The sequence below is a fragment of the Paraburkholderia sediminicola genome (assembly GCF_046026895.1).
In the GTDB taxonomy this organism is placed as follows: Bacteria; Pseudomonadota; Gammaproteobacteria; order Burkholderiales; family Burkholderiaceae; genus Paraburkholderia; species Paraburkholderia sediminicola_C.
On record NZ_JAQQEU010000001.1, the window covers coordinates 1 to 57671 of the forward strand.

A 57671-nucleotide genomic window follows, 5' to 3' on the forward strand; every position below is an offset into this window, starting at 1 on the left:
GGGTATCCGCATCCGGCCGGTATATGTTCAGCCTTCGTTGCCTTATTTCTATTGACGCCGTAGGTGGATTGCCTGCATACCAGCGGCCCGTGCGCCCCGGTAGTCCGCCCTCAAAGAGTCACCGATCATGAGCGCGTTTTCAGGGGAGACACCCAGCTGCTCACACGTCCAGCGAAAAATCCGACGATCTGGCTTCAGATAGCCTACTTCGAACGACCCGGCGAATACATCTGGCCCAACCGGGAGCAGCGCGAGAAGCGGGGCCGCGTATGGCTTTGCCAGATTGGACGCGACCGCGACTTTGATACCGCGCTCACGAAGGCCGGCAAGTACATCGGGAACTTCCGGGTAAAGCTCAATGCTCGCAAGCTCCGCGGCGAGGTCAGATTCCAGCGCCTCCATGACTTCCGACCTTGGATGGAGTCTCAACGCCGCGGCTCCTTCGCGCAAATCCAAAGGCTGCGTCATGACGGTTTCTCGCGCGGGCCAAAAGTCTCTTCTCGCGCCCAGATTAAACAGGCGAAGGAATGGCTTGCGCGGGCTCGCAATCCGACAGAGTGTACCGAATGCGTCGAAAATAACGGCCTGCACATCGTCGCCGAGCCTCACATCGGCTAGCGTGGGCACGACCCACGGCAGAGCCTTGGGCCTGTGACGGAGTTGGTTGAACGCATACAGGTTCGCGCGGGCATCATGCAGCGCGTGGTGGGCACTTTCTCCGGTGGCTACGAAATAGGCTTCGTGCTCGTACGCGTCGCGCTTGTTCCAAACGTTTTCCGTTTTCCAATATTTTGGAAAGCACCCGCCGAGCAGGTGTTCGAGCAATTGCCAATCTCCCTCAAAGTCGTAGCAGAGCATCGGGCGCGACCTATCGGGCACGTTGTACATCCAACGCAGTACATCGATTCGCAGCTGCGCAGGCGACATGGCTCTGCTTGAATACCGTCTGAGCTGCGGCAAAACAACCTCGCGCACAAATTCACTGCACAGCGGACGCTCGAAATCAATTAATTCACCGTAAAACTCGCGCGCGTCCTCCCCCACGATTGCAAGACTGATAAGCTGGCTTCTGTCGAGGGAAGTACATTCAGTAGTTAGAAAGTATCGCGTCATTCTCCAACTCCGATTGCCCGCCAAGGCCGAAGTATCCGGTGATTCAGGGGCATCCGATCGCCGGCAGACGGCATGATCTCTTTGGACATTGAGACGTGGACGGGCCGCACTCCAACCGAAAACAACCGTTCAGCCGTCGTACGTGCGTCGTTCGCGTCGAACGTTTCCCCGGTCGAGAAAAGCATGCCGAAAATCACCCTCTCGTTGCCTTCTTGGCGTAGCGGGATCCACTGGCTGGCGTCATCGAATGGCTTTCCCATGCTCAGGCCCATACATGACGCAAGCTCCCCATGACGATCCGGCGCAGGATCCAGAAGTTGAAAGCGAAGTCCACGATCAGGGCGAGGATGCCACCTCCTTTCAACATCCAGAACCAAGATAGAAGCATTCCCAAGGCACCAATGGCTGTGGCGATTGTGGCCACGGTCAGATCTTTGCCGACCTGCCCGCTACGTGCAAAAATCCGGCCGGCAGTGGTAAGGGCGATGAATGCCCCGAAGAACATACCGATCAGCGGAAGGGTGAAAAGGACGGCGAGAAAAGCGATCTGCATCATCTCGGCCCGCTTCGCGGTCTGTTCGCCCGACACGGTTTTCGCGATTTCCTGGGTCATTTGTTTTCTCTTTCAATGAATTGATGACGTTGGTATCAGGCCAATGTTCCCGCGAACGTTCGCCAGTTCTCATGTCGCGCAAGGGCCAGGGCTGGCAGGCCGTCGTTGCGGATCAGACTCGCCACGGGTGGGAACTGCGCCATGAAGTGGCTTCGCAATACTTCCGGTAGCGCGTCGAGCACGATGAAATCCGGCGCCTCGATGTCGCGGTCTGGGCTCGGGTAATCCAGCAAACCATTGCCATACTCCTGGATTTGGGCAGCATTCATCCACTCGAAGCGCTCGCCGCCTTCGAGCAGCGCTTCGATCACGGCCTCACGTGCTTTCGCAAGCTGCCGCTCGCTCCAGCCGTGCATACTTTGGCCGTCGCGGATGGCATTTTGGACCTTCAAATCTTCGACCTTTTTCGCCTTATCGAGCATGCCACGCTGAAGCAATTTCACGCTGTTTTCCAACGACTGGACACGCTGCGTCAGCAAGTCCTTCTCCTTCTCTCTGTCGACCTCGCGGGCTTCATTGATCCGGCTTTCCAGCTTCTGCACGCGCCGCTCCATATGCAGGACCATGCGCTCAACATCGGACAAGCGATTGACCACGGCATCAGGGCTTCTTAGGCGTTCATGCGCTGCGTCGACTGCGATTGCGTCGTCATCGGTTTTCATCGCCGCGTGGATCTGGTGATCCACCTCGAACAGGCCATCCTCGGCCGCATTCACGCCCGCGTCATCGTCCGCAAGAACTGCATCCACGAGTTGATCAATCTTGTCTTTGCTCATCACACAAACCCCATGCGCACGCTCGCGCGTTCTTGTTTCATTGCGGGAATCATCGCCGGCGTGATCTGCCCGCCGGTGTGCAGCGCGCGGCCGACCATCATGCGCAAAAGGCGATCGACGTCCCGCCCGCTTTCAAGCCCCGCCACGAGTACACCCACGACGGCATCGGGTAGAACCGGCGCGATCCGGGTACGGACAGCCGGGTGTTCGTCCAGCAGCCGGCCGTACATCCGGCCAACCAGCATGGCCATCTCGGCCTCGTGAAGCGGCCGGATCTCGAAGACATTAAAGCGCGAGCGGAGTGGCGCACTCAGGTCGGTAATGTCGTTCGCCGTGGCGATCCAGTTGATATGCGCGGCGTTGATACGGACCTCGGGAAACGACGCGTCTGCACAGCGTTCCGCCGTGCACCGCTCGAGGAGCGTATACAGGCTCGATAGCGGATCCTGACCGTTGTAGTGCGAGGCCATAGCCTTGTCGATTTCGTCGAGCACGAGAATCGGGTTGATCACGGTGCTATGCGCCATTAGCTTGAACACCGCACCAGGCTGGGTGTTTCCCCAGTGGGTGTCGCTCCCGCCCAGCATCGCGCCGGTCTGACGTTGGTTCATTGCGACGACTTCCGCAGGCAGGCCCAGCACCTTCGCCAATTCCAGGCAAAAGGTGGTCTTGCCCGAGCCCGCCGGCCCGACGAGCAGGATCCGCTGAAAGTCCAGCCCATGACCGGCGGCACCGCCAAAGGCCAGTTCTGCCTCGATCCAGCCAATGATCTCGCTGAAGTTAGGATGATCCAGCGCGAGATCATCGAGCGAAGAAGCCAGGACTTCGGTGCGACCTGCACCGAAGTCCTTCACAGCATGCGCAATCAGTGGCGCAAACCAGCGTTTGTAGCGATCCTTGTCATCGCGGTCATTTGAGCCGACTCGCTTCATGATGCCGGCCAGCTGGCGGATGTTCAGAAATTCGACTCGGTTATCCATGATCGCATCAACCTGCAAGGGGCAGCGACGAGCCACCGACATCGAACAGACTATGTTCGAGAAGTCCGTGCAAATACACTGATGCCAGTCGGTAGTCCACCCAACATGTTGCCGCCAGTTCTGCGTAAGCGAGCGCCGGGAGTGTTTCAGGTTTGATTTCCTGTCCGTTGCCCAGCTGAGAATCAAGCGTGATCAGCGGCATACCTCGATGGTTACGGCAAACCGTATATTCCAGCGTTTTCTGCATACGCCCCCTCCCATGAGTTGGGCCACGCGAGTTGAGTTAAGTCACTCAGCGTTGAGTCGAGTCGAGTCGAGTCGAGTCGAGCTGAGCTGAGCTGAGTTGAGTTGAGTTGAGTTGAGTTAATCCAGTATTCGGTCTTGCAGGTCTTTCACTATCAGCGCGCGCACGTACTGCGCGCCCGTGAACCGCAGATCGGCTGCTCGAAGCTTCACGCGCTCGTGCAGATCGGGCGTGAGATCCAGGTTTAGACGAATCGGTTTCAGGGGACGTGGTTGCTGTTGCGAACGGACCAATCCGGCACTACCGGCGAATTCTTCGGTGCTGCACGGAGGCGGCTCGGTTGTTGCGGCAGGCAGTGGGAGCTTAAATTTGCTGGTCATGTGAATCCTGTCAGCTAAGGTCGAAAAATTCCTGCGCCAGAAGCTGGATCTCCGCGCGCGCCTGGCTGTTGTCGAGTTCGGTGACTCCCTTGCCGGCCAGCAGCGCATCGCGATACACCTTGCGGTCCCGAATGATTGTGTCGGCCAGTTCAAGCTGGTCGAACTCGGCCAACAGCTCCTTTGCGTTCTCGACTTCACGAATTACCGGGTTGGATGGAGCCATGGACAGGACCGCAGCTGCCTTCAATTCCGGATTCAGTCCGCGCGCTAGACCGATCAACTCGTTGACCTTCGGGAACGTCTCCAGGTCCGCCTGACTGGCCTTGGTTGGCACGAGCAGCAGATTCGCAACAGCCATTGCAGAGCGCATTTCGTGCGAATCTCGACCGCCTGCGTCAACAAGGACAACCTGATAACGACGTGCAAGGTCACGCAGCGTCGAGACAACCTCGCCCGTGCGCTGGACGCACGGCACAACGGGCGTGTGGTCCGCCTCATCCCGCCGCTCGACAAACCGGGCCGCAGTCGCCTGCCCATCAGTATCGAGGAGGACGACGTCCACGCCCTGGTGGCCAGATGCACGGCCAGATTCGTGGCAATCGTCGATTTGCCTACGCCCCCTTTTTCTGCTGCGACCAGCAAAATCATTGTTACCCCTGAATGAGCTGAGTGACTCATCGGCATGCAGAGCCACTCCGGGTTGAGTAACGCTCCTCTGAGTTGAGTTACGCTGAGTGCATCCTATTTGCGAGCGCAGGCGGGTCGGAAGGCGAATTAGGCAAATTTCAGGAAGGCAGCCCAAACTCTTCTTTAATTCTCCGCGCGATAAGTGGCGGGTGAGGTGAGAAAATCGTCAATATCAGCTGCTCGCCAGCCGACAGCGCGTGGCCCTAGCTGGACAGCAGCCGGAAATGTCTTATCTCTGATACGTGCGTAGATCGTAGAACGAGACAGCCCGGTCGCAACTTCTACTTCTCTGCGTCGCAGGATCGTTAGTCCGAGTTGGATCTGTGCCACCATGTTTTGCTCCTAGTGAATTTCCCCGGAACACACCGGAATAACTGCATGCCATTTGCGAGCGCAGCATGGCCGGAAGGCGAATTAGGGGAATTTCAGGAGGACGGTCCAAGACTGCAACGGCGATCGAAGGGGCTTGGAGGCGGTGGTCGAGTGATCGGCTAGGAGCCGAGTCATGCCCGTGAATGCGTGCACTAGATCTGGCGTCGGCTCGAGGCCAGCCCCTGTCCAACGCGTTTTTAAGCGGCTTGCTGGCCGGGTGTCGCTCTCAGCTCACCGGGTTCGGCATCGGCCATGCGTCTGCTCGGCCTGACACGGTCGCGATAACGCTCCGGTTGCCGCCTCATCTCTCGTTAGTTCTAAACCGGGTTGGTGTTTGCGCCGGCTTTCAGCTTGTCCAGATAGTCGGCCCACTGCTGCATCATCGCGATGCGATCGTCAATGAACTTCGTCCGGTTGTATGCCGTGCCGAGAGCATCAGGGACCCTGTGCGCAAGCTGATGTTCGATCACCTCGCTCGGAAAGCGCAGATGTTCGTGCAGGATCGTGCGTGCCATCGCTCGAAAGCCGTGGCCGGTAATTTCCTCTTTGGTATCGAACCCCATTCGCCTCAGGGCAGCGTTAATCGCGGCGCCACTCATCGGCTTCTTAACGTCACGTCCTGGGAAGACATATTTGCGTTGGCCCGTCAGCGCGTGCAAATCGCGCAAAATCACGACGGTTTGAGTCGCGAGTGGTACAAGGTGCTCGGTCTTCGTCTTTGAAACGGTGTAACGCCACTGTGCTTTGTCTAGGTCGAATTGCGTCCATTGCGCCGTTCTCAGCTCGCCGGGACGGACAAACAGCAGCGGAGCGAGACGCAAAGCGCACTGAACAACAAAGGTTCCTTGAAAGCCGTCGAGTGCCCGCAGCAAGCCCGCGACTTCGGCGGGCTCCGTCACGGATGGGAAATGGGTGTGTCGCGCGGGTGGGAGTGCGCCTCTTAGGTCAGCACTTACGTCTCGCTCCGCCCGCCCAGTCGCGACCGCATATCGGAACACTTGGCCACAATTCTGATGAACTCGATGAGCGGTATCGAGCGCGCCGCGTGCTTCGACCCGACGCAGCACAGTCAGCACTTCAGGGGCTTTGATTTCCGCGATCGCCCGACCACCCAGCCATGGGAACACGTCCTTCTCCAGGCGTCCCATGATTTTTTCTGCGTGGCTGGGGGCCCAGCCCGGTGCTTGTCGTGCATACCATTCGCGCGCCACAGCTTCAAAGCTGTTCGCTGCACGCTCGACCGTTGCCGCTTTCTGCACCTTGCGTTCAATACTCGGATCGATACCCTTGGCCAGCAGTTTGCGAGGATCATCCCTGTGATCCCGCGCGTCCTTCAAACTCACGTCGGGATAGACACCGAGAGAGAGCCGCTTCTCTTTGCCCCCAAATCTGTATTTGAGGCGCCACCACTTGCCCCCCGTGGTGGAAACTTCCAAGTACATGCCGCGCTCGTCAAACAGACGGTAGAGTTTGTCTCTCGATTTGGCGTTGCGAACCGCTATGTCGGTCAATGCCATTTTCACTCCTTCATGGGTACACCGCGCGTTGCGTCCAAAAACGCGAAGCTCGGCAGTTTCCGATGGACTAAGGTTCGCTCTGTGTGCCCCGATCCGACTCGAAAGCGCTCCGTCGCTATTCCAACAACCGCGCGTTGCCGCTTCGACCCGTGTGTGGTTCTTCCCGGAGAGTTTCTGCTCCGTCGCCGAGTCCGGGCTCACTACCGCGACAAGCACGGCCCGAGCTTGCTACCGCAGCCAACTTGCAGCCGCAAACGTCAATCACGGGTGAATGCTGGGCGACACTCTTTCTCACCACTGCCGAACCAGTACTCGATCCGCTGGTGCTCGCCATTAGCCTGAGCGACGGGCGACATATTACACTGTCACCGATGGAGGTTTCGGTCAGAGGCATTTGGGGAATACAGCATTGCATGGGCGAAAGGTTGCCCCGAGAGTGTTCCCCCCACGGGGGCAGATGTCAATGGAACAGCTTGGACGTTGCTGGAAATAAAAAACCCCGCGAGCCTTGCTGGCTGCGGGGTTTTCGGACTTTCTCGGACATCTTAAGAACTGTTAGTGGTGGGAGGAGGAGGATCGAACTCCCGACCTTCGCATTGCGAATACGAACAAGTCGAGGTTTCTTGAGATGGATTAGCATTGCCGATAAACCGTAACCCATTGTATTTCAAACAATAATTCGCCACTGACCTGCACGGGCTTGTTGATTCAGATACCTCCATTGCCGCATAATCCGGTTACACAGCGGTTACACGGAATTGCTGACAAAATGAGGGTGGCTGGATGGCGAAGGTCAATTTCACTGCAGCTCGGGTAGAGGCGCATCGCTGCGCCGACGATAAGTCGCAGTCGTTCCTGTGGGACAGCAAGACACCGGGGCTAGGTTTGCGCGCTACAGCTGGAGGAGCCAAGGCGTATGTCTTCCAAGGGAAAATACACGGCTCGACCGTCCGGATAACCATTGGCGATCCACGGAGTTGGACCATCGATCAGGCGCAAGAACGAGCGCGCAGCCTCCAAACGCTCATCGACCGTGGCACCGATCCGAGGGAGCGCGAGGCCGAGCAGAAGGCAGCTCACGAAGCGCGACAGACTGCCAAGAAGCGTCAGGATGTGACGGTCGGCGAAGCATGGGAACAATACCTCGAGCACCTTCGGACGAAAATCTCCCCGAAAACCAAGAAACCTCGGTCGGAGCGATACATCATCGACCATATCAACCTATCGTCGCCGGGTGGCGGCATCGCCAAGCGCGGCGGCAAAGAAAAGGTACGGGGGCCGTTGGCGCCGCTGCTGACGCACCGCCTGACAGACATCACGGCGGCTTGCATGGCGGACTGGCTCGAGGTCGAAATATCCCGAGGACCGACCAATGCAGCTCATGCGTTCGGGCTGTTTAAAGCCTTCATTCGATGGAGCCAGACCCACGAGACGTTCGCGGGAATTGTCTCCCCTGATGCCTACGCTTCTCCCAAGGTAAAGGGGATTCTTCCTCGAAGTGTCGCAAAGGACGACTGCCTTCAACGCGAACAGCTATCCATTTGGTTCGAAGCAGTACGTGGCATCGCCAATCCCGTAATCAGCGCATACCTTCAAGGCCTCTTGATCACCGGCGCCCGTCGGGAAGAGCTGGCCGCACTGCGTTGGGAAGACGTGGACTTCCGCTGGCGCAGCTTGACCATGAACGACAAAGTAGAAGGCACTGGCGGCCGGACAATTCCGCTCACGCCCTATTTGGCGAGCCTATTGCGGAATCTTCAGCGTTTAAACGAAATGCCCCCAAATAAGCGCCAAGCTGCTCGTCTCTCTGACAGGGGCCAGCAGTGGGAGCCGCCTGAGTGGGTGTTCGCCAGCAAAACCGCGTCGGACGGAAAAATAGCCGAGCCGCGGCATGCGCACAATCGAGCGTTGGCGCCGACAGGTTTGCCGCACATTTCGTTGCATGGCCTGCGCCGGTCATTTGGCACGCTGTCGGAGTGGGTGGAAGTTCCGGTCGGCGTTGTCGCACAAATCCAAGGACATAAGCCGTCCGCAATTGCTGAGAAACATTACCGCCGTCGCCCTCTCGACCTGCTGCGCAAATGGCACGACAACATCGAAGCCTGGTTGCTTGAGCAAGCGAAGATAAAGTTTGAGCCGTTGAACTGAATGATCCGGGTCGGACGGAATCCGGTCCGTTGGCATCACGTGAGACACGACTAACGGTTTCGTGGTGCCTGACATAGACGGAGGTGCCTCATGCCTCTTACCGACCTGGAAGTTCGCCGTGCCGCACCGCGAGAAAAAACGTACCGAATTTCGGACGGGCGCGGAATGTATCTTGAAGTTTCCCCGTCCGGCGGAAAATACTGGCGCCTCAAATACCGGTTCAACGCCCGGGAGAAGAGACTGGCGCTTGGTGTCTATCCTGACGTGACGCTCGCGCACGCCCGCAGAAAGCGCCATGAGGCGCGGGCGATACTCGCGGACGGAATCGACCCAGGTCAAGCCAAGAAGGAGAGGAAGCGGCTCGCCCGACTCAATGCGGCAAATACATTCGAGGCTGTTGCGCTTGAATGGTTCGAGATGCAAGCGCCCACGTGGGCCCCCAGCCACTCAACGAAAGTCATTGGGCGGATCAAGAAGGACGTGCTTCCACGGCTTGGATCTCGCCCAATCGCAGACATCACGGCGCCCGAAGTGCTCGAGGTGTTGCGACGCGCCGAATCGCGCGGCGCCAATGACACTGCGCACCGCATCCTTCAAACCTGCGGCCAGATCTTCCGCTACGCGGTAGCAACTGGGCGCGCGTTTCGTGACGTAAGCGCTGATCTGCGTGGGGCGTTACGACCCAATCGGCACACGCATTTTGCATCCGTCACGGACCCTGCCAAGGTGGGCGAGATGTTGCGGGCATTCGACGGGTTCACAGGTACGCCCGTCGTCGGGGCAGCATTACGGCTGGCACCGCTGCTGTTTGTCCGCCCCGGAGAGCTACGGCAGGCGGAATGGTCGCAATTCGATTTTGATCAAGGCGAGTGGCGTTACATCATCTCCAAGACCAAGACCGAACATTTGGTGCCATTAGCTACCCAGTCGATCGAGATCCTACGAGAGCTTCACACGCTGACAGGGCGCTGGCGCTTTGTATTTCCCGGGCGCGATCGCAGAAAACCGATGAGCGCAGCAGCAATAAACGCCGCGTTGCGCAGGCTCGGATTTGATACGAAAACCGAGATCACAGGTCACGGGTTCCGGGCCATGGCGCGAACAATTCTGCATGAGCGCCTTGGATTCCCCGCCGAAGTCATCGAGCATCAGCTCGCCCATAGAGTTCCCGATACACTTGGCGCCGCGTACAACCGGACTAGATTCCTTGACGATCGCGTAACGATGATGCAGGCTTGGGCCGACTATCTAGATTGGTTAAAGACAGGTGCACCCAGTTTAGCTTTCGATGTAAGCCGTTCCGGCTTAGCGAAATCGGTTCGCCTACTCAGACAGGAAGATGTCCGACGCTTGCTCGAAGCGCTTATTGCAGATCCCGGCCTGCAAAGTGCTCCCTTCAGCGCATTCTCGTTGCCGACGGAAAAAAGCTCCATCACTTCGACGAAAGAATCGGGTACAAACAGTTATCCTGAACTCCTATTAAGGTGTCGTAACGCGTTCGATTTCATGGTCGTCTTGGGCTTGTTAGCAAATATCCAGCCGAAATAAAATGCGTCACGTCCCGATCACATGCTTAATTCTGCAGTTCTAATAGCCGAAGCTTCATAAAAAAGCAGAGACTTGTCGCAGATCCTACCGCCTTAGTAATACTGTCTGATGTAGCTGTACGCCTTCTCGAAAAGCTCCTCGTCCGCGTGCAGCTTGTACTTGAAGAGGGCCTTGCGCAGTGCCTTCTTCACCTCACGCTCGCCGGCTTGCGTTCCCTGCCAACCGGGGAAGCGCACCAGACGCACGATCTCGTCGATATCCGCAACCACGCGTTCCACAATGATTGGAGTCTCGGCCGTCTTGACCTCGTTGAACAACTCGGTCAGCGCCGCCTTGCCGCGATCCTCATCTTCTTCAGGCGGGACCTCTTTTTCGGCTTGCAGTGTTTCCTTGGCGATCTCTAGCAGCTGTTTCAAGAACTCAACGCTGTTCACCTGACCTGATTCGAATCGATCCTTTAACGCATCCAGACGTTCCGACAGCTTCTTGAATTTGAGATTGCCTCCGTGGCCGCGGAGCCTGCGCTTGAGCTTGATCTCGATTTCCTTGGCTTTCTTCGGCTCAGGATTAGAGAGCACCGCCTCAAGCAGATCTGCGTCCAACACTAACGTGTCGAGATCATCGCGCACCGCATCGACATGCACATTCTGGTGAATCAACTCGATTGTCTTGGCGCCAAGCGAATGCCAGATCAACTTACCGTGGCCGCTTGAGGGCTGCACCGACTGGTACACCTGCGACAGCCACTTGTAGTCCTTCTCATAAGGTCCCAGCATTCTGTCTGGCGACAGTGCCTCCCAGATCTTGTTAAGGACGCTGTATTCGGCGGCAAAATTGTCTCGTACCTCGTTGTTCGGTAGGCACTCCTGCGCGGCGATTAGACCCTCGTAGCCTTGCTGTGTGCGGTCACAGCCGCTGAAAAATGTCAGGCACTTCTGCATCGCCTCGGGCAGCTTGTCCTTGAGTTCCTGGATGTTACTGACCACCTGTTTGACACTTTGGTCATCAAACTCTAACGCCGCCGCCACGTCATCGAAGATACCAAGGTAGTCCACGATTAGGCCGTGCGTCTTTTGCTCTGAGTAAGTGCGGTTCACCCGGCAAATTGCCTGGAGCAGCGTGTGATCGCGCAGCGGCTTGTCCAGGTACATAGCCTGCAGGATGGGCGCATCGAAGCCGGTCAACAGCTTCGCAGTGACGATGATCAGCTTAAGCGGGTCAGCGGGATCGCGGAAACGGTCCAGCAGCCGCTCTTCCTCATCGCGTGTGCGGTCATAAGCGGCGTATTCCGGATGATCCTTCTTGTCGGACGCCTGCACCGACATGATGATTTCGGTAGCCTCGGGCGGCAGCAGCTTGTCCAGTTCGATCTTGAACAGCAGGCAGGACTCCCGATCGAACGTGACGATCTGCCCCTTGAACTCATTGGGTTCTACCTTAGTTTGGAAGTGCTCGACAATATCCTCGCACACCTTGCGGATGCGCTCGGGTGTCTTAACCAAGACTGCCATCTTGGCGGCGGTCTTGGCCAGGTTGTCCTTGTCAAGGTCCGACAAGCCACCGGTCAAGTCCTTGTAGGCAGCATCGAGGGCTGCCTTGTCGATGTGCAGATCTATCAGGCGCGGCTCGAAGTGTAATTTCAGGGTGGCGCCATCGCGGATCGATTCCTCGAAACCATAGCGGCTCATGTAGCCCTTTTCGTCCTCTTCGGCACCAAACGCGTAGAAAGTGTTTCGGTCAGCGCGGTTGATTGGCGTGCCGGTTAGGCCAAACAGAAAGGCATTGGGCAGGGCCTCGCGCATCTTGCGACCCAAGTCACCTTCCTGTGTGCGGTGGGCTTCATCCACCAGCGCGATGATGTTGCTGCGGTCGTTCAGGCTGCCCGTGGCCTCGCCGAACTTGAAGATTGTCGTGATGATAATCTTGCGCACATCTTGCGCCAGCAATTGCTGCAGCTTCTCCCGACTGTCGGCTTTCTCCAGATTGGGAATATCCGCTCCGGTGAAGGTACTTGTGATCTGGCTGTCGAGGTCGATCCGGTCCACCACGATCAGCACCGTCGGGTTCTTCAGCCCGGCGTGCATACGCAGCTTCTGCGCGGCGAACACCATCAGCAGCGACTTGCCCGAACCCTGGAAGTGCCAGATTAGGCCCTTCTTGGGGTAGCCCGCCAGTACACGCTCAACAATCTTGTTGGCCGCTTCGTATTGCTGATAGCGACAGATAATCTTGATGCGGCGTCTCTTTTTGTCCGTGGCAAAAAGAGTGAAGCTGCCAAGGATGTCCAGCACCACGTGTGGCCGCAGCATGCTTTCGGCCGACAGCTTCAGTGATTTCAACGGGTGGTGTTGGCCGTCATCGCCGTCGCCATCGAGATGCCACGGGCCCCAATCCTTGACCGGCAAGCCAATGGAACCGTAGTGGTACGCCTTGCCCTCGGTGGCCACCGAGAACACGTTGCAGACGAACAGCTCGGGCACGAACTTCTCGTAGTCATCATGCACTTGCACCGCGCCATCGACCCAGCTGATGCACTTCTTAACGGGCGTCTTGGCCTCGATCAGCGCTAGCGGCAAACCATTGATCAGCAGCACGAGATCAGCGCGGCGCTCAGTAGGTCCTGCACGGTAGGTGAATTGCTGTGTGACGATGTACTGGTTCTGCGACAGATCATCCAAGTCGATCAGCCGTACCGGCACGTGCTCGTTGTTCCGGCCGAATGGCATAGAACGCTCGCCGCGCATCCAGGCGGTCATCTCTTCGTTGGCGCGGATCAAGCCGTCCGAACGCACCGACAGCACGATGGCGCGCAGCTTGTAGAGCACCTCGTCTGCTCTCTCCGGCAGAGCGGCGATCTCCGGGTTCAACCGGATCAGGGCATTCCGCAACCACTGTTCTACGAGCACTTCCTGAACTTGTCTTGGCACGTCAGAGGGCTTGGCGTAGCGCCAGCCGATGCCTTTTGAGCTCTGCGCGTAGCTGGCCGCCGACGTTTGAATAACATCGGCAGACGCAGCGTTGTCAGGGCCTGCAAGCAGGTCGCGGACGTATGCTTCGACAGCGTTGGATTCGTTAAACACGCAGTCCTCCGAGTGCCAGCTCGCGAATGGTGCGCAAAGCAGTCGCGCTCTCTTGTCTACGACTTTCCACGGAATCTACAACACTTACATACTCGCTAATCTCATCAATGAAACGGTCCTGCACTTCGAGCGGCGGCAAGGGAAGTTCGAACGCCTTGAGAGACGCGAGAGTAATCGTCTTTTGAGCCAGTCCCTCGGCTCCCCTCGCGCATTGCCACTGCCCATTAGGTGAGTTCAGAAAGTGGTACAGATACTCCCCTCTGATCTTTGACTCGTTTGAACGTAGGATGCCAATATGGCGCTGAAACGTAAACGGTCTATCCCAATTTACAAAGACTGGGACACCATAACTCCCAACTAACGTAAGCAAAACGTCACCCTGTTGCGGCTTGAACGATTTTGTTAGCGTTTGATACTCGCTTTCAGATACCCATTTTTGGACTTCCCAGTCGATCTTTCCTGAAGACAGATTGGAGACGAGAAGAAAAGGAACTCCTGACTCTGAAAAATTCGGCGGTTGATGAGTCCCGTCTGTGATGCGCACACAGGCATCACCAAACTTGGCACGACCATAATTCGTCGCAGCTGTAGCCATCCTCTCTGTCACCACGGAGGACAATAAAGTCCTCGCAGACTCTGCCGCATGGTCGTAAGCGTGCAGCGATACCTGAAGCGCTTCCAATAGTTCCAATATTCGCTTTTGCTCATTCAACGGTGGCAGCGCAAACTCTTGCATAGCCATCGTTTTCCAGTTGATTGTTGGCGACAGCGAACCAACAGAAATCTCAACCGCGCGACTCATGAACAAATCGCTCTGCATGAAGAACGGCAGGAATTCTGGAAGCACGACCTCAGGCTTAGCCCGCAACACCAAAGCATGCGCCGAGCAAATCCCGTCGAACTCAGCTATGCCTAATTTGCGCTGATAAGCGCGGCGCCGGCCGAAAATGATGTCCCCCTTCTTGAACACCAGCTTGGTTGCTTCGACATCGTCGGGCGTCCCCCAGCGGCGGATTTTCAGCGAGTCGGCATCCAGATGTTCGAGGCCAACGTAGTGCTCCATACCGGACTCGGACGGGTTGTCGATGCGGACATTGACATTAGTCGCTATCTGGTCAAAGCGACAGACCTTCCAGCCCTTGAAGTTCTTATTATCAGACACGTCAGACGTCTCCTGTGATCAGTCCATCCAGCGTTTCCACGAACGCGTCCATCTGCGGCCAGAAAGCCCGACCATTCGTTTGCCATTTCTCCCACGAGGAACTCAGCGATACAACATCGCCGTTGCTATCTGTTGCAGGGGCGGTGGCTACGCGCTTCACAAACAGCGGGATCGATAGATTGCCCGCATTGCGGCCGATCTCAGCCAGAGTGGCGACCTTTGCGAAGCTAGGCACATCCGCAAAGTCTTTATAAGCGGTAAGAATGCGCTCTTGGTGTTCGGATTTGAGGAAACTCTGTGCACGTTCTCGGGTGACCTCGTTAACCGCGTCGATGAAGATCACTTTGCCCTTGCGTGTAGCCGTCTTGTCGCGATTGCAGATGACGACGCACGACTCCATCGGGGAGTTGTAGAACAGGTTAGGACCTAAACCGATCACGGCCTCCACCCAGTCCTTCTCGATCATCTTGGCGCGCATTGCCTGCTCTTCATTACGGAACAGCACGCCGTGAGGCCAGAGCACGGCACAGCGGCCTTTGGCCGTGAGGCTGGCCATTATGTGCTGTTGGAAGGCGTAATCGGCACGGCCCTGCGGCGGGGTGCCAAGGGTATTGCGGCCCCACTTGTCACTGCTCCAAGCCTCGCGGTTCCACTGCTTGATGGAATACGGTGGGTTTGCCAAGATCACATCGAACTGGCGCAGGCGGTCACCGTCGATGTGCTTCGGGTCGGCTAACGTGTCGCCACGGATGATTTCGAAGTCCTCCACGCCGTGTAAAAACAGGTTCATGCGGGCGATGGACGAGGTGATGAGGTTGCGCTCCTGCCCGTAGAGCTTGAGCGTACGATATTCGCCGCCGGAGCGCTTCACTTCGTCCAGCGCCGAGATCAGCATGCCGCCGGTGCCGCAGGTAGGGTCGTATATCGACTCGCCAGCCAGCGGAGCCAGCAGTTGTGTCATCAGGTGGACGACGGTGCGATTGGTGTAGAACTCGGCTGCGGTATGTCCCGAATCGTCCGCGAATTTCTTGATCAGGTACTCATAGGCATTGCCTAGCTCGTCCTCTGGCACGTTAGCCACCGACAGCGTCTGGGTCGAAAAGTGCTCAATGAGATTTTTCAGCGTTTCGTCAGGCAAACGCTCGCGGTTGGTCCACGGTGCGTCACCGAAGATGCCGTCAAGCAATTCTGGGTTGGCTGTCTCGATCGCGCGCATGGCCTTCTGAATCGCGGCGCCAACGCTCTTTGGGACCTGACGCACATCATCCCAGTGCGCACCCAGAGGGATTTGGAAACGATGGTTCTCGGCGAACTGGGCGTAGGAGAGATCGCCATTTGAGTTGGCCAGCGCCACCTGATATTCTTCGTCCCAAACATCCGAGACGCGCTTGTAGAACAGTAACGGGAAAATGAACTGCTTGTAGTCACCGGCGTCGATAAGGCCGCGCAGCAGCACGGCGGCGCCCCATAGGTAGCTTTCCAGTTCTTGCTGATTGATTCGTTTGCTTAGGCGGTTCATTACAGCCATCCCCCTTCACTCATGACTTTCGCGAGCCTTCCTTCGGCCTCGCGACAGCGGGTGAGCGCATCCTTGAACGCCGCGATCGCGTCAGGCATCGGAGGAATGTCTTCTTGAAGCGGCGGCAGCACGTAGCGCGAGACATTCAGCGTCCAGTCTTCGGCTTTGATCTCGTCGAGGCTAACCACCCGGACTGCGTTCTGCACATCGGAGAAGTCACGATACCAGCCAAGGATGTCCGCTGCATGCTCGGGCTCCAGATAGTTCTGCGCGCGGCCTCGACGGAACAATTGTGAGGCATCGGCGATCAGCACCTTCTTTTTGTACTTGGCCGGTTTGCGCTTGCGCAGGACCAAGATGCACGCAGCGAGCCCGGTGCCGTAGAACAAATTGGGCGCGAGCCCGATCACGGCCTCGATAAAGTCCATCTCCAGCAGTCTCTGGCGGATACTGCCCTCAACACCCTTGCGGAAAAGTGCTCCTTGAGGGAGCACCACGGCCATCCGGCCGGTCACATCAGCCATCGACTTGACCATGTGCTGCACCCAAGCGAAGTCACCGCTCGAGGAGGGCGGCAAACCAGCAAAGTTGCGACCAAAGGGATCATTCAACCATAGGTCCTCGCCCCACTTCTCCAGCGAGAATGGCGGATTGGCAATCACGCAGTCGAAAGTGGCCAGCCTATCGCCTTCGAAGAAGGCAGGGTTGCGCAGGGTGTCACCCCGCACCACCTGAAAATCCTCGATACCATGCAGAAACAGGTTCATCCGTGCGATGGATGAGGTGGTGAGGTTCTTTTCCTGTCCGTAAAGCCTGCCCCAAAGACGTTTGACGTCGCCGTGCATCTCTTTGACGTGCTGGACGGCAGCGAGCAACATGCCACCGGTCCCGCAAGCCGGATCGTATATAGTCTCGGCTTCATTGGGATCGAGAATGTCGATCATCAGCCGCACCACGCTACGCGGAGTGTAGAACTCGCCGGCCTTCTTGTTGGTAGCGTCCGCGAACTTCTTGATCAGGTATTCATAGGCATCACCGAGCAGGTCCGAGTTGACGTTCTTGTTTCCAAACGACAACCTAGAGAAGTGTTCGATCAGGTCCTTGAGCAGCGAATCCGACAGCCGGTCCTTGTTCGACCACTGTGCATCGCCGAACACACCATACAGCGTTTCGGGATTGACCTTTTCGATCTCGCGCATTGCGCGCTGCAGCGCTGCACCCACGTTGCTGGCTTTGGTGCGGACGTCATTCCAGTGGCAGTCTTCCGGAATCTGGAAGCGGTGAGACTCCGGGAACCAAGCCAGTTGCTCATCGCCGGTCTCGTCGATGATATCCTGATATTCCTCGTCCCAGACGTCGCAGATACGCTTGAAGAACAGCAGCGGGAAAATGTAGGTTTTAAAATCAGCCGCATCCACGGGACCACGCAGGATATTGGCGGATTCCCAAAGGTGACCTTCGAGCTGACTAAGGGTGATTTGTTGGTTACTCAAGCGGATGGACCTTCCATATCGATGCCGTCACACTGCGGCTTGTGTTCTTGTTTGGTCTCCATCGATTACTCGAACAGACGCTTCGACTTGACGACGTAGCCTGCTGGCTTCTTCTGTTTTTCCAATACACCTTCGTCTACCAGACGCTGTAACCATGTCTTGGCCTGCGCGCTTGAGACTTCCAGTGCGGCGGCCACTTCGGCTTCTTTCATCGGCGCACTCAAGAGCTGCTGAATGGCTTTGCGCACGGCTGCGAAGAGCACTTCAGCTGGGGGCGATGCCGTCTGTGGAGATTCTTTGGCCTCGACTATCGGCAAACCTTCTTCTGCTGTGACTGGAGGCAGTTCTACAGATGCCGCGGCTCGTGGTTGCGCACCTGAACCAACGTCGACAGATTCCGATGGCGTGCTCTCGGTCTGGGGTACGGGTGCTGTGTGCAAGGCGTCGGTTGCTGATGCCCCATCGTTCGAAAACAGCGAGAGGCCCTCCTGTGGAAAGTCCGTCGACGTCGATATCGGTACGTTGAACACCGCTTCGAATGAATCCACGTCTTGCGGGCTCGGCCACGGAAGTGCACCTTTCTTTCGCAAACCATCCAGTCCTGCGGAAGACTCACCGGTCGATCGAACGAAGACTGAAACGAACTTGAGCTTATCGAGCTGCTCGGACGCACCCGCCCAAGTACCGCCCTTGTTGAAGTCAGAACTCACCACGAGGGAGGCATTGGCCAAGGCGTAAATTAGCTTGTTCCGCTGCATGGCATTGCCAACGTTGAATCCGGCGCTCGGGTCGTAAGGCGAAATCAGAACTAGTTGACCGTCCAGCAGCAGGTTGCGGTGCTCGCGGTTCATAGTTGTCTTTTCCAGACTGTCGGCTAGAACACCGCAGACTTTGCCCCCCGCTCCAAGCGCACCACGCATGGCGGCCTGATCGATGCCTTTTGCCCCGCCGGAGACAACCGTTCTGCCAGCACGTGCAGCCAGTCGCCCAACGGACATCGTGTAGTCGATCAAGGCGTCGTCCACATGGCGCGATCCGACGACGGCAAGTCCACCTGTTTCCAGCAGGCTCATGTCTCCACACCCATAGAGCACCGCGGGCGCATCTTCACGGAGCCGGGCTTTCAGCCGGCGCGGATACTCTGCGTCAGCACGACTGACCACCCAAATGGCGCGTGCTTGCCAACGCTCGATCACCTGGCTCAGCAGAAATCCTCGTCCTAGCAACCTCTGCAGGCGACTTTCGTCAATCACCGGGTGACACGCACGCAGCACTTCCGTTGCGTCCGGGGAAAATAGATCGGCTGGCTGGCGTTGAATCTCGCGCAGATGGCGGGCGAGGCGTTTGTATTCGCCGGGCGAGAGCAGATCAGGGGACGCAGCGCCACGTCCGGCAATAAGCGGCGCCGTCAGCAGCAGAATCGCCTGCGTGTTAGATGAAAGGACTGACATCATTCGTCGTGCCCTGTCTGAGAGAGGGCGATCGGCCAAACCTCGCCACTACCGCCCTTGCGGAGGAGCCACGCAGACACCGTGAGCGTCCAGCGCGAATCGACCATGTCATCAACCATGAGAACCGGGCCTGGAGGGATAGCCTGGCCGTTGAGTGTAAGCGAGCCATCAATGTTGCGCGCCTGTTGGGTACTGTTTGCCATCGTTTTTTGTTCAGGTCTTGCATCTGTTTTCACAATGACCATATGAAACGGCAGGTTGAGCGCGGCAGCCAGGCGCTGCGCAAAATTCGGTACCAGATCGGGATGCCGCAATGAAGGAATGCAAGTCACCCACGCCGGGGCCGGCTGCGGATTCCACTCCTGAATCATCTGCACGCAGGCAAAAACCAGCTCATCGGAAAAATGACCATCGTGATATTTGCCTTGCCGTACCAAGCCGCCCCAGCCGGCATCGCCCCAAATGCATAACGCTTTGCCGGACTCAGCCTGATGGTCGGGCGCAATGAGTCCCTTGACGCCGTATTGGAGCATCCCGCCATCAGGCCATTTCTTGCGCGGCGCTATGGGCAAGCTGGTTCGACGAAGAAATGCGACAGCCGCCTTCACCAGTTCGGCATCTGCTGCTGTTGGCAGTGGAGGCAAAGCAGGCTCCATGACACCGCTCGCATCGCCGTCGAGCGCCTTAATCAGAAAGCCCATGTGGTGGCCGAACGGCAGACTGACGTAATCCTGCATCTGCTGGTGTTCATCCCGTCGCAGCGCAGTGAGTCGCTCCGCTCGATCCCAAAAAGCTTCGCTCAGCGTTGCCGCCGTGAGCTGCCACTTGGTGCCTTGCTTGGCAATGGGCGCTGGCGATTCCAGAGAGAGCAATGCGATCGTCTTCTCGACGCGCCCCTTGCTCAGGTTGACCCGACTCAGCAGCTCTGGGACGGACAGGCCATTGGGCTCCTTCTCGAGTGCCCCCAGGACATCGGCGACTTCCCGACGGGTCGGGAAAGCACTCCGAATAAACCAATCAGTGATTTCGGACTCCTCCTGACCGCTGAGCAGCACCCCGTAGGCAGAGTCCAGCGCACGTCCCGCACGGCCAACTTGTTGGTAGTACGCGACCACTGAACCCGGCATCTGGTAGTGGATCACAAACGCCAGATCGGGCTTGTCATAGCCCATACCCAAAGCCGTTGTGGCAACCAACGCCTTAACCTGGTTGTTGAGCAACGCCTGTTCGAGTTCGTGTCGACGGTCGCCGGTTTCGCCGGTATAGGCCTCTACATTGAAGCCTTGCGTCCTCAGCCATTCAGCGACTTGATTAGCGTCGCGGACCGTCAATGTGTAGATGATCCCGTGGCCTTGAAGCAGCGTGAGTTGCTCTGCCAGCCATGCAAGACGCTCGGCTTGACTTGGCAGACGGATTGTCTGTAAAGAGAGTGACGAGCGATTGAGATCGCCTCGGGAGACATCGAGCTTGGGCCCAAGCACCGCAGCGAGATCTTCCATAACCCGATTGTTCGCCGTTGCCGTAGTCGCGAGGAGCCGAACATTGGGTGGCAGCGTCTTGACGATCCGTTCCAGAAGTCGGTAGTGAGGGCGAAAGTCGTGCCCCCAATCGGAGATGCAGTGCGCTTCGTCGATTACCAGCAAGGAAACCTGCGCGGCGATACCTGCCAGCACTTGCGTGCGAAAGCGCTCGTTTGCAAGCCGCTCAGGCGAGATCAAAAGAATGTCGATTTCACCTTTCGCCAATTTGGCCTCGACCGCCGTCCAGTCGTCCATGTTGTCGGAGTTGATCGTGGCGGCGCGAACTCCCATGCGTTCAGCTGCGGCGATTTGATTTCGCATCAGCGCCAGCAGCGGAGAAATCAACAACGCTGGCCCGGCGCCAGACTCACGCAGCAGCTTAGTCGCGATGAAATAAACGAAGCTCTTGCCCCAACCGGTCTTCTGAACAACCAACAGGCGCCCTTTACCTTCGACAACGTAACGAATGGCATCTTCTTGGCCTTCACGGAAGGTGGCATGCGGACGCCCGGAGCCGATTCTGAGAAGTTCCAGCGCGCGTTTTGAATCGTAAGCCACGTTATTGGTTTCCTTTGTTCTGTTCGGGCGAGCGATAGCCCGGTGCCAACACCGCGTTCGTGACGCCGTATAGTGCCAGGTGGTCATTCAGCCAGAGCCGGAATTCGTGGCCGCGTAGGCGGTGGTCCGGCGAGCAGTCGACGCTCCACTGCCTGAGGATGTATCCCGCAGTAGCAGCGCGGAGCTTCATTCGCAACGCCCCGCGAACCATGCCGTAATCCATCTCAGTAATTTCGGGACGGGGCTGATCGGGGTGCGGCACCATCTCCAGCTCGACGATCCGGGTCCATTGGATGTCTTGGTCGCTACGCTCATGAGGCTGTACTTCCGCATCCTTTACAAGGATAGGGCGCTTGATCCGGGTGATGACGAAGTCCCGGAACTCTCTGGTCTTACGGTCGAAGGCGCGAACGTGCCAGCGCAGACCGGTATCGATCAGTGAAAAGGGGATGATCTCGCGCTCAGTGCGCCCGCTAGAGATGGAGTGGTACTCGATGCGGAGCGGACACTGCTGGTAGATCGCCCGGGTCACGGTCGCGAGCACCTCCAGATCGGGGGGCGTGAGCCGAGACGGGCTCTCGCTGGCCATCCATGCCTTGAGCTGCATCGGCTCGCCGTCACCGAACCCCTGGGTCAGCCACGACAGCACCCGCTCCGGGGGAAAGTCGAAGACCGGTTGAAACTCCTGCCCAAGGACGTAAGACTTGCCCTTGGAGTCGTAGTCGATGTTGCCTGGAGCCAACTCCCTATACAGGGCCAAGTCTCTTGAGGCGGCGGCAGACTGGATGCCAAACCGCGTCACGAGATCCTGACGACGTATCTCGCCAATGAAGCGCACGCGCAACTCCACAAACGCGAGTCGATCGCGCTGGGAGTGGGTTAGATCTGTGAACTGTTCGATCAGCATCCCCAGTGGCTCGTTCGAGTTAGTTAGTGAATTCTTGCGGACCGGTGGACAGAGTTCTCTGCTTTTGGACGCACATATTAACTCATTGTACGGCGCTTATCCATCGCATTTTGATAAGCATTGGCCAACACTCGTAGCCGTTGCGATGATCGGCTCGTTCAAAAGATCCGCGCCGTTCCGTCCCATAGCACACGCACGATTGGCGGTCAGATGAAGGCGTCCTGCCGCGCGAGACAATTCGGTATCAGGAGGTGGCAGTCGCTGCGGGCATCAGGGCCGTGCAGGCCGAGTAGCGTGCGCAACTGGGACCGGGCTGACATAGTTGAAGTCTGCAATTCGACGTAGATTGTGCAACCTGAGCGGCCATGTACGAATCATCCGAGGTTGCCGCCCAGACCTCGTCTTCCAAGCAGCAACGCCGGCTGCCAGCTGGAGGCGAATACCAAGCATACCGAACGAGCTCAAACGCTCACGAGCTTGTCATGGTTCGACGCAGTGAAGGAACTGCGGACCATTCAGCGCGATTGGTCGGTCGTGCTCGAACACCCGCGTGAAACAGTCGACGTGCTAAAGCTAAGCGAATGCGGCACGCCGTAACAAGGCCGTATTTTTCTGAGCGATCTGCCGATCTTTCGGGTACCCGCTGAGATCGAAATCGACCGGTGCAGAAAAGCCTTCGGCGATGGTTCACTCTTCTTCGATCGCGATCGCGGTGCGGTTGTTCAGTTCATCGCGTACAAGAAGCGAACATGAATACGAGGCGGCGACAACAACGACGTCTCTTACCGATTCAATTGCTCATTGAGGATTGAGAAACGGCATGGCATAACCTACGAATTCGTTATGAGCCTTTCTATTTTCCCGCCATCGATAAGGATTGGACGGGGGCGTGTCTCTGCGATCGCTTACGGTCAAGATAAGGCGCCTTTTAGCGCGAGAAATCCCAACGAAGAAGGCACATCTTTCGGCGTCTGCGTCACCCCAAAAAGTCTCGTTTTCGACACCTAGAATGATGACCGAATCGAATTCGAGCCCCTTGCTCTTGTGTATAGTAAGGATGCGTACCGCCTGGTCATCGGAAAAGCGCTTTAACGCTTTGGGCAAGTCGGCTTCCAACTTCAGCAGACCTTCGATGCGGCTCTTCGTGTCGTTGACGACCTCTTTGAATCGCGTCGTGGACTCGTAGTCTGGCGAAAGCGCGGACAGGATCTCGATTCCAACCTTGCGCAAAAATGCACGAACGGACTCCCACCAGTCCGAGAAAGGCTCACCAAGCGACTCAACAAAAGCAGCTTTTTTCCGCTGCTCCGAGATAAAACGCTGGAAGTTTTGCCGCGCGTTCGACTGTATCTCTTCATCGGCGAAAGGAATCAGCTGGTCCATTAGACGAATCCAGGCCTTGGGTTCGCGTTGTCCATAAACACAGGACAGATAGTCGACGATTAGTCTTGCGGCCGGCTCTACGGAGATGTCCTGAATCTGTTGCTCATTTCTGAATGGGATGTTTCGCCGCTCCAGCGCTGCCATCAAAAGATCGGCATACAGATCGGGTTGGCGAGCGACCAGGATTGCGATTTCCGAAGGAGCAAGCTGATCGCGATTGATCCAGCCGTCAATTGCATTAGCCAGAAACTCAGCTTCCTGCTGGCTGCCGGGGAAACGCCACTCGAAAATAAGACCTTCATCGCCTACGAGCTGCTCATCGGGCATAACGGACGATGGGTCCATCACGCGGATGATCTCGTTCTGCATGCGCAACAGGCGCGGCTTCGAACGGAAGTTTCGGTACATGTTGAGCGGCTCTGCACCGAAGTCTGTCGCGAAGGTCTGAAAGATACCGTCGAGGGCACCCGCCCATCCCATGATCTTCTGTTTGGTGTCGCCGACTGCAGTGAGGCGAACGGCCGTTCCGTGAAAGGCAATCTTCACCAACTCGTACTGGTGGTTGGTGCAGTCTTGGAATTCGTCTAAGAAAACATCGCTATAGGTCTGGCGAACGGCATTACGGGCAATGCTTGATATTCTTAAAATCTGGATCGCCAGAGGCACTAGATCCGTGAATTCGATCTGCCGTCGCGTGACCCTTCGGTCGCCGATACGGTAATCAACATCCAATGCATCCTCGCCGGTTAGCACCGGGCGAAAACGATCAATAATCCGCTTGGCAAAGGCATGGAACGTGTAGCTGTCGAAACGCGCAGCCAAATCTGGACCGCACCGACGCTTCACACGCTCCTTCAGATTTTTGCTGGCGTCAACTTTGAACGAGATGGCCAGTATTCGCTTTGGATAGCCGCAGGTTCCGGTACGCAACAGGAAGTCGGCGCGCTGTGCAAGCATTTCAGTCTTGCCCGCCCCCGGCCCTGCTGTCAGGGCAAGGCAAAGTTCCGTTTCCTTCGCCGCCCGCAATGCGTTAGGTTCGAGCGTCAGCCCATCTGCTGGATTCCAGGTGTCCGCCGCGATCACTCTGGCAACTCCTCCAGCTTGGCGATCACCGCGTCCGCCAGACGCCCCAGAGACTCAGGCATGTCAGCAAGAAGTTCTTCGTCGCTCAACTGGGCCAGTGCGTCGATGTGTGCTGCTGGCTTGCTACCGAGCTTAAAGCGTTTGTGATATGTGCCGAAAAGGCCGAGCTCATTCGCGTCGTATTGGCTTGCATCATAGTGACTTTCACCGAGGACGGCCTTAATGGTTGAGTCACTCGGTGGATTTGGTTCAACGCCGTACTCATCCGGAAAAGACAGCAGCATCGCGAAATCGAGATCCATCGGATACGAGAAGAAGACACCCCTGCTTTCCAGCCGTTCGAGGTAATGACCGTAGTCACGAACCTTGTGTTGTGCCGAGTTCCAAACAGGAATGTTGTAATCCCGAGGAAGTGTCTTGGTGGGCGCATACTCGCCCAATTGATCGTTGACGTACTTGATCCGCCCCCAACCACCTTGATACCGGGCGACATCCAGATCGAGCAATGTGACATGTGGAATTTCGAGCGCGGAAAGCAGGCGCCAGAAGTGGTTTACATGTCGGCCTCCGAGCGGAGCAACAGTCACTGCGGACTCGTCCACCGGGACGCCCTTGGCGCGCAGGATTCGAGGCAAGACAATTTCTTCGCTATCACCTTCTCCCAGGATGACCAAGCGGGAGAAGTAGATTTCGGGGTATGCCTGTACGGCCTCCCGAACGAACTTGTGTGCCTCATCCGTTTTCTTCGGCATTCGAATGCGCGCGATCTTCGTCGTGCGCTCATCCGTGAGACGCAAGTAGCGAATGTGCATCGGGTCGACACGCCTCAGCATAGAAGGCGCATGGGTGGCGATCAGGGCCTGGGCATCCTCGTTGCCCGTCATGGCAACCAAGGCATTGACTATCCGCCCGAGGTAATGGGGCGACAGGCTGTTTTCGGGTTCCTCGAGGGCAACGATCGTAAATACGGGCGGGCGCAGCTTGTCCGGATCGAAGGAATCGTCTTCGCCGGCGAGGACGGCGCGCCCGATGGCCTGGGCTGAGAGCACCAATGACAGGTAGAGCATCGACTTCTGACCGTCGCTCAGCCTCGAGAAATCGACGAGCTCTTCATCATGCCCGGGTGAGAAGGAGACCGACAAGTGCCGTAGCAGGGCCTCAATCTCCGATGCGACGAAGGTGATGTGGGGATCGGCAAAGAAGCTGCCTTTGTGCAACGTACCCCAGGTCATCCTCAGGCTCTCGCTCAGGGCAGCAACCGACGGGTTCGCGGCCAGGCTTTCGCTGATCTGGTCCGTGAAGCCCCTGACTTCCTCGCGCTCGCTCTCCCAGTTAACTGCCCGCAACATCCGGCCCAGCAACGCATTGGCACCGTAGGCGATGTGTTCGGCAGGATCACGCCGCGCGGGCAGGTAGTGGACCTGCACGTGGTTTCGTTCCGCTCGTGGAACCTGCGCGGTCGTCAAGGGCGAGCCGTCGCTGTTCAGGTCGAGAACGTAGACCAAGGTTTCCTCGATATCTCCGTCCACGCCCATCGTGGCACTCAGTCGATATCGGACTCGCGCCAGGCCATCAGCGGCGTCTAGGCGCATGTGGCTGAAATGCGGTGCCACAGTCGCGTTCTCGCCTTCATCTCCCAACTCCGGGAACACGAAGTCAGCTTCTATCCAAAGCTGTCTTTCGTCGGGTTCATCGTCCTCGTCGTAGGGGACGTGAAAGTCGGAGCGTTGAATCCGTCTCAACGAGGGATCGAAGGCGAACAAGCGGCACAGAGCTTGAAGCGCCGCTGTCTTTCCCGAGCCGTTGGGCCCGATCAAATACGTGATGTCGTTCAGCGTCAGTTCGGTTGGTTCCGCTCCGAACGACTGAAAACCGGACAGTCGGATTCTCTGTAGTTTCATGCGCCCTGCGCCCCGTTTCGACAAAGCGTTGTCGTGAAGGTAGGTGGAAAGTCAACTGTAGCATCCGCTTCGATCTCTTTACTACAATCACATCGGATACTGCAAGAGTACGGGCCGCGCTCGCCATCCCGGCCGACGCGCCGTAGCAAGCAGTGGGAACGTAAAACGGCCCGAAGGCGTCCGTCCTCGGGCCTCATGCCGTTACGGCGCCGATTCAAAAAAATCTCAGTTCTATATCACCTCCATGTGCAGAGCCAGGACTGTCTGCGACTCTGCCCGTCGTCACGCTATTTTCCCCACGTACTCAACATGGAGCAAATCATGGTGCCACCCATCAATTCACCAATCGATACCCTCTTTGCGTTTGCCATCGTCTTCGCAGTCGCCGCGCTGTCCACCGCGGCGGTCCTGACGTACGTCGGCCGGCTCAAGGCTGCGGCGCGCACGGCCTGAACGCCTCCTATCTCGAACCAAGAGGCGTTTCGAATGACCCAATGTCCAGTCTGCAACTCCACGCGTATTGAGACCCGCCACTACGCGAAGAAAGTCGGTGGTGCCATCGGCACGGTGGCCGGTGCAGCAAGCGGTGCGGGCGCTGTGCTCTCTGGCGCGGAAGCCGGTGCGGCTGTCGGTGCTGTGGCCGGACCTGCCGGTGTGTTAGTGGGAGGCATCGCGGGTGCGGTGATTGCCGGTCTGCTTGGTGCTGCCGCTGGTTGCGCCACGGGTGTCGCCGTCGGTGACGCGATTGACTCGAACGTGCTCGACAACTGCCGGTGCCGCTCATGCGGGCTCACGTTCAGTGTCGGCCATCGCTAGGCGCCAGCCTCTTTCGTTTGTGCTGTCATCGTCGGCGTGAAGGCTCCTTCACGCCGATTCATCTCTTTCCCGCGTTTCCCTTTTCCATTTGTCTTATCCCGGTCGCGACTGGCCGGCACGCGTTCATCTATCTACAGGAGTTCATCATGCATCTCGTCCAGACGATGGCCTACATCAACGAAACCCCATGGCACGGCTTGGGTAACCAGCTCGCGCAGAATCAGCCGCTAGAAGTATGGGCGAAGCAGGCTGGCATGAACTGGAAGGTCGAAGAAGCCGAAGTGCGCTTTGTGTCGGGTAGCTCCGATTCGAATCTCGGCTCAATCCATGCGTTTCCTGAACAGAAGGTGCTGTACCGCTCCGACACGAAAGCTCCGTTGTCAGTGGTGTCCAGCCGTTACCGGGTCGTGCAGCCGTCGGAAATCCTGGAGTTCTACCGGGATCTAACGGAGGTGGGCGGGTTCGAGCTGGAAACGGCTGGCGTGCTCAAGGAAGGCCGCAAATTCTGGGCACTCGCGAAGACTGGCCAGAGCGCTGCACTCACAGGCCGTGACCGCGTGAACGGCTATTTGCTGCTCGCGACAGCGTGCGACGGCACGTTGGCGACGACCGCGCAATTCACGTCGGTGCGCGTCGTCTGCAACAACACGCTGGCTATTGCATTGGGCGACAGCACGGGTGCCGTGAAGGTGCCTCATCGATCGCAGTTCGATGCACAGGCCGTTAAACGTCAGCTGGGTATCGCGATCTCGTCGTGGGATGGCTTCATGGCACGCATGAAGGCGCTCTCGAAACGCAAGGTCAGCACGGAGTCGGCAGAAGCGTATTTCAGGCGGGTGCTTACGTATCACCCGGGCAGTACGGCCGAGCGTCCTGTGGCGGCTACCAACGACAGCGCGGTGAAGGCCGTGAATGAACTGTTCAGCGGGCGCGGCAAGGGCGCCGAACTCGCTTCGGCCGCTGGCACCGCCTGGGGCCTTCTCAACAGCGTCACCGAGTATGTGGACCACCGTCGCCGCGCGCGCAGCGACGATCACCGGCGCGATGCAGCCTGGTTCGGCGCGGGTGCTGCCCTTAAGCAGAAGGCTTGGGATGAAGCGCTCAAGCTCGTTGTCTGACTGCATCCCGATCGTCTGCTGTCGCTCACGATCTTTCCACCATCGTCCATTTACACGAGGCCCGGTTGAGCATGCGCTCGCCGGGCCTTGTGCCGTCAGGAGAAGGACATGTCACCACCGAACCACGATCACCAGCCTGCACGAATCGCGTCGGCCTTGCGTCTGGTCGAGACGCGGGGCTTGAGCCGCGATGGCTGGCTGCAGGTGCGCAGGACGGGCATTGGCGGCTCTGATGCGGCCGCCGCCGTCGGCCTGAACCCGTACAAGAGCCAGCTCGAACTGTGGCTCGAAAAGACCGGGCGCGACGCGGCGCTGCCGAAACCCGACCCCGCCGACACCACGCAGCCGGTCTATTGGGGCACGCTGCTGGAACCGATAGTCGCAGCGGCCTACACGCAACAGACGGGCAACCGCGTGCGCAAGGTCAACGCGGTGCTCCAGCATCCGACGATTCCCTTCATGCTGGCGAACCTCGATCGCGAAGTCATCGGCGTGCCCAATGTGCAGCTCCTTGAATGCAAGACGGCCGGCGAGTTTGGCGCACGAGCCTGGCGCGAAGGCGTGCCGGAATACGTGCAACTTCAGGTGCAGCATCAACTGGCCGTGACGGGCAAGGCGGCAGCCGATGTCGCCGTGCTGATCTGCGGCCAGCAACTCGACGTGCACCGCATCGAGCGGGATGACGCGCTGATCGCACGGCTCATCCCGCTTGAAGCGCAGTTCTGGCAGTACGTCGAAACCGATACGCCGCCACCCGCCGACGGCTCCGAGTCCGCTGACCGTGCCTTGCGTTGCCTGTATCCAGGCAACGCGGGCACGGTGGACTTCACGGACGACCGGCGCCTGTCCGCTGCCTTCTCTGATCTGGTCGCGGTGCGCGCCGACATTGAAGCGCGGGCTACTCAGGAAGCGTTGCTCAAACAGACGCTCCAGCAAGCCATGCGTGACGCGTCGCGCGCGATCTTCGAGACGGGCGAAGTGTCGTTCAAACGCAGCCGGGACTCCGCTTCCGTCGACATCAGACGCCTGCTCGCCGAGCACCCGACACTCGCCCAGCAGTACGCCACCACGAAGCCCGGCTCTCGCCGCTTCCTTGTATCGGTCTGACGCGCCGTCACGGACGTCACGCAGGTTGCACCGTTCGCATCACCGCAACACACTCTAGGAGATTCATCATGCTCAAGGGACTTTCCATCACGCCGCCCGTGGTCGGGCGGATCTCGATTGGCAGGGTTGTAGAAAAGAACGGAAAACGTCTTCCTGAAAAAGATGATCAGTTCACACTCACGACTCAGGTCCAGACTCGCGACGGCTGGATGCTACACCCACTGAACGAAACGTTGCGCAAGGCGTCGACGGGTAAGCTGCGCGCGATCCCCGTGCGCATGCTGTTCAACGACCCCGACCTGAACCTGCGCGCCGACTACAGCCTTTTTGACCGCGACACGGGCCGTCCCGTCTGTGTTGGCAACGGCGAGACGTGCATGCGTGCCACGCGCGACGGCATCCGGCAGCAGCCGTGCGCATCGCCAGACGGTTGCTCGTTCGGCCAGCAGGGCGGCTGCAAGCCCTATGCGCGCCTGAACGTCACCGTTGGCGATGACGACGAGCTGGGATCGTTCATCCTGCGCACGACCTCGTACAACTCGATCCGCACGCTCGCCGCGCGCCTGCATTACTTCAATGCCGTGTCGGGCGGACTGCTCGCCTGCCTGCCACTGGAACTGAAACTGCGCGGCAAGTCCACCACGCAGAGCTATCGGTCGGCGATCTATTACGTGGATCTCGGTTTGAGAACGGGCAGCACGCTGGAAGACGCCATTGGCGAGGCGCGTGAGCTGGATCAACGTCGAAGGGCGGCTGGCTTCGCTCAGGCGGCGCTCGATGCCGCTGCGCGGCTGGGGTTTGCCAACGGCGCGTTCGAGGACGGTCCGGAGGAAAGCGCGGTGGTCGCCGAGGAGTTCTATCCAGTTGCCGACGGAGACCGTGGACCAATAGCAGGCGTAGCGCAAAAGGATGGACTGGCGCAGAAGGAGCCGGCAGGCGCCACACAGACTACAGCGACCATAGAAGCGGTGCGTCCGACACTGCGTGACCAGCTGGAGCGCAAGGCGGCGCTGGGAGGTCAGGCAGCATGAGGCTCGCGTCCCGATGTGCTTTCACACTGGCGGTCGTGGCGACTGCCACCGCGCTCTGCCTGTCGGTGCTGGCGGGCTGGCAGCGCGGCGGCACGCTGCCCGAGCGGCTTGTATGGATCGCGCTCGGCATCGTGCTGGTGGTCAACGCGCATCTGCTGCCCGCGCTCGCGCGCGGTTCGCCGCCCGTGGTCGGGAGTGCGGCCGTCGTGCTGTGGGTCGCATGCATGGCGAGCGCCTGCTATGGCCATGCGACGTTCTTCCTGCTCGCGCAGCAGCATGCGGGGGAGCAACGCGCGGAAGCCGTTGTCGCAGTCGCGCCGGCTGTTTCCCTTCGCAGCCTTACGGTTGTGATGGCCGAACGGGCAGCGGTGACGCGTCAGCTCGTGTACGCCCGGGCGCAGCGTTGTGCGCGTGATTGTTCGCCGCCGGAAGCACGACGCGGGATGCTCGCCGCGAGACTCGATGCGCTCGATGCCGAAGCCGGCGACATCCGGCGTCACGATGCGGTGGTCGACCGGGTCACGGCGCAGCGTGACGCATCAAGGGCCGATCCCGTCACGGCGCGACTGGCCGGGTTACTCGGTACGACCGTCGCACGACTCGACCTCCTCGCAGGGCTGTCGTTCGCTGCCGTACTGGAGGGCGTAGCGTGCCTGCTATGGACGCTCGCGCTTCCATCACGCGTCGCAGTCACGGATGGGATAGTCATGGATGCACCCGTGACTTCGGCCGTGGTGACGTCCCCCACGACGTTACCGGTCGTGCCGTCCGTCGTGGCGACGAAGCCCGTCATGCCTCCGTCCGGGAAACCCGCAACGCAAGGTCGCGACACCGTTCCGGCGGGCTACGTTGCCGTTCGCGATCCCGTCGCGCGCGCTGATCGTGACGACATGCCCGATTGGGAGTTTGCGCGGCTAACCGAAGCGGTTGCTACAGGTCGCGTGCGGGCTACCGTGGCGGACATCCGTCGGCATCTGGGCTGCTCGCAGGCGCGAGCAGCGGCATTACGCCGCCAACTCGTCGAAACTAACGCTACGGCATAAGCGCCGGGCTGCGCGCCCGGCGCGCTTTTCCATCAGGCGCGTCCTCCGTCCAGTTTCTCCCTTCAACCAGCGACTGCGCATCCGGCTTTGTCGGAGGTCGGCGTACGCCCGCTTTCTGGAGCATTGAACATGATTCCGCCTTACTTCCGCTTTTTCCAGCCGCGCTTTCGGCCCGGTCGCGTCTTCGTCACCGTAGCCGCGCTGGTAGTCTTGCGCACCGCTAACATCTCGCCCGTCGAACTGCTACTGCGGCACGTCAGCGGTGACTGGGGCGACCTGTCCGAATCCGATCGCCAGCAGAACGAGCTGTCAGTCGAGGCAGGACTGCGTCTTCTGTCCAGCTATGTGATGCCGGGTGGACAAACCGTCTGGGTCATAACGGAGTGGGACCGCTCCACCAGCACGATTCTGTTACCGGAAGACTACTAGCGTTCGTCCCGTCTTTCGCAGTAGCCAATTTGTGGCGGGACTCGCAAGCGAAAGGACCGCGCCCCAAGTTGGTCAGAACGGCATATGCAGGTGCGCCCCGGCGCATCTGCCATCAATTGTGGTGTTTATTTTTTTGCCCGTTTTGATCACGGTCGGAAATTGCAACGCTCTGCACTTCCGCAGTCGATCCGCACCGTCAATTAAACTAGCGAAACTTCAACGACGGCTTCAAAAAATACAAAGATCATTCGTTGGAAGCGATGACGGGCGAAGGCTCGACCGCAGCGCTGCATTACCCGAGAAACGCACTTCTGCGGATTAAGCCTCACCCGGTACGATGTGAGACACCTGTTTTGCGAAAGATCTTTTGAGCTTCAATTGCGCCACCCGCCTTTCTATGCTCCAGCCTTCGGATGCCTTGAGCGCCTCGGCATGTTTCTGAATTTCGAAATAGTAACTGGGACGAAAGGCGCGATTGGGCGACTCAATAAGCAGCTCCAGAATGGCAGCGAGCCGCTGCGACGCATCCCGCCAGCGCGTCAATGTGACGACATTGATTGCATCAAGCTCCCTTGTCAGCTCGCAATTAACCTTATCGTTTTGCCTGTTAAGCGCCATAGCCCATTGGCCATGGGCGATCTTATTCCGCAGTACGCTCGGCCCCTCGATGTAATGCTTGATGATGCCTTGCACTTTTTTTCGGATATCCGATATTTCCTTATTCTCGCGTTTCGTTACAATTCGTCGCAAACCCAAGTCGAGAGCTTTATGCCAGCCTGCCGTAATGCCCGCATCAAGGATGGCTTTCTTAATTTGGAGGATATGCGGAGAAGAAAATCCGTAAGGTGTGTGTATCACCTTAGAAAAAGCGCATTCCGCATAGGCGCAATATAATAGCGCTAGCTGTCTGCTTGCGAGATCGACCGCAGTCTTTTGGTCTTTTACAAGCAATTGGTTGATCGATCTAACTTGTTGCACCCACGCCTGATCAAGCATGCGTAGATTGGCAACTTGCGCCCGGTAAACTTTGAGCTTTTCGTCCTGAGTCATTTTTTGTGTGAGACGAGAAGGTTATGCGCGGCCAGGAATCGAACCTAGACTTCCTCAACCTTTCGGCAAGGCGTTCTACCAAATTAAACTACCACGTCGGGGTCGATTGTAACCAGACGCTTGAGTTTTGCAAGAGATAGATAGCTAACGAAGCCGGCAATTGAGCGTATCCCGGAGCGTACACCCAGACTGATCTGCTCGCGGCAAGCTGAGTTGCCGCCTACGTTGGAGTGAGGTAGAACAGTGTGAGTAGGTCAGGAGCCGATCGGCACATAGCGGCGTCGACAGTCTCGTCCAAGTTGAAAAACCGTCCATCCGAGACAGACGTTCGACGACAACGCTCAATTAGACAAGCTGCAAATATTCAATGCCAAAACGCTGACTCGGCCGCTTCCACTGCATTTCGATCGAACTGTTTGACGGAAACGCATACGCAAGCAATAGATGCGAAGTTTGCCCATCATTGGTGCCCCTAGTCGCGGGAAGTTTGATCTTGAAACCGCTGGCTGCCGGTGAAAACGGTGAGTCGATCTCTGAATGTAGAAAGCTCATTTCGCGGCGAAGTCCAAGCATGTTGCGCAGAACCTGCTTGGAGACTGACGGCATGAATTTACACTCGACCAGCAATACCACGTCATCGGCTGTCGGTCGAAACTTTGGCTGTGTTTTCTTCGGAGACGGTCCCTCAATAATCAAAATATCCGCTTCGTGATAGTCGCCATTTCGGGTGGAAGCGCTGGCATGCTCCATGGCACCTAGTCCGACAAACTCGACGCTCTGCCAAACTGTCATCTTGGTCGAGTCGGACAGCGTAATGCAAACATGACTTCTCCGCGGATTCGCAAGGCCCGGAGACCCGTTATAAATGTATTGCCCCTTCACCAATCTCTGGGCTCGGAACGTGCAGCCCGGATCGGTCAACCTGATACGTTCAAGTAGCTTGAGGAAAGCATAGAACTCGAAGAGCTTGCCCTCGCCCCAATCAATAAGATCGACACCCGCGTAGCTCGAACCGGACGGAGTCGCGCTGGTCACACTCCGAAGAGCGCCGCCGATGTTGTTTTCGATCCACTTTTTCATCGCGCGCGTGGCAGCAGTTTTGGCGGGATCAGCTTTCGGCTTATTCATTCGCTCCTGCTCCTATGTCGGTTGCGGGCTCTCTGCGGCTCAATTTTTCTGTCGGGCGGAGGAGGGTCGGCATCGTTGCCCTCATACACACGGCGCTTCAGGTCGCCCACCAATTGCAAAAGAGTTTCGATTGACCGCGAATCGGTAAGCTTCTCCAGTGACAACTTGCGTTTCCGTACACGGGAGCGAGCCTGTCGTTCCTCGTCTGGTACGACGTATAAGCCACTTACATTTTGACCAAATAGTTCGGTCAAGCCTGATTTCAATTCGCCGATGCGCGACTCGCGAAAGTGATCGAAGTATGCCTTTAGGCCATCGATATAGAACGCCAACTGCTCGCGCGAATCTCGCATCTCGTTTGACTCGACTTCTCCTTCACCGGAATTTCGCAAGCCAAAACCCTGTACAAATTGAGCATCAAGCCTTCCGAACCCGGCTTGGACGACGGCATCTCTCAGCGCCTCCAAGTAAGCGCTTGCAGCTTCGGTACTTATCACTTGAACCGCTCCACGGGATTGTTTTTAATACCTTGCACCGTGCACTAGCCTTCGATGGTGACGAATAGCGGTCGATATCTTTTTCGGCTTCCGCCAGAGATTGCCGATCACCGCCGCGCTTGGCCGAGGCGCCGTTTTCATTTCTGGCGGGGGATCAAAGCAAAACGATCGAGCGTTCTCGGCGCCCCCAAATGTCACCGCAGCTGCAAACCAGCCCCTCACAGCGCGCGACGCAACCGCCGGTGAATCGCTGTCTGACTGGGTCCAACTCAAACACAAGCCTGTACGCATTCAGCTCGACAGCGACGAAACAATGTGTTTTCCACTCCACGTGAATGGAAGGCGAGTGTACGCTCCGTAGCGCTACAAGACGCTGGCACTTCCCGCAAGAAGACCTGCATCAGGTATGCGATTTGAATACATTGTCCCGCATGGCAACCGAAATGTTGCATTTTCGCATCCATGCGTGAGCTCTTGAAGATTGCTTTCCCGTGCGACCGGTTGCTCATATAGGTCTTGCCGATGCCAGACGTCGGTGCCTCAAAGACTGCTGCGTGGGGCCATGTTCTTTTATTGTTGTCGACAACTTCGATTGCTCGGGATTGGATCGACGCTTAGGTCCTGTTGATCCCGGTGCTTATACGTCGCCATGATAGCGCGTAATATGGGCCGAAATTCAGAGCCGACCTGACCATGTACAGAAAAGTTGGCGGTATTATCGTGTCGGCGCCTGTTTTGTTTGCAAGCAGAGATAAGCCATAGTGAGTAGTGGAAATCTTCCCGGGGTGCTCGGATGCTGCTTAACCATTTGCCTATCAGCTTCTCCAGTCAGACCTTCTCCGGCTACCTGATAGCTTATACGGACGCTGATCAGCTACGCGCCTTACGACAGGAACTTCGATCTACCCATTTCTGCCTGCGCGTTGGCGAGCAGATCGCCCAGTTCCCCTATCCCGCTGTCGGAGACAGCAAGGGAACGCCGCACACCTTCGACATCACAGAAGACCACGCGATCGCCAACGCTCTCGCGCGGAATGCACTGCTTCGATCATTTTTCCACCACAACCGCCAGATCTCCGGCGTAAGACCTGTCCGGTTTGTAAACACTACCAAGAACCTGCTGTCTGGGCCGGAATCGGACATATTCTGCGTTCTGCCCGAGTACAGCTTCGACGTACGGCCACTTGCGCCGCAAGACGGTGGGCTAATCAATGGCGTCATCATCAACTTCGGCGCGCGACTGCTTGTTCGCCCTACAGCGGCAGCACTGCAGCAACGCGGTGCCTCACTGGCCGGGCTGTACCTCCTAGCAGGCAACGAAACGGACGATCCATACATTTTGCCCATGTTCGACCGCAAGCTGGCGGGTCGGGTGGTGCGCGTCGAACATGGCTTTGCGTTTCTGGACGACTGCAGGGTCGATCGAATCGCGCTGGACGCGGCATGGGTCGAGCCGAGCACGGCGACGTTCGAGCGGCTGGGCGGACAGATCTTGGGGAATCGACACAGGGCATTCCAGCACGAACTGCAGACGTGCATCAGCAAAGTATCCGGTGCCGAGCAGCAACTGGCACGACTTAAGAAGATGTTCGAGTTCAAGGACATTCAGGGCGAGCTTGTTGCGTGTGACGGTCTGGCAATCAGGCTGGACGGTCACCTCACTGAAGTCCGACCGGGCCTGGCCGTGGGCCAGTCCCGGCGTTTCCAGGCTCCACAATGCAGCCTCAGGCCGGGCGGCTCCATCACGGTCCCATGGCCAGTTGACCCACAAATCGAAACGAATGGGCCGTTTGACTGCGACAGCTTTGAACGAAAGCGCGTCACGATCGGGTTTATTTTTCCGGCCGAGCACAGCGGACACGTCGAGCAGTTCGGCGCCACGCTACGCGATGGGATGCCGTCCAACGGAAAGCCACAGCCCTTTTCCCAGGGCCTGTTGCGCAAGTTCCGTCTTCAATCGGTTGACCTTGCCTGGACTCCAGTCAAGTCTGGTGGCAGTAGTCGAGCAAGCGCCTACAAGGAAGCCGCGCTGGAAACTGCTCGCCGGGGCGTGGACGTTGCGATCGTGGTCATCACAGAGAACGACAAGGACCTTCACGGCGCGGACAGTCCGTACTACGTCACGAAGGCCGCGCTCATGTCCCAAGGCATACCGGTCCAGATGGTCCGGATCGAGACGATTCTGCAGCCACCCGGCAGTCTGGCCTACACGCTTACCAACATCGCGGTTGCGCTGTATGCCAAACTTGGTGGCATTCCGTGGACCCTCGCGTTGCAGCAGAAGATGGTCCACGAAGTCATCGTCGGCATTGGTAGCGCGAGAGTGGGATTCGACCGGCTCAGTGAGCGTGAACGTCTGGTCGGGATCACGACGGTATTCAGCGGCGACGGGAACTACCTGCTCGGCAACGCAACCGCAGAAGTCGAAGCTGCACGTTATCAGGAAGCCCTTCTTACTTCCCTTGACGCTAGTCTGGCAGAACTGCGTCGGCGATTTGGCTGGCAGCAGGGTGACCGACTTCGCATCGTGTTTCACCAGTCGTTCAAGCGATACAAGGATTCTGAGGCTGCAGCAGTCGCCGAGCTGGTGAAACGGCTGTCGAATTTTCAGGTTGAGTACGCCTTTGTGCAGGTAAGCGACGAGCACGATTGGAAGCTGTTTGACCCCGCCAGCGAAGGAGTGCCAGCCGGCAGAAAGGTGAAAGGCGTGGCAGTGCCTGATCGCGGACAGATTGTCCCGCTCGGACCGTATGCGGCCTTGGTCACCTTGACCGGTCCGCGTCAGCTCAAATCCGACGCACAAGGTTGCCCCCGCCCGGTTCTTGTGGCTATTCATCGGGACTCGACTTTCCAGAGCCTGGACTACATCGCAAAACAGGTCTTCGACCTCAGCTTCATGTCGTGGCGCACAGTCATGCCATCCTCGCGGCCGGTATCCATTTCGTATCCCAATTTCGTCGTGCAGCTGCTCGGGAACCTGCGGCAGGTACCCAACTGGAATCCGGACATTCTCACTACACGGTTGCGCGAGAGCAGGTGGTTTCTATGACCGGCACATGGATCGGTACGGCGCTAGAGCAACTTCGATCGAACGTAACCGGTGCGAACCGCAAAGGCAACGTCGGCGGGTTGCTTGCGAGACACCTTCTCGCAGGCGACTCGCGGTTTAACGTCGAATGGGACGTAAACTGCGACGAAGCGTGGATGCGTGACGTCTACGATGCATCGAATCTTGCATGCGTAGCCGCTCTCGCCTACACGATCCACGCAACAGGAGACGGAACATATCTGGCGGATCTGGAGAACGGTCTCACGCGAGCGACAACCCGCGATCCCGAGGCTGCGGGACATGGAACGGCACTGCATGACATCGGCGTGCTAATTGGTCTCTGTATTGGCGCGCAACTATTGAGGAACCGGTCGGAGAGGTATGCCGTCTGGTGCCTTTCAGTAGCGCGACAACTCGCTCAGACGCCGCGCGGACATACGGACACATTGACCTGCTACGCATGCCGCCTCTGTACCAACGATCCTCTCGCGCCAACGCTGGGTATGCAGTCACCGGTCGAATCCAGAGCGGCCTTCGACTGGTGGTTTCGTCAGCCCGACGAAATGAGCAAGGCGCCCAATGAACAATTGGCGAAAGTGCGTGATTCCGTCGTTCAGGACGCCCTGTCGTCGTCCCTTGATGGCTATTCTGCCCATCAAAGCGCCCTGATATGGAGTTGTGTCCGCAATGCCGTCTCAGACACTACGTCAGATGCACTCCGCTCGCCAGCGGCCGTCGTTCACGCACTGCGCAATTTCGAGACGGCCATGAAGAGGTGGCGGTGGGACCCTGACAAGCTTCAGAACCCAGTCCGGTGGCCAATCAGAAGCGAGCGCGAGGTGCAGGACATCCTGTGGCTCATCCTGCGACCGATCTTCGACGACCTCGAAGACGAAGATACTTTGCCGAAATTCGGACACTCCACCTACCGTGCCGACTTCGGAATACCCAGCCTGGGCCTGCTCATCGAAGTAAAGTACGCGAGGTCCGCTGGTGACTTTAAGGCCATAGAGAAGGAGGTGCTGGAAGATCTGGTGCCCTACCTACGATCACCCGAGCGCTACCGCGAAGTCGTCGTCTTTATCTACGATGAGTCAAGCAGCGTGCAGCATCACGACACAACGATTCGTGCGCTTCGCTCTGTGACCGGTATCTCTGATGTACTGGTGGCATGCCGACCGTCGCAGTTGCCACAGCACTCATGAAGCTGATGCGCTTTGCGTCCGATCAGCTAGGTGAACGGCGGGTTCATTGGCGACGCCTCACCGATTGCCAGCACTCACGTCATACGAGAGGGATCGCGCCGCCTTCGCAAATGCATCGCCACAGCATGCCGATGACCAAGCCGCCGGTTGAGGGCGTGAGCGCGTACTGCTTGGGCTCGCCGCCGCTCGGCCACAGCTGGTTTCCGACAACGCTCACCTCATCACGGAACAACGTAACGTGAAGTATTTTGAACACGAGAAGTGGCACTACGAGGTATTACAGGCGCAGATCACCCTCCGAATGCTTCGGTACTATGCCACCGACCAGACAGCGCTCAGACATCATTTTGAGCGCGATTGGAACATCACTGGGATGGAGTCAGACGGTCGACTCGTCCAGGAACGCCCTAGCGAAAGCCGCCATGGAGAAAAGTTCTTCGCCAGTTTCGCGAGCGACGTCGACACTGCGATCGCTAACCTAACACGTCAGTCGATCGTACTTATCGCCTCGATAATCGAGGCGGCTTTTGCAGATGCCTTTCGAGTCGTGTTCCACCATCGCCACGCTGTCATGAAGGCGCTAGACGGCTTCTCTGCAACAGCAAACCTCGACGATCTGTTTAATGCCGCAAACGTCGACGCTGTACGACGGCTAGTGATCGAGAGAGCTGTTTCGTGGGCAATAACCGGCAAATTCGATTCCGTCGTTGGCCGACTCAACAGCACCACTGGCCAAAGCGTCAACAGTAAGATCTTTGCCAACTTCAAAGACGTCCTCGAACAGCGGAACCGAATTATCCACGAGCACAAAAAACCGGAGCTAACCGTGGAGCAGATCGACTCGATGTTCGAGGCCGGAATGGCGATGCTCGAGGAACTCGGGCGCGTCCTATACAAGGCACGAATACCTGTGTTCGATCCCATGCACCTTTTTTCGCCGCCTCCACCCGAAGTTCCTGATGCCCCACGGGACGAGTTTGTCAGCTAATGGCGACAACGACAGGACCTTATGGTGTGCGGTCCGTAACAGGCATCGGTCTTCGGTGCCTGTCCAAGTTACAGCGAGGTCGCTAAACCCGCTATCGCTCGATTAAGTCGCCCGGCGCCGCATCGATTGCCGTTTCGGCTGCACCCGTTTCTTCAAACGGCTCGCCATCGACCCACGTTCCTGTCGCATTGTCCCCATCAGGAGCAACACGAGGACGCCCAGCTTTGACTTTCTTCGGCTCCTGTCCCATGTCGAACGTGCGGATGCGCTCGACGCTCCAGCTCATCAGGTACTGCTCAGCCTTCGCGAGATACACGAGATTCTTGCGCAGCGCTTCACGCTTCTTCGTATCGTTCCAGTCGATCTGACCTACACCAACACCGTGGCCTCGATTCTCGTAACTCTTCTTCAGCCAGCCCTGGTTGCTGTTCCAGCAGTCACCCTTGCCTTCCGTCACCACATCGACCCAGTATTCACCAATCTGCTTCGCGATGAACTCGTCGTGGTTATGATCGCCCGAATAGAACAGGATGACGTGCAGGTGAAGACCCGTGTCTTCACCCTGCTCGATTGCCCAGACATAGTTTCTAATGCCTGACATGAGCTTGTTGAAACGACGCGCCGCGAAGAAGCGTTCGCGATGCTGCTGGATGATTTCCGGCGTGATCCATCGTCGATATGTCGGCTTGTAGCGCAACGTCAGCGACAACACCAGCCATCGTGACCTACCCGTGTCAGCCGAGAACATCGCTTCTTCCATTGCATGTACGTTCTCCACATTACGCTTTGCATTGAGCAGGCGAAGACGTTCACGTTCCCTGAACTCCCGTGACTGACAACGCACGCTGATTTCCTCGATCAGCATGTTAAACGCGTCCATATACCGTGCTCCATCCGCACGAGCAACCTCACCTGGCTCCTTGAAACTGAAATTGTACTGGCCAATCAAGCCCATCGTCTTGCACACGTCGTAGAAGAGATCGACTCGTGCCGAGTAGCGATACAGGCTCGAATACCGCTCGATCCAGTCGTTTAACGATCGATAGTAATTCTTGCCGAGGTACAACTCACGGATCGTCGTATTCCTGTTGTAACGAGACGTTTCTTCAACGAACCCACCTTTCCATCCTCTCTGGATGGCTTTCACGAACTTCTCGATATCGAAAAGGTGTCTTGAGGCATAGCCCTTGTGGATGATCGTTTTTCTCTTACCATCGACATCGGTTTCTTCGAGGTTCAAGCGCTCGTCAAGACGAGCGATGACCTCCAGGTCTTCCTGGTCTTCAATGATTTCGTACATGGTTGTGTAATGATGTGTCCTTCACCCTGATGGTGAAGGTGGTTGACGTTCGGTCTCTCGTTCTTCGTATTGCTGAACTGCCTGCCAGTGGTTCAGCTAGCGATGCCGCTGAGACCATCCTTTTGTCGTTGATTGATCGATGTGAATGTCATCGAAGATGGAAGGTATCCTCTATGTGACATAACCAATGAGAAGGTGCACTGTTCCTATCTATCTTGCACTGGGGCTTGAACCACGTATGCATATCCGTAGGGCTTTGTGTTTGATGGTTACTATTTCATGCTAGATTATTTGCATTTCAAGTTAGATTATTCGCATTCCAAATGAAGCGAAAGTTGCACGCATTCGAGGAACACGAGAATCACGGCGATTCAATCAGCGACACCCACGAGAAGCGTGGTTTTCTATGACGCTCCTCATATACATACATACGCACGCAATAAAAAATCGTGAACCGCGGCATCACCTCGTGTGACGGACAGATGCGCCCGGACGAGACGGCATATAGGCTGCAGGCTACCGCCTGCAGCCAGTGACACGACTTTGCCTGCTTACGGAGAGTCGAGGCATGGACTACGCGGACCGCGAATGCAACCGGGTTCAGCACATGTCGACATGTGTTCACGCAAAGGCAGGGCGGTTTGCGGTAGTGTCACAACGTGTCAATCACGATGACACGGCGGCGGCGTGCATTCGTGCGATTGTTTGGAAACGCTACTCTCCGGACACGACAGGTCGCATGGCAAGTGCAGCTCGCCGGGTGACATCCGATGGCATGAGGATCATCGCGCGGTTCATCGTGCGGTTCGATGCGCATCAGCGTCGCCAGCGGGGGCTCCTTGGCCGTTGAATGATTTCGGTGACTCTTGCTAGAATATGGCTCCGGCCCGCGTGGCGAGAGATACGCTAGGCTTTCAGGTCCATATGCCCGATACCGCGTCGCCTTTGACGTGCGATTTACGCGACTAATCGCATGAATCGCATCCGCACTAGTGCTCCTTCAGGATTTTTTCTGGCACGACGGGTCACTGCCGGCGCCTTCGACGGGCGCATCAGTGTCGCTTCCCGGAAGCGAAGCCCCGTTCGCCACGAACGTACTTTGCTCGGTGATTCGTCGGCGCTCGCTACGAAAGCCGCGCCACAAGGAAATCAGGCTCACAACGCTCTTCGAGCTAATGACGTTGTCTGAACGTATCTTGCCCTGAGCTGAGACTGACTCGCTCGCGCATGATCCGACTGTGTCTCGCCGCGGCTTGACCCCGCAACAAAGAGAGGGGCACCTGGCCCCTTCGATTGACACTGCTCGATCACCTAGTATGCTACCGCGCCACCCAACGAGCCGAAGTATGCTCCGTTGAGGTTGATGTATCGCTCCCGTTTCCGGCCAACACCAATCGACACGCGCCCCATTGCGATCAGGCAGTTCAACGCAGCATCCAGTCGTGACGCGGGACGAACCGGACCGTTCCTCAACACCAAGTTCTTCTGCGCGAAGGTGAAGTTGCGGCACCAGTAGTTCACGAACAGGTAGTGCTCGAGCACCTGAGCGTCAGCGTGCTCCTGCGGAATCGTCGTAGGCGAGAAGATGCGTTTGAACTCGTGCAAATGCCACTCTACGATCGCGATCGCACGGTTCAATGTATCGACCGAAATCTTCCCTTCCTGCTTCGAGAACACATGCAGCAGCGCTGCAACGCGCGCCGCGATCTCCAGCGCCTTCGATGCGAAATCCTTAATGTCGTGCATGTACCCCCACGGCTGCAGCATCGTCTCGGTGTGGTTGGCAAGCTCAATCCAGCGCGGATGCACGTCGTCCGAGAATTCCAGCGTCGTACGCTCAGCCACGCCTGCATCAACGCGTCGACCGAACTCGTCGAGCAGTTCGCGCATGCGCTCGTGAAATTTGGGCAGATGGTGCCAATCCTTGTTGAGATGATAGGTATAGCGCGTACCCTGCGTCGATGCTGGGCAACCAATGAGATAACGCGCCCAGTGGCCCGAGCCGCGCATGACATCGCCTCGTCGGTCAAGCAGCTCCTTGAGCACCTGACGCTGCACCATGTACGACACTGTCACGCGCGGATTGCGCACGACGACGCTCACACCGTCGCTGCGATCCAGCGTCAACATCGACGCGCCATCCCACGCCTTGTTCAGCGTGCCCGTCTGATTGAGTGCTCCGCCCTTGATGATGATCTCACCTTCGTCACTAATGAACGCGATCGACTCGCCATCGCCTTCGAGCGCATCCATGATCGCGCGTTCAGTCGCGTTCTGGCGCATGATACGCCGCGCCCTCGGCTTGATCGGTCTGTTGGCTGCGTGATCCGACAACTGTCGGCACAGTTCCTCGATCGGCTGCCCCTCCTGCGTCAGCTTCGTGAGCTGACGGCGCAGACCAGCATCGATCGACTTCCAGATGCGGTTCTGCAGCTCGTACTCCTCGATTTCGGTTTCGTACTTTTTCACACGGCCCACGTCGAAGGCATAGATCGGCTCTGCCACCAGATTGTGAACGCCCGTCTTGCGTTCGCCCGACTCCGCCACGACGAGCGAATTCAACGAAAGCGGGCGAACTTGACCGGTCGGCAAACGCACATCGTAAAAACCTTGCGCCGACACGGACATGACCGTCATGAACTCCATGCCGATCAGCGCGTCCGGGGCTTGAGTGTTTCTCCAGACCTCTTCCGCTGCATCCTTGATGACAAGATGAAACGCACCGAACGGGTACGGGGGCGGCAAAACGTCGAAGCTCATGCGACCTCCTGCGTGATCGTGAGGGGTTTGTACCTGCCGACGCTCGACATGCAGCTGCACATACGTGCGCCGCAGTTAGTGAGCAGGCCCCGCGAAGCATCGGCTCTGTACGGCAGTGCTTGGTTTTTCCTGATTTTCATTTGTATTCCTTATCTTACTAGTTTGACATCCACCAACTTTTCATTGACTGCGACTGCAACACTGTTGATCCGGTGAGATCCGGCCTTGATCAGTCGCGACTGATCGCTTAAACGATCGCGAGTGCCGGCGAACCGGTGCCGCCGTCGCCTTCACGCGGCAGATTCGACCCGCAATGCACGCAATGCACGCGTTCACCGTTTTCGTTGCGCTGCTTGCGCTCGGCCTCCAGCAGTGAGCGAAAGCCGCCCATAGAGAGATGCAGTCCCATTTTTTCCAGCTCGGCTATGATCGTCTTCTGGGGCACCTGGCGTGCCAGTGCGCGCTCGATTGCCGGGTACAGCTTCTGGAACAGCAGGTTTTTTTGCTGCTGCTTGCCCGGCTGCAATGCGTCGAGCTGTTCACTGAAGTGGTGCGCGTCAGCGGGTGCGCTGCTGCATTTGTTGTCGTCGGAGTTGTCCATTGTTAGCTCTGTATTGACTGGGTGGTGACTTGACGCCGCGATGCGGGTTTGAGAGTCCGAATTCCGGCGCCTAGCGGTTGATCAATTGCTCGAGGGCGTCGGCCGGCCAGAGCAGGCGGCGGTTGGGCAGCTTGATGGGGCGCAGATCGAAGTAGCTACCCGTTTGGGAGTAGCGCTTGCGGATCGACTGGGCGCTCAAACCCAGTTCGGCGGCGAGCTCGTCCGTCGTGAGGAGGCGGTTGTTGCCGGGACGCACGGCGCTGGCGCCGAGGTTGGCCGGACGCTGGGGCGACAGTTCCCGGAATGTGCCGCGATCGTTGGCCGGTGCCGGCGGATGCAGGCTGAAGTGGTGCATGGCAATGCTCCTTAGGTCGTTGAGGAAAGTGGCTCCATCCTAAGGAATTGACCGGCGCGGGTGAATGTACTCTTGGGAGCCCTTTTCCCGTAACTTTTTCGATGACAAATGACTGAGCGAAAACTCGACAATACGCTGTTCGTCCACCTCCGCAGCGTAATCAACCAAGCGCTTCCCCTCGAATACGCCCTTCGCGCGGCAAGGCAGGCGAACCCCATCGAGCTGGAGCAGTTGTCTGCGATCGGCTCGAAAATCCGACAGTATTGGACTGACCTCGGGGCAAGTGCAGCTGAGATAGAGGCGGAAGATCTGATGGCTTTCGCATGGGATACCGTCCAGGTCGGCTTTCCGCTCACGCACCGTCATGGGCGGCGCTATCCGGACCGAACATTTCTAGGCATCATCGATCGCGGCCTAGCTGGTGTCCGCGAAAAATTCGGCAGCGAGGTCGATGCGCTACGCATCCCCGCCACCGGGTACTTCCGTATCGTCGACCTGCTGAACGGCAACGACATCCTCAAGTTGCTCAATGCCGTCGTCCGGTGTCTTCGCGACGCGAAAGCTTACGAGGCGAAGGACGCTATCGAACTGAAAAAGTTTGTGCTGGGGATTCGCGAGCCGGTCCACCTGCATCCGGGCATGGCGTACGTGGCAACGACGCGACCCGACGGAGAACGCGAGGTCGAACAGTTCGGGCTTGTGCTGGATACGAAGATGGAATTGGCCCTGCCTGACCTGATGCGCCAGATGCGGGAATTCCTCTACCAGTTTGCTGTTCGAAGGGAATCCATGCGCCCGGCGTTCGTCGAGGATCGCACCTCGCACGACCTGATTGAAGCGTTCCTGCGAGATGAAATGTTCGGGCACATCGACAAACACACTGTGACGCGCCTCGATGGCTTTGTCGGCCCATTGACGGGTCTGTACTGTTGGGACCTCGTGCAACGGCATCGGCAGGAGAAGAGAAAATCGGCGGTCGACGAGGCGATCGCCGGAACGCTGGCGATCTACCCGAAAGGTGTGCGGGAAGTGGGAGAGGACGTTATCAGAAAGAACTACAACACCGCGAGAGTGACCATCAACAACGTATTGTTTGGTAAGGCAGCTCCGAAGAAAGCGCGCAACACTAGGCGGCGGTCGCCCGGGAAAACCTTGTGAAGACGAGGAAAACAATGACCCGCCCCACCCTTTTTGGCTTCAATCGGTCACCCTATCAACAAGTCCTCGCTGCGACCGTGGAACCTTTGAACAGACCCTGTCCCCGTACAGGTTGCATTGATCTACGTTGATCGAAACGGATCAAATCGGGTTACACAGCGGTTACACGGACCGCATAAACAGAAAAGGGTTACAGGCAAACCGCCTGTAACCCTTTGATATTCCTGGTGGAGAGGAAGGGGATCGAACCCTCGACCTTCGCATTGCGAACGCGACGCTCTCCCAGCTGAGCTACCCCCCCAACGTGCAAACAATTCTAGCACAGGCATTTTCTCTTTTGCCAAGCCCTAGAGGCTGCCAAATCATCACTTCCAAGGCGCCCCCGCAAGCACCCAATCCACCACCGCTCGAACATCCGCATCGCTCATGGACTGATGCGCCGGCATCGGAATCATGCCCCACACACCGGAGCCGCCGTCCTTCACTTTACGCGCCAGTTTCGCCGGCGCCTGTGCATCGCCCTTGTACTTCGTGGCGATCTGTTGAAACGACGGACCCACCAGTTTGCGGTCCACCGCATGACATCCCATACACGCATTCGCATTGGCGACTGTTCGCCCGCGCGGCGCGTCAGCGGCGCACGCAGTCGTTGCTACGACGCTCGCCACCACGCCAATCAGCAGCGTGAAAGTCACGACCGCAACGCCACGCTTCATGGCGTCGCCTTCGGATTACCCGGACGCACCGAGCTCGAATTGCTGACTGGGGCGGGAGACTGCTGCTCGAGCGGCCGCGAGCTCACCGACGAATCCGGAATCGCGCCGACCGTCGGCTCGCCTGCATCCGGCTGCGAAGCCGCGACCGGCGCAGTAGCGGCCGCCGTGGCCGCCGCAGCGGCCTCCTGCGGCTGAATGTACTGAAACACCTTCACGACCTGCACCACACCCGGCACGCGGCTCGCGACATCGGCGCCGCGGTTGCCTTCGTCCATCGTGACGAGCCCCATCAGATACACCGAGCCCCGCTCGGCCACCACCTTGAAGTTGTTTGCCGAAATGTTCTTCTCGGCGATCAGCGCGGTCTTCACACGCGTCTCAAGATAAGTGTCATTGGTACGTGACGAGAACGAGCTGGCCGGCATGATCGCCAGTTCGTTGACGATCGTATTGACGTTGTTCAAGCCACGCACGATGCTCTCGGCGCGCTGCTTCGACACGTCCCCGGCCACCTCGCCGGTCAGCAACACGCGGCGGTTGAACACCGCCACGTTGACGTGCGCGCTGTCCGGCAGATTCTGGCTGATCTGCGAGAGCGCCTTCACCTGCAACTCGCGATCTTCGGTCTGCGCACCAAGCGTGCGCCGGTCGGTCGCCATCAGCGCGCCGCCGCCCGCCGCGCCGGCGACGGCGAGAAAGCAGCCCTGCAACGTCGCCGACAGCCCCGCCGCGAACCCAACCACCAGCACGGTTCTCACCAGTGTCTTCTTGACGCGGAATACGCTCATCAACTAGCTCTCCTTCGGAATCAGTCTCAGTCTTCGCCCAGCAACATGGCATCGATGCCGTCGCATAGACAATGGATGGTCAGCAAGTGCACTTCCTGAATACGCGCGGTGCGCTCCGACGGCACGCACACGTGAATGTCTGTATCGCTCAATACTTCCTGTATGCGTCCGCCGCCCTTGCCGGTCAACGCGACTACGATCATCTCGCGCTCATGCGCGGCTTCAATCGCGGCGAGCACATTCGCGGAATTGCCGGACGTGGTGATCGCGAGCAGCACGTCGCCCGGTTGACCGAGCGCCCATACCTGCTTCGAGTAAATCTGCTCGAACGAGTAATCGTTGGCGATGGCGGTGAGCACGGACGTGTCGGTGCTTAGCGCGATCGCCGGCAAGCCCGGCCGCTCGCGCTCGAAGCGGCCGATCAGTTCGGCGGCGAAATGTTGCGCATCGGCCGCCGAGCCGCCGTTGCCGCAAGCAAGAATGCGATTGCCGTTTGCTAGCGCAGCGAACATCGTGTCGATCGCGGCGGCGATCGGCATCGACAGGGTTTCGAGTGCTTCGAGTTTGACTGCCGCGCTGTCGCGGAAGTGTTGTTGAATGCGTTCGACTGACATCGAGTCTCTATCTTCTACCGCGAATGGACCGCACTGCGCAGCCCTGTTGTGAAGTCATATGGCAAAGTCGCGCCACGCAGGTGAACACTGCCGGCAACCCCGTGCGCAAGCGCAAAACCATCGTGAAATGCGTGGGATCCTGAGTTGTCGGAGTGGCCCGACGGCTCGCACGCGAGCGCAAGTTTATCGTACTCACACCCGTTCTCCGCGCATCGCGTCAGACTTCGTCGGCGCGAAACGCATCGCGCAACCAGACGAGCCGGCCGCCGTCGAACGCAATCACGTCGAAACGGCACGCGGGCTGATCTCCCGAAGCGCCACTGCGAGTTGCCAGATAGTGCCGCGCCGCGCGCACGATGCGCTGCTTCTTTTGCCAACCGATGCTCGCCGCCGCGCCGCCGTAGCGACGCTGCGCGCGCGCACGGACTTCGACGAACACCAGCGGGCCGTCGCGCTCACGCATCACGAGGTCAATCTCCCCGCCCCGGCACGACACGTTGTGCGCAACGAAGTGCAAACGTTGGCGCTGGAGAAACTCGCGCGCACGCAACTCGAAAGCCGCGCCGACGAGTTTGGACCCGGCGGGTCGGGAAAAGTTGTGGGGTGGAGCGGGGCGCGGAATTGGCGTAGTTCTGGGTGTCGTACCCGGCGCTGTCTGCAACGTAGTTCTCGGCGCACCCGTCGACGCTATCCGCCGCGCGGCTACTATCGGCGCTGTCCGCCGCGCAATCCCGTGGGCCGCTCCCGGTGCTGTCCCCAGCGACGTCTGCGGCGAAGTTCCCGGTTCACTCTCTCGCGCCGCCCTCCATTCAGTTGCAGATGACGACGCCCCCTGCACCGTCTCCATCGCACTCCGCGGCGCGGTCTTCTGTGCTGTTCTCGGCGCAGCTGTGAATCGCGTCGCGCCCGCTGCAATCGCCGCCTCAGACCGGCACACCCGCGCCTTTTCGCCGCCGCCAGGCCTGCGCAACCCCGCATGGCACAATGGCGGGCTCATTCCGTCCGTTTGCGTCTTCTGCCTCATGACTCCTCTCTCCGAACTCGCGCAAGGGCAGCAGTACCCCACCGCCGCGCTATATGTGGTGGCCACGCCGATCGGCAATATCGCCGACGTCACGCTGCGCGCGTTGCATGTGCTCGGACTCGTGGACCGCATCGCCGCCGAAGACACCCGCAACACTGGTCAATTGCTGGCGCGCTATGGCATCTCGAAACCGCTCGTCGCCGTGCATCAACACAATGAGCGAGCTGCGGCGCTGCGCCTGATCGAGCATCTGCAGGCAGGCGAGCGTGTGGCCTACGTGTCCGATGCGGGCACGCCCGGCATCTCCGACCCCGGCGCAAAACTCGTCGACGCCGTCCGCGAAGCCGGTTTCCCGGTCATCCCGCTGCCCGGTGCGAACGCGCTCGCGACGGCGTTGAGTGTGGCCGGCGACTGGGTCGCGACGTTCTCGTTCCTCGGCTTCCTGCCGCCGAAGGCAAAGGCCCGCGGCGCGATTTTGCAGTCGCTCGCCAACCATTCGCACGCGATGGTGTTCTACGAAGCGCCGCATCGCATCGTCGAAACGGTGCAGGCACTGGCCGACGCGTTCGGCGGCGCGCGCAAGCTGCTGATCGCACGTGAATTGACGAAGCTACATGAAGCGCTGCATCGCGGCACCCTGGCCGAAGGGCCAACGTGGCTTGCCGCCGACCCGAACCGGCAACGCGGTGAGTTCGTGCTGGTGGTGGAAGGCGCATCGACGGAAGCCGCCGGCGAGCAGGATCACGACGCGTTGCTGCGCATCCTGCTGGAAGAGTTGACGGTGAGCAGCGCGGCGAAAGTGGCGGCGGCCATCACTGGCACCTCGCGCAATGCGCTCTATACGCGCGCGTTGGCGCTGAAGGCGGAGGAAGAGTAAGACAGAGGAATAAAAGAAAGGGCCGTGGCAGTTTCGACTGCGCGGCCCTTGGTTTTTCTGCAGACACGGCATGCATGATCGCCGTGCCGGGCGGGCGCCACCAGCGCGTCCCAGACGCGCCAGCCGCGGCTATGTCACTTCTCGGCGCTCGAACCCGAGTTGGACGCCAGCGTCTCGTTCATCTCGGCGCGTGCTTCCTGCTGCGTCAGTCCGTCGATCTGGACCTGCGCCGTCCCGATATGGCGCATGTCGAGCGCAGCCGCGGCCGCCGCCGACAGGTCGATCACGCGACCGCGCGCGTACGGACCACGGTCGTTGATACGCACGACGATCGAGCGCGAGGTGGCCGGATTGGTCACGCGCACATACGAGCCGAGCGGCAGCGTACGATGCGCGGCCGTCAGCGCGTGCATGTCATAACGCTCGCCGTTAGCGGTACGGCGGCCATGAAAGAAACGACCGTACCACGATGCGCGGCCCGTCTGATGAAAGTCAGACACGTCCGTGCCGTCGTCCGTCAGAGGTTTCGCGTCGGCCAACGGAGTAGCCTGAGTTTCAACGCCGGAGGCCGGCGCGCTACCATAGGATTGCGGTCCGAAAGAGCCCGTTTGCGCAGTTGTCGTGCTGCGCGGCACATCGTTCGCAGACGTGTCACTGGCGCCCGGAGGCGTGGCGCAACCGGCCAGCACAAAAAAGGCAAAAAGAGTCCCCAGACTGCGGGATAACCGAGTTTTCATAAGACGTGCAATCAAATTGTCGAGCCGCATCACGCGAATTTGAGCGTGTTGCCTGCGACTCCGGCGGCAATGGACGACAACGCGCAGCGCGAAAAGCGCAGTACGTCAAGCCCGGATGCGACTTACTCAGCCGCTACCGCACGGTTAATTTTCACGTCTGGCGCAACCTGTCCCCGGCAGCCTGACCAGACCCCACATGCCGCCATCGAACGTGGCAAACACGTTCTTGCGCGCGAAACTCAGCGTGCAGGAACGGCGGCGTAGGCCCCACCCAGCGTCACGGCAGTTATGTCCGTTGCAGGCGCGCGGCGCCTGGCTGGGCAAGACGTGTGCATCGAACGGATCGATGCTTGATGGCCGTCCACAACCGCGACAGCCCATACTTGAATGACGATCCGCGGACCCGTTTTTGATGGGGACGCATCGTCGTGTGACATCACAGTTTCCTGTGCAATGACTGCATTATACCTAAAACAAAATTTTGGGATGGCAAGCACCTGAAAACCTTGATGAATTTTAACGATTGCTGCAAAAATAGGCAGACGAATGCCCACTCCGGCTGCCGTCCAAGCCTCGGTGACGAGCGGCGCGAGGCCGGTACAATCAACCTTTTTCCAGCGGCGTCGTCATCCATGAAAGTCACTTTGATCCCCGTCACGCCGTTCCAACAGAACAGCTCGCTGCTCGTTTGCGAGGCGACCGGACGCGCGTCCGTCGTCGATCCCGGCGGCGATCTCGATCTCATCCAGGGCGAAATCGCGCGCCAGAAAGTGACGATCGAAAAAGTCTTCCTGACTCACGGCCACATCGATCATTGCGCGGGTGCGAAGGCGCTGGCCACGCACTATGGCGTGCCGATCGAGGGCCCCCATCCCGACGAGCGCTTCTGGCTCGACAAGCTGCCGGATCAAAGCACGCGCTTCGGCTTCCCCGCCGCCGACGCCTTCGAGCCGGACCGCTGGCTGCAGGACGGCGAGACCGTGCGCTTCGGCGACGAAACGCTAGAGGTTTATCACTGCCCCGGTCACACGCCCGGTCACGTGGTGTTTTTCAGCCGCGCGCACCGGCTGGCGCTGGTGGGCGACGTACTGTTTGCCGGCTCGATCGGCCGCACGGATTTTCCGCGCGGCAATCACGCGGACCTGGTGCGCTCGATCCGCGAAAAACTCTGGCCGCTCGGCGACGACGTCACGTTCGTGCCGGGCCACGGACCCACCTCCACATTCGGCGCGGAACGCCGCACCAATCCCTATGTCGCCGACGGGGTGCAAGCATGAGCAGCGAAATCTACGTCAGCACGGATGTGGAAGCAGATGGTCCGATTCCCGGCCCGCATTCCATGCTGAGTTTCGCATCCGCCGCGTACACGGAAGACAAGCGGCTGATCGCCACTTTCTCCGCCAATCTCGAACTGCTCGACGGCGCCAGGCCGCATCCCGTGCAGGAAGCGTGGTGGAAGACCCAGCCCGACGCGTGGGCCGCCTGCCGCAAGGACTTGCAGGGTCCCGAGGCCGCGCTGACGGCCTATGTCGACTGGGTCGAGGCGCTGCCGGGCAAGCCGGTGTTCGTTGCAATGCCGGCCGGCTTCGACTTCACCTATATGTTCTGGTACATGATGCGGTTTGTCGGCCGTTGCCCGTTTTCCTGGTCGGCGCTCGATATCAAGACGCTGGCTTTCGCGATGACGGGGCTGCCGTACCGCAAGAACATCAAGCCGCGCTTTCCCAAGCACTGGTTCGACGATCACCCGCACACGCATGTCGCGCTGGACGACGCGATCGAACAGGGTGCGCTTTTCTGCAACATGCTCAAGGAGTTGCGCGCGAGTCAGGCGGCCCTGCTGATAGCCGCCAAAGAAGGGGACGACTCAGGACAAAACACCACCGGGCAACCAGCAAATTAGGCGATCTCCCTCGCGTAAGCCGTTTTACATTGCGTTTCGTTTTCGCGCCCTCTACCATGCGTTGATAGGCGACGCAAACGGAGGCGCAGTTGACCCTTGATACGTTCTCACAAAAAATCCTGCGCCTGCTGCAGCTGGACGCACGCCGCTCCGTGCAAGAGATTTCCGATCAGGTCGGTCTGTCGAGCACGCCATGCTGGCGGCGCATCAAGGACATGGAGCAATCGGGGGTTATCCAGCGCTACACGGCGCTGCTCGATCGGGAAAAGCTCGGGCTGCACGTGTGCGCGCTCGCGCATATCCACCTGACGCGCCACACCGAGGGGGGCGTCGAGCAGTTCGAGCGGGAAATCGCCACCTGCCCCGAAGTCACCGAGTGCTACAGCACCACCGGCGAATCCGATTACATCCTCAAGATCGTCGCGCCCGACATCAAGGCGTACGACAGCTTCCTGCACGAACGCATCTTCAAGATTCCGGCCGTCGCGCAGGTCCGCACGAGCGTCGTGCTGCGCGAAATCAAATTCGATACGCAATTGCCGCTGTGATGGGTTGAGCGGGACAAGCTGGCGCGCTGGTCGGCGGCGTGGTCGCGTGCCTGGTCGGAGTGGAGCGCAACTCACGCCGCGCTATGCGGTGCCGCGGCTCTGCCGCGAGCGCTTGCCGTGCCGCCTGGCGGCGGAGCCGCTGCGCCGCTGCCGGTTTCAGCCGTTGACGCATCCACTTCCCGCAGCACGTCCACCTTGCGGGCGCCCAGGCGGCGCTTGAGCGCTTCCAGATCGAGCCGCGCAGGCATCGGCGCGCTGCCGCTGTCCTGACCGCCGGAAGGCGCCGCCGGCAACACCATCTGCACGTCGAGCCCGGTGCTCAGGTAGTGAATGTTGACCGCCGTGGCTTTCATCGCGCTGCCCTCCAACGCCGCGTTGACCTCGTCGACCACCCGTTCCCGGCTCGGCAGACCGACCGGCGGGTGCGCCACCGCATCGTTCTCGGGATCGACGTGGATCAGCGCGTCGAGCACTCGGCTGTCGCTCAAGACGCGCAGCCGCGCCGACTCGGCAATGTAATGCCCCTCCGACACGGAGATCAGCGGATCGACCAGGATGTGGGCGTCGACAAGCGCAAAGTCGCCCATCTTGCGCGTGCGCAATTCGTGGACGTCCCGTACGCCGTGCGTCGCAAGCAGCAGCGCGCGCACGTCGGCGGTAGCGGCTTCGTCGAGCGCGCGGTCGGACAGATCCTGCAGCGCGTCCCAGCCGAACATCCAGCCCATGCGCGCCACCATGAAACCGACGATCGCAGCAGCGATGGGATCAAGCAGACGCACGCCGGCAAGACTGCCCACCACGCCGATTGCGACCACCAATGACGACGCCGCATCAGACCGCGCATGCCATGCATTCGCAATCAGCATGGCGGAACGCACACGCTGCGCTTCACGCAGCATGTAGCGAAAAAGGCTTTCTTTAGAAATCAATACCAATACGGCAACGGCAAGCGCACTTGCATGGACGGCGGGAATGCTTTGCAAATTGGCGAGCCGGGTTCCGGCGCGCCATAACATTCCGACGCCAACTGCAATTAACAATGCGCCCAGAAATAATGAAGCAACCGTTTCATAACGGCTATGTCCGTAATTGTGATCCGCATCGGGCTTCGCGCCGCTGTGCCGATTGGCAATCAGCACGACGAAATCGGAAATCAGATCCGCAAGTGAATGAATACCATCTGCGACGAGTGCCTGGGAATGGGCAAACATGCCGACGACGATTTGCAGCGTCATCAACGCGGTATTGAGGACAATACTCACAAACGTGCTTTTGCGCGCGACGCGGTGTTTCTCGGCAGATTGGGCGGCGGCGGTAGGCATCTCGGAATTGGGATGAAAAGTTCAATCCTCGTATTCTACCCGGCAGACTTCAGGGCAAGCGGCGGAGGCACCAAAAAAAATCCTTTTAAATCAGCCGGTTATCTAAACGAAAAGCATTCGTGTTTCAACTACAGGAAGCGCATATGACGAAACACCGGCGCCGGAAAACAAAAAACCGCGCCCTTGAACGGTACGCGGTTTCCGTTGCTACAGCAGTGCGCCATAAGCGCAGCCGAGTAATGCAATCCGTATGACTTGCAGGCCGCAAGCGCAAGCGCCTGCCCCCGGGTACTACTTCTGGATCAGAAATTTTTCGCGATCGAGACCTGCGATCCAACGCGGCGGCTTGCCACGGCCCGACCAGGTGCTGCCACTGTCCGGGTCACGATACTTCGGCGCCACGCCGGCGCGCGGACGAGCGGCTTTCACGCTCTTGGCTGCGCGGCCACCGCCGAGTTCAGTGAGCGAGATGCCGTAGTCGGCCATTTTCTGCTTGATTTCATTCAACACTTCTGCGTATTCGCGCGACTTCGCTTCTTCGATCTGCTTTTCGAGCTTCTCGCGCTGCGCGAGTAGTTCCTTGTAGGAAGACATAGGTTCCCTTATGGTTTGGATTAAATGACTGCCGGTCTGAAGCCGACTTGCCCTTTGAAGGTGATCATGCCTCGGAATTTGATGGCGAGATTAACACAAAATAGAAAGCCCGCAAAAGCACTCGCAAAAAATTAATTCGAATCCGTTTCAGAAACTTTCCCGCCGGCACTGGGTTGCGCGACTCCCTTTCGATTAGCTAATTTCGTATTTCGCTGAAAAGCCGGGTCGGAGTGGCATTTATGGAATTATTTATCAAAAAATGAAATTTTAGATAGCAATCCCGCATCAACATTTCATGCCATGAAAGCTTGAACCGGAACCCGCCGCTGGAGCCAATTGAGCGCATGCGCCATGCCGCTATTGGCACACTAGTGCTTCGCCAGATACCAGTGGAATTAATTGGCGTGCCGTTGGATGCAAACTTCAAGCGCCGTATGCAAGGATTCGATACCGGGCTTGGCTCCACCGAAGGCGAACCGGTTACGCACGCCATCCAGTTTCAGGTCCGCGCCATAGCGGTCGATGCCGAGCACTTCAAATGCGCCAGCGTTGACGCTTGAACGGCTGAATTCTTCAATGAGCGCGTTCTCTTCATCGAAACTGAGCGGCGCCAACGGATCGAGTTCCGCGCCGCCCAGCCATCCCATTGCGCCGAAGCCACCGATATATCGCAACCGTTCGAGCCGCATGGTCCAGAAAGTGAAGTCGCCGAGAACGAGATAGCGCTCCGCATCCGGCTGATAGCGAAGGTAACGCCGCACGACTTCCGGCGTCGGGTCGACCGGTTCAAAAGTGCCCAGCAGCGTGACACGTTGGCCGCTCAGCACGTCGCCGTCGGGTGCATCGACCACCAGAAAGCCCGCGCGCGGGTCGGCATGCAGGTTGTGGGTGTGCTCGGCGAGCCGGCTCACCAGAATCGTCGGGCGATGCCGGGGGTCCGGCGCGAACGGCAGCATCGACGGATAAGGGAAGCCTTCCGGCTGGCGCGCGTGCGTGGCGAGCGTGCCGACCGCGGCAGTGTGCAGCAGATGCAACGGAGCGTGAGCGGGGATGTTCAAGAGCGCATACCTCGGTGGAAGGGCCATGCATGGCGAAAAGTCGGATCAGGCGAACCGGCCTGCCGCCAGTCGCATTCAAAACGAATGATCATCAGTATCCGGCAGCGGCCTTCCAAGCATAAGACAGCACGCTTCGCTAGAATCGAAAATCCGCTTTAGATGTGCTTTCTCACGCGGCAGCCCTCCACGAGATCTCAGTGCCCGACCACCAAACCTCCGAATTCGCCGTCCTTCCCGCCGCTCATCGCGACCTGTCCGACACCGCGCGGCAACGGGCCCGCTTCGCCACGATGGCCGTGTTCTTCATCGCGGGCATGATGTACGCGTCCTGGGGGGTGCATGTGCCGACGGTGCGCGACCGCTTCCAGTTGAACGCGGCCATGCTCTCGTTCGCGCTGCTGGCCGTGGCCGGCGGTTCGATCGGCGCGATGGCGGCAAATGCTTCGTGGATCGTGCGGGTCGGCACACGCCGCGCGTGCCTGGCGGGCGGCCTCGTGATGGCGGTGTGCGCGGCGCTGATTCTGGTCGTGCCGGCGTACTGGATGCTGCTGGTCGTGCTGGCCACGTTCGGCGCGGGCCTGGCCACGCTCGACGTTGCAATGAATGCCGAAGCCAGCGCAGTCGAGAAGGCGCTCGGCAAGCCGATCATGTCGTCGTTGCACGGCATGTTCAGTATCGGCGGGATGTTCGGGGCGGCGGCCGGCGGCGCGTTGCTGTCGCGCGGGATGGCGCCGGCGCTGCATCTCGCGCTCGCTGCGGCGGTCAGCGCGCTGGTCCTCGTGATGGCCTGCCCGTCCGTCTTGCCGCACGTGCCACACGCCGAGCACCCGGACTCCGCCACGCCGCGCGCGAGCCGCTGGCGCTCGCCGGCGCTGTGGGCGCTCGGCACGATGGCGCTGGTCGCGCTGATCGCGGAAGGCGCGATGTACGACTGGGCCACCGTCTACATGCGCGATGTCGTGCTGGCCTCTCCCGCGCTCGCCAGCGCGGCCTACGCGGCGTTTTCGGGCGGCATGGCGGCGGCGCGTTTTGCCGGCGACGCGGTGCGCGCCCGCTTCGGCGCGCCGCAACTCGTGATGATGAGCGCGACGCTCGCGTGCGCCGGCATGGTCGACGCCCTGCTGCTGCCGAATTCGGTCGCCGCGCTCGTGGGCTTCGCGCTGATCGGGCTTGGCCTCGCGAACATGATGCCGGTGCTGTTCGCGGCGGCGGCGAGCGTGAAGGGCATTCACGCGGCAGAGGGGCTCGCGCACGTCGCGGGGCTGGCGTACTTCGGGCTGCTGCTCGGGCCGGTGATCATCGGTGCGGTGACGCAACTGACCAATCTGACGATCGGGTTGTCGGTCGTCGCGGTGTGTTCCGCATTGATCGCCGCCGTCGGGCCGAAGGTGCTGCGGCGTTTGAAGATCTGAAGCCTGGG

50 protein-coding genes, 2 tRNA genes and 2 pseudogenes are annotated in these 57671 nt (G+C 58.8%); 18 read left to right on the top strand and 36 right to left on the bottom strand.

Going from position 1 to position 57671, the window contains the following annotated elements; translation table 11 throughout:
* Positions 1 to 48: 48 nt before the first annotated feature.
* The 10 genes and pseudogenes from PQR02_RS00005 to PQR02_RS00050 form a co-directional block, all read right to left on the bottom strand.
* On the bottom strand, positions 49 to 1113 hold the full coding sequence (locus PQR02_RS00005) for an HAD family hydrolase (RefSeq protein ID WP_408223592.1): 1065 nt from the start codon (positions 1111 to 1113) through the stop codon (positions 49 to 51).
* 262 nt (positions 1114 to 1375) lie between these two features.
* On the bottom strand, positions 1376 to 1726 hold the full coding sequence (locus PQR02_RS00010; RefSeq protein ID WP_408223595.1) for a hypothetical protein: 351 nt from the start codon (positions 1724 to 1726) through the stop codon (positions 1376 to 1378).
* 35 nt (positions 1727 to 1761) lie between these two features.
* Positions 1762 to 2502 (bottom strand): hypothetical protein, encoded by a 741-nt coding sequence (locus PQR02_RS00015; RefSeq protein ID WP_408223598.1) that lies wholly within the window; start codon positions 2500 to 2502, stop codon positions 1762 to 1764.
* Complete coding sequence (locus tag PQR02_RS00020; RefSeq protein WP_408223601.1) at positions 2502 to 3482, bottom strand: AAA family ATPase; 981 nt, start codon at positions 3480 to 3482, stop codon at positions 2502 to 2504. The genes PQR02_RS00015 and PQR02_RS00020 overlap by 1 nt, the downstream gene beginning before the upstream one ends.
* Before the next feature lie 7 nt (positions 3483 to 3489).
* Positions 3490 to 3729: a hypothetical protein gene (locus tag PQR02_RS00025; RefSeq protein WP_408223604.1), complete on the bottom strand. Its 240-nt coding sequence runs from the start codon at positions 3727 to 3729 to the stop codon at positions 3490 to 3492.
* A 116-nt stretch (positions 3730 to 3845) separates the two neighbouring features.
* On the bottom strand, positions 3846 to 4106 hold the full coding sequence (locus tag PQR02_RS00030) for a hypothetical protein (protein WP_408223607.1): 261 nt from the start codon (positions 4104 to 4106) through the stop codon (positions 3846 to 3848).
* A 10-nt stretch (positions 4107 to 4116) separates the two neighbouring features.
* Positions 4117 to 4668: a ParA family protein gene (locus PQR02_RS00035; RefSeq protein ID WP_408224672.1), complete on the bottom strand. Its 552-nt coding sequence runs from the start codon at positions 4666 to 4668 to the stop codon at positions 4117 to 4119.
* 35 nt (positions 4669 to 4703) lie between these two features.
* Positions 4704 to 4790 (bottom strand): annotated as a pseudogene (locus PQR02_RS00040) (hypothetical protein); the annotation flags it as partial.
* A gap of 126 nt (positions 4791 to 4916) precedes the next feature.
* Positions 4917 to 5126 (bottom strand): helix-turn-helix transcriptional regulator, encoded by a 210-nt coding sequence (locus PQR02_RS00045; protein ID WP_408223610.1) that lies wholly within the window; start codon positions 5124 to 5126, stop codon positions 4917 to 4919.
* Positions 5127 to 5482: 356 nt separating this feature from the next.
* Positions 5483 to 6682 (bottom strand): tyrosine-type recombinase/integrase, encoded by a 1200-nt coding sequence (locus tag PQR02_RS00050; protein ID WP_408223613.1) that lies wholly within the window; start codon positions 6680 to 6682, stop codon positions 5483 to 5485.
* A gap of 783 nt (positions 6683 to 7465) precedes the next feature.
* Here PQR02_RS00050 and PQR02_RS00055 point away from each other — a divergent pair.
* Positions 7466 to 8830, top strand: a complete 1365-nt coding sequence (locus PQR02_RS00055) for a tyrosine-type recombinase/integrase (RefSeq protein WP_408223616.1) — start codon at positions 7466 to 7468, stop codon at positions 8828 to 8830.
* Between the two features lie 90 nt (positions 8831 to 8920).
* A pseudogene (locus PQR02_RS00060) lies at positions 8921 to 10102 on the top strand (tyrosine-type recombinase/integrase); the annotation flags it as partial.
* A 368-nt stretch (positions 10103 to 10470) separates the two neighbouring features.
* Here the strand turns inward: PQR02_RS00060 and PQR02_RS00065 are convergent.
* The 9 genes from PQR02_RS00065 to PQR02_RS00105 form a co-directional block, all read right to left on the bottom strand.
* Positions 10471 to 13458 carry a type I restriction endonuclease subunit R gene (locus PQR02_RS00065; RefSeq protein WP_408223619.1) on the bottom strand — a complete coding sequence of 996 codons (2988 nt, stop codon included), beginning with the start codon at positions 13456 to 13458 and terminating at the stop codon, positions 10471 to 10473.
* Positions 13451 to 14620: a restriction endonuclease subunit S gene (locus PQR02_RS00070; RefSeq protein ID WP_408223622.1), complete on the bottom strand. Its 1170-nt coding sequence runs from the start codon at positions 14618 to 14620 to the stop codon at positions 13451 to 13453. Before PQR02_RS00070 ends, PQR02_RS00065 begins: the two co-directional genes overlap by 8 nt.
* 1 nt (position 14621) lies before the next feature.
* Complete coding sequence (locus PQR02_RS00075) at positions 14622 to 16139, bottom strand: type I restriction-modification system subunit M (protein WP_408223625.1); 1518 nt, start codon at positions 16137 to 16139, stop codon at positions 14622 to 14624.
* Positions 16139 to 17632 (bottom strand): type I restriction-modification system subunit M, encoded by a 1494-nt coding sequence (locus tag PQR02_RS00080; protein ID WP_408223628.1) that lies wholly within the window; start codon positions 17630 to 17632, stop codon positions 16139 to 16141. The genes PQR02_RS00075 and PQR02_RS00080 overlap by 1 nt, the downstream gene beginning before the upstream one ends.
* A gap of 65 nt (positions 17633 to 17697) precedes the next feature.
* Complete coding sequence (locus PQR02_RS00085) at positions 17698 to 19083, bottom strand: DNA-processing protein DprA (protein ID WP_408223631.1); 1386 nt, start codon at positions 19081 to 19083, stop codon at positions 17698 to 17700.
* The gene (locus tag PQR02_RS00090; protein ID WP_408223635.1) at positions 19083 to 21161 is read right to left on the bottom strand and encodes a RecQ family ATP-dependent DNA helicase; all 2079 of its coding nucleotides are present in this window, start codon (positions 21159 to 21161) and stop codon (positions 19083 to 19085) included. The genes PQR02_RS00085 and PQR02_RS00090 overlap by 1 nt, the downstream gene beginning before the upstream one ends.
* A 1-nt stretch (position 21162) precedes the next feature.
* Positions 21163 to 22068, bottom strand: coding sequence for a helix-turn-helix transcriptional regulator (locus PQR02_RS00095; RefSeq protein ID WP_408223638.1), 906 nt, complete (start codon positions 22066 to 22068; stop codon positions 21163 to 21165).
* A 798-nt stretch (positions 22069 to 22866) separates the two neighbouring features.
* Entirely contained in the window at positions 22867 to 24534 is a 1668-nt protein-coding gene (locus PQR02_RS00100; RefSeq protein ID WP_408223641.1) for a UvrD-helicase domain-containing protein, read from the bottom strand.
* Positions 24531 to 26435, bottom strand: coding sequence for an ATP-dependent nuclease (locus tag PQR02_RS00105; RefSeq protein ID WP_408223644.1), 1905 nt, complete (start codon positions 26433 to 26435; stop codon positions 24531 to 24533). The genes PQR02_RS00100 and PQR02_RS00105 overlap by 4 nt, the downstream gene beginning before the upstream one ends.
* A gap of 321 nt (positions 26436 to 26756) precedes the next feature.
* On the opposite strand from PQR02_RS00105, the gene PQR02_RS00110 reads away from it, so the two are divergent.
* The 7 genes from PQR02_RS00110 (at position 26757) to PQR02_RS00140 (ending at position 31979) form a co-directional block, all read left to right on the top strand.
* On the top strand, positions 26757 to 26888 hold the full coding sequence (locus tag PQR02_RS00110; RefSeq protein WP_408223647.1) for a hypothetical protein: 132 nt from the start codon (positions 26757 to 26759) through the stop codon (positions 26886 to 26888).
* A gap of 33 nt (positions 26889 to 26921) precedes the next feature.
* A complete protein-coding gene (locus PQR02_RS00115) occupies positions 26922 to 27251 on the top strand; it encodes a hypothetical protein (protein ID WP_408223650.1) in 330 nt (109 codons plus the stop codon).
* Positions 27252 to 27397: 146 nt separating this feature from the next.
* A complete protein-coding gene (locus PQR02_RS00120; protein WP_408223653.1) occupies positions 27398 to 28369 on the top strand; it encodes a DUF932 domain-containing protein in 972 nt (323 codons plus the stop codon).
* Positions 28370 to 28477: 108 nt separating this feature from the next.
* Positions 28478 to 29476 (top strand): YqaJ viral recombinase family nuclease, encoded by a 999-nt coding sequence (locus PQR02_RS00125; protein WP_408223656.1) that lies wholly within the window; start codon positions 28478 to 28480, stop codon positions 29474 to 29476.
* Positions 29477 to 29544: 68 nt separating this feature from the next.
* Positions 29545 to 30507, top strand: a complete 963-nt coding sequence (locus PQR02_RS00130) for a recombination directionality factor (RefSeq protein ID WP_408223658.1) — start codon at positions 29545 to 29547, stop codon at positions 30505 to 30507.
* A complete protein-coding gene (locus tag PQR02_RS00135; RefSeq protein WP_408223661.1) occupies positions 30504 to 31550 on the top strand; it encodes a hypothetical protein in 1047 nt (348 codons plus the stop codon). Before PQR02_RS00130 ends, PQR02_RS00135 begins: the two co-directional genes overlap by 4 nt.
* A gap of 129 nt (positions 31551 to 31679) precedes the next feature.
* Complete coding sequence (locus tag PQR02_RS00140; RefSeq protein WP_408223664.1) at positions 31680 to 31979, top strand: hypothetical protein; 300 nt, start codon at positions 31680 to 31682, stop codon at positions 31977 to 31979.
* 318 nt (positions 31980 to 32297) lie between these two features.
* Here the strand turns inward: PQR02_RS00140 and PQR02_RS00145 are convergent, their stop codons facing one another.
* The 4 genes from PQR02_RS00145 to PQR02_RS00160 all read right to left on the bottom strand — a co-directional run bounded on the left by PQR02_RS00145 (position 32298) and on the right by PQR02_RS00160 (position 34654).
* On the bottom strand, positions 32298 to 33029 hold the full coding sequence (locus tag PQR02_RS00145; protein WP_408223667.1) for a hypothetical protein: 732 nt from the start codon (positions 33027 to 33029) through the stop codon (positions 32298 to 32300).
* A gap of 24 nt (positions 33030 to 33053) precedes the next feature.
* Positions 33054 to 33127: transfer RNA gene (locus PQR02_RS00150), tRNA-OTHER, on the bottom strand.
* 247 nt (positions 33128 to 33374) lie between these two features.
* Entirely contained in the window at positions 33375 to 34157 is a 783-nt protein-coding gene (locus tag PQR02_RS00155; protein ID WP_408223670.1) for a hypothetical protein, read from the bottom strand.
* Positions 34154 to 34654 carry a hypothetical protein gene (locus PQR02_RS00160; protein WP_408223673.1) on the bottom strand — a complete coding sequence of 167 codons (501 nt, stop codon included), beginning with the start codon at positions 34652 to 34654 and terminating at the stop codon, positions 34154 to 34156. The genes PQR02_RS00155 and PQR02_RS00160 overlap by 4 nt, the downstream gene beginning before the upstream one ends.
* Positions 34655 to 35447: 793 nt before the next feature.
* On the opposite strand from PQR02_RS00160, the gene PQR02_RS00165 reads away from it, so the two are divergent.
* From PQR02_RS00165 to PQR02_RS00175, 3 genes are all read left to right on the top strand, one after another.
* The gene (locus PQR02_RS00165; RefSeq protein WP_408223676.1) at positions 35448 to 37703 is read left to right on the top strand and encodes an argonaute/piwi family protein; all 2256 of its coding nucleotides are present in this window, start codon (positions 35448 to 35450) and stop codon (positions 37701 to 37703) included.
* Positions 37700 to 38908, top strand: coding sequence for a PD-(D/E)XK nuclease domain-containing protein (locus PQR02_RS00170; RefSeq protein WP_408223679.1), 1209 nt, complete (start codon positions 37700 to 37702; stop codon positions 38906 to 38908). Before PQR02_RS00165 ends, PQR02_RS00170 begins: the two co-directional genes overlap by 4 nt.
* 238 nt (positions 38909 to 39146) lie before the next feature.
* A complete protein-coding gene (locus tag PQR02_RS00175; protein ID WP_408223682.1) occupies positions 39147 to 39896 on the top strand; it encodes a hypothetical protein in 750 nt (249 codons plus the stop codon).
* Positions 39897 to 39987: 91 nt separating this feature from the next.
* On the opposite strand, the gene PQR02_RS00180 is transcribed toward PQR02_RS00175, so the two are convergent.
* From PQR02_RS00180 to PQR02_RS00195, 4 genes are all read right to left on the bottom strand, one after another.
* Positions 39988 to 41196 (bottom strand): YagK/YfjJ domain-containing protein, encoded by a 1209-nt coding sequence (locus tag PQR02_RS00180; protein ID WP_408223685.1) that lies wholly within the window; start codon positions 41194 to 41196, stop codon positions 39988 to 39990.
* Between the two features lie 1311 nt (positions 41197 to 42507).
* A complete protein-coding gene (locus PQR02_RS00185; protein ID WP_408223688.1) occupies positions 42508 to 43956 on the bottom strand; it encodes a YfjI family protein in 1449 nt (482 codons plus the stop codon).
* 247 nt (positions 43957 to 44203) lie between these two features.
* Positions 44204 to 44557 (bottom strand): hypothetical protein, encoded by a 354-nt coding sequence (locus tag PQR02_RS00190; protein WP_408223691.1) that lies wholly within the window; start codon positions 44555 to 44557, stop codon positions 44204 to 44206.
* A gap of 70 nt (positions 44558 to 44627) precedes the next feature.
* On the bottom strand, positions 44628 to 44912 hold the full coding sequence (locus PQR02_RS00195; RefSeq protein ID WP_408223694.1) for a helix-turn-helix transcriptional regulator: 285 nt from the start codon (positions 44910 to 44912) through the stop codon (positions 44628 to 44630).
* A 108-nt stretch (positions 44913 to 45020) separates the two neighbouring features.
* On the opposite strand from PQR02_RS00195, the gene PQR02_RS00200 reads away from it, so the two are divergent.
* Complete coding sequence (locus PQR02_RS00200; protein ID WP_408223697.1) at positions 45021 to 46070, top strand: hypothetical protein; 1050 nt, start codon at positions 45021 to 45023, stop codon at positions 46068 to 46070.
* 225 nt (positions 46071 to 46295) lie between these two features.
* On the opposite strand, the gene PQR02_RS00205 is transcribed toward PQR02_RS00200, so the two are convergent.
* From PQR02_RS00205 to PQR02_RS00225, 5 genes are all read right to left on the bottom strand, one after another.
* Positions 46296 to 46371, bottom strand: a tRNA-Ala gene (locus tag PQR02_RS00205).
* A gap of 64 nt (positions 46372 to 46435) precedes the next feature.
* Complete coding sequence (locus PQR02_RS00210; protein ID WP_408223700.1) at positions 46436 to 46786, bottom strand: c-type cytochrome; 351 nt, start codon at positions 46784 to 46786, stop codon at positions 46436 to 46438.
* Complete coding sequence (locus PQR02_RS00215; protein WP_408223703.1) at positions 46783 to 47574, bottom strand: BON domain-containing protein; 792 nt, start codon at positions 47572 to 47574, stop codon at positions 46783 to 46785. The genes PQR02_RS00210 and PQR02_RS00215 overlap by 4 nt, the downstream gene beginning before the upstream one ends.
* 26 nt (positions 47575 to 47600) lie before the next feature.
* Positions 47601 to 48188, bottom strand: a complete 588-nt coding sequence (locus PQR02_RS00220; protein ID WP_408223706.1) for a phosphoheptose isomerase — start codon at positions 48186 to 48188, stop codon at positions 47601 to 47603.
* 217 nt (positions 48189 to 48405) lie between these two features.
* Positions 48406 to 48849: a YraN family protein gene (locus PQR02_RS00225; RefSeq protein WP_408223709.1), complete on the bottom strand. Its 444-nt coding sequence runs from the start codon at positions 48847 to 48849 to the stop codon at positions 48406 to 48408.
* Between the two features lie 361 nt (positions 48850 to 49210).
* Here PQR02_RS00225 and rsmI point away from each other — a divergent pair, with 361 nt between their 5' ends.
* The gene (gene rsmI, locus PQR02_RS00230) at positions 49211 to 50089 is read left to right on the top strand and encodes a 16S rRNA (cytidine(1402)-2'-O)-methyltransferase (RefSeq protein ID WP_408223712.1); all 879 of its coding nucleotides are present in this window, start codon (positions 49211 to 49213) and stop codon (positions 50087 to 50089) included.
* 134 nt (positions 50090 to 50223) lie between these two features.
* Here the strand turns inward: rsmI and PQR02_RS00235 are convergent, their stop codons facing one another.
* Entirely contained in the window at positions 50224 to 50826 is a 603-nt protein-coding gene (locus tag PQR02_RS00235; RefSeq protein WP_408223715.1) for a septal ring lytic transglycosylase RlpA family protein, read from the bottom strand.
* 632 nt (positions 50827 to 51458) lie between these two features.
* Between PQR02_RS00235 and PQR02_RS00240 the strand changes: the two genes are divergently transcribed.
* The 3 genes from PQR02_RS00240 to PQR02_RS00250 all read left to right on the top strand — a co-directional run bounded on the left by PQR02_RS00240 (position 51459) and on the right by PQR02_RS00250 (position 53277).
* The gene (locus PQR02_RS00240) at positions 51459 to 52103 is read left to right on the top strand and encodes an MBL fold metallo-hydrolase (RefSeq protein WP_408223718.1); all 645 of its coding nucleotides are present in this window, start codon (positions 51459 to 51461) and stop codon (positions 52101 to 52103) included.
* Positions 52100 to 52729 carry a 3'-5' exonuclease family protein gene (locus tag PQR02_RS00245; RefSeq protein ID WP_408223721.1) on the top strand — a complete coding sequence of 210 codons (630 nt, stop codon included), beginning with the start codon at positions 52100 to 52102 and terminating at the stop codon, positions 52727 to 52729. The genes PQR02_RS00240 and PQR02_RS00245 overlap by 4 nt, the downstream gene beginning before the upstream one ends.
* A gap of 89 nt (positions 52730 to 52818) precedes the next feature.
* Entirely contained in the window at positions 52819 to 53277 is a 459-nt protein-coding gene (locus PQR02_RS00250; RefSeq protein ID WP_012431468.1) for an Lrp/AsnC family transcriptional regulator, read from the top strand.
* Between the two features lie 71 nt (positions 53278 to 53348).
* Here the strand turns inward: PQR02_RS00250 and PQR02_RS00255 are convergent, their stop codons facing one another.
* From PQR02_RS00255 to PQR02_RS00265, 3 genes are all read right to left on the bottom strand, one after another.
* Positions 53349 to 54599 carry a cation diffusion facilitator family transporter gene (locus PQR02_RS00255; protein WP_408223724.1) on the bottom strand — a complete coding sequence of 417 codons (1251 nt, stop codon included), beginning with the start codon at positions 54597 to 54599 and terminating at the stop codon, positions 53349 to 53351.
* A gap of 291 nt (positions 54600 to 54890) precedes the next feature.
* Positions 54891 to 55193: an H-NS histone family protein gene (locus tag PQR02_RS00260; protein ID WP_408223727.1), complete on the bottom strand. Its 303-nt coding sequence runs from the start codon at positions 55191 to 55193 to the stop codon at positions 54891 to 54893.
* 395 nt (positions 55194 to 55588) lie between these two features.
* Positions 55589 to 56251 (bottom strand): HugZ family pyridoxamine 5'-phosphate oxidase, encoded by a 663-nt coding sequence (locus tag PQR02_RS00265; RefSeq protein ID WP_408223730.1) that lies wholly within the window; start codon positions 56249 to 56251, stop codon positions 55589 to 55591.
* 197 nt (positions 56252 to 56448) lie between these two features.
* Between PQR02_RS00265 and PQR02_RS00270 the strand changes: the two genes are divergently transcribed.
* On the top strand, positions 56449 to 57663 hold the full coding sequence (locus tag PQR02_RS00270) for an MFS transporter (protein ID WP_408223733.1): 1215 nt from the start codon (positions 56449 to 56451) through the stop codon (positions 57661 to 57663).
* The last annotated feature ends 8 nt before the right edge of the window (positions 57664 to 57671 follow it).

Coding starts and splice junctions, on each gene's coding strand:
- PQR02_RS00140 (WP_408223664.1), top strand. CDS start 31,680: ATGATTCCGCCTTACTTCCGCTTTTTCCAGCCGCGCTTTCGGCCCGGT.
- PQR02_RS00195 (WP_408223694.1), bottom strand. CDS start 44,912: ATGCACCACTTCAGCCTGCATCCGCCGGCACCGGCCAACGATCGCGGC.
- PQR02_RS00110 (WP_408223647.1), top strand. CDS start 26,757: ATGGTGCCACCCATCAATTCACCAATCGATACCCTCTTTGCGTTTGCC.
- PQR02_RS00145 (WP_408223667.1), bottom strand. CDS start 33,029: ATGACTCAGGACGAAAAGCTCAAAGTTTACCGGGCGCAAGTTGCCAAT.
- PQR02_RS00055 (WP_408223616.1), top strand. CDS start 7,466: ATGGCGAAGGTCAATTTCACTGCAGCTCGGGTAGAGGCGCATCGCTGC.
- PQR02_RS00045 (WP_408223610.1), bottom strand. CDS start 5,126: ATGGTGGCACAGATCCAACTCGGACTAACGATCCTGCGACGCAGAGAA.
- PQR02_RS00075 (WP_408223625.1), bottom strand. CDS start 16,139: ATGAACCGCCTAAGCAAACGAATCAATCAGCAAGAACTGGAAAGCTAC.
- PQR02_RS00200 (WP_408223697.1), top strand. CDS start 45,021: ATGACTGAGCGAAAACTCGACAATACGCTGTTCGTCCACCTCCGCAGC.
- PQR02_RS00105 (WP_408223644.1), bottom strand. CDS start 26,435: ATGAAACTACAGAGAATCCGACTGTCCGGTTTTCAGTCGTTCGGAGCG.
- PQR02_RS00260 (WP_408223727.1), bottom strand. CDS start 55,193: ATGTCTTCCTACAAGGAACTACTCGCGCAGCGCGAGAAGCTCGAAAAG.
- PQR02_RS00085 (WP_408223631.1), bottom strand. CDS start 19,083: ATGTCAGTCCTTTCATCTAACACGCAGGCGATTCTGCTGCTGACGGCG.
- PQR02_RS00180 (WP_408223685.1), bottom strand. CDS start 41,196: ATGTACGAAATCATTGAAGACCAGGAAGACCTGGAGGTCATCGCTCGT.
- PQR02_RS00050 (WP_408223613.1), bottom strand. CDS start 6,682: ATGGCATTGACCGACATAGCGGTTCGCAACGCCAAATCGAGAGACAAA.
- PQR02_RS00025 (WP_408223604.1), bottom strand. CDS start 3,729: ATGCAGAAAACGCTGGAATATACGGTTTGCCGTAACCATCGAGGTATG.
- PQR02_RS00170 (WP_408223679.1), top strand. CDS start 37,700: ATGACCGGCACATGGATCGGTACGGCGCTAGAGCAACTTCGATCGAAC.
- PQR02_RS00135 (WP_408223661.1), top strand. CDS start 30,504: ATGAGGCTCGCGTCCCGATGTGCTTTCACACTGGCGGTCGTGGCGACT.
- PQR02_RS00245 (WP_408223721.1), top strand. CDS start 52,100: ATGAGCAGCGAAATCTACGTCAGCACGGATGTGGAAGCAGATGGTCCG.
- PQR02_RS00010 (WP_408223595.1), bottom strand. CDS start 1,726: ATGACCCAGGAAATCGCGAAAACCGTGTCGGGCGAACAGACCGCGAAG.
- PQR02_RS00215 (WP_408223703.1), bottom strand. CDS start 47,574: ATGAGCGTATTCCGCGTCAAGAAGACACTGGTGAGAACCGTGCTGGTG.
- rsmI (WP_408223712.1), top strand. CDS start 49,211: ATGACTCCTCTCTCCGAACTCGCGCAAGGGCAGCAGTACCCCACCGCC.
- PQR02_RS00155 (WP_408223670.1), bottom strand. CDS start 34,157: ATGAATAAGCCGAAAGCTGATCCCGCCAAAACTGCTGCCACGCGCGCG.
- PQR02_RS00185 (WP_408223688.1), bottom strand. CDS start 43,956: ATGAGCTTCGACGTTTTGCCGCCCCCGTACCCGTTCGGTGCGTTTCAT.
- PQR02_RS00240 (WP_408223718.1), top strand. CDS start 51,459: ATGAAAGTCACTTTGATCCCCGTCACGCCGTTCCAACAGAACAGCTCG.
- PQR02_RS00005 (WP_408223592.1), bottom strand. CDS start 1,113: ATGACGCGATACTTTCTAACTACTGAATGTACTTCCCTCGACAGAAGC.
- PQR02_RS00220 (WP_408223706.1), bottom strand. CDS start 48,188: ATGTCAGTCGAACGCATTCAACAACACTTCCGCGACAGCGCGGCAGTC.
- PQR02_RS00125 (WP_408223656.1), top strand. CDS start 28,478: ATGTCACCACCGAACCACGATCACCAGCCTGCACGAATCGCGTCGGCC.
- PQR02_RS00210 (WP_408223700.1), bottom strand. CDS start 46,786: ATGAAGCGTGGCGTTGCGGTCGTGACTTTCACGCTGCTGATTGGCGTG.
- PQR02_RS00015 (WP_408223598.1), bottom strand. CDS start 2,502: ATGAGCAAAGACAAGATTGATCAACTCGTGGATGCAGTTCTTGCGGAC.
- PQR02_RS00095 (WP_408223638.1), bottom strand. CDS start 22,068: ATGCTGATCGAACAGTTCACAGATCTAACCCACTCCCAGCGCGATCGA.
- PQR02_RS00020 (WP_408223601.1), bottom strand. CDS start 3,482: ATGGATAACCGAGTCGAATTTCTGAACATCCGCCAGCTGGCCGGCATC.
- PQR02_RS00235 (WP_408223715.1), bottom strand. CDS start 50,826: ATGAAAACTCGGTTATCCCGCAGTCTGGGGACTCTTTTTGCCTTTTTT.
- PQR02_RS00120 (WP_408223653.1), top strand. CDS start 27,398: ATGCATCTCGTCCAGACGATGGCCTACATCAACGAAACCCCATGGCAC.
- PQR02_RS00115 (WP_408223650.1), top strand. CDS start 26,922: ATGACCCAATGTCCAGTCTGCAACTCCACGCGTATTGAGACCCGCCAC.
- PQR02_RS00190 (WP_408223691.1), bottom strand. CDS start 44,557: ATGGACAACTCCGACGACAACAAATGCAGCAGCGCACCCGCTGACGCG.
- PQR02_RS00030 (WP_408223607.1), bottom strand. CDS start 4,106: ATGACCAGCAAATTTAAGCTCCCACTGCCTGCCGCAACAACCGAGCCG.
- PQR02_RS00130 (WP_408223658.1), top strand. CDS start 29,545: ATGCTCAAGGGACTTTCCATCACGCCGCCCGTGGTCGGGCGGATCTCG.
- PQR02_RS00165 (WP_408223676.1), top strand. CDS start 35,448: ATGCTGCTTAACCATTTGCCTATCAGCTTCTCCAGTCAGACCTTCTCC.
- PQR02_RS00255 (WP_408223724.1), bottom strand. CDS start 54,599: ATGCCTACCGCCGCCGCCCAATCTGCCGAGAAACACCGCGTCGCGCGC.